Origin of the sequence: Streptomyces cucumeris, assembly GCF_024295805.1 — a bacterium.
Classification (GTDB): domain Bacteria; phylum Actinomycetota; class Actinomycetes; order Streptomycetales; family Streptomycetaceae; genus Streptomyces; species Streptomyces cucumeris.
On the sequence record NZ_JANCLX010000004.1, the window covers coordinates 114,188 to 168,874 of the forward strand.

At 71.3% G+C, this 54,687-nt stretch carries 57 protein-coding genes and 1 tRNA gene (1 of these 58 running past the window's edge); 24 read left to right on the plus strand and 34 right to left on the minus strand.

Features of this window, described 5'->3' with window-relative positions; genetic code table 11:
• Nucleotides 1-129: the final stretch of a cytochrome P450 family protein gene (locus NMK44_RS07390; RefSeq protein ID WP_254739630.1), read on the plus strand. 1,089 nt of this gene lie to the left of the window's left edge; only the last 129 of its 1,218 coding nucleotides appear in the window; its start codon lies beyond the left edge, outside the window; it ends in the stop codon at nt 127-129.
• Nucleotides 130-156: 27 nt separating this feature from the next.
• On the opposite strand, the gene NMK44_RS07395 is transcribed toward NMK44_RS07390, so the two are convergent.
• Nucleotides 157-837 carry a DUF4142 domain-containing protein gene (locus NMK44_RS07395; RefSeq protein WP_254739632.1) on the minus strand — a complete coding sequence of 227 codons (681 nt, stop codon included), beginning with the start codon at nt 835-837 and terminating at the stop codon, nt 157-159.
• A gap of 595 nt (nt 838-1,432) precedes the next feature.
• Entirely contained in the window at nt 1,433-1,939 is a 507-nt protein-coding gene (locus NMK44_RS07400; protein WP_254739634.1) for a MarR family winged helix-turn-helix transcriptional regulator, read from the minus strand.
• A gap of 113 nt (nt 1,940-2,052) precedes the next feature.
• Between NMK44_RS07400 and NMK44_RS07405 the strand changes: the two genes are divergently transcribed.
• Together NMK44_RS07405 and NMK44_RS07410 are read left to right on the plus strand one after the other, a co-directional pair.
• Nucleotides 2,053-2,466: a hypothetical protein gene (locus NMK44_RS07405; protein WP_254739636.1), complete on the plus strand. Its 414-nt coding sequence runs from the start codon at nt 2,053-2,055 to the stop codon at nt 2,464-2,466.
• 203 nt (nt 2,467-2,669) lie between these two features.
• Entirely contained in the window at nt 2,670-3,509 is an 840-nt protein-coding gene (locus NMK44_RS07410; protein ID WP_254739638.1) for an alpha/beta fold hydrolase, read from the plus strand.
• Here NMK44_RS07410 and NMK44_RS07415 read toward each other — a convergent pair.
• Nucleotides 3,501-3,863, minus strand: a complete 363-nt coding sequence (locus NMK44_RS07415; RefSeq protein WP_254739640.1) for a DUF6234 family protein — start codon at nt 3,861-3,863, stop codon at nt 3,501-3,503. The genes NMK44_RS07410 and NMK44_RS07415 overlap by 9 nt on opposite strands.
• A gap of 47 nt (nt 3,864-3,910) precedes the next feature.
• On the minus strand, nt 3,911-4,879 hold the full coding sequence (locus NMK44_RS07420) for a GlxA family transcriptional regulator (RefSeq protein ID WP_254739642.1): 969 nt from the start codon (nt 4,877-4,879) through the stop codon (nt 3,911-3,913).
• A 112-nt stretch (nt 4,880-4,991) separates the two neighbouring features.
• On the opposite strand from NMK44_RS07420, the gene NMK44_RS07425 reads away from it, so the two are divergent.
• Together NMK44_RS07425 and NMK44_RS07430 are read left to right on the plus strand one after the other, a co-directional pair.
• Nucleotides 4,992-5,969: an NADP-dependent oxidoreductase gene (locus tag NMK44_RS07425; RefSeq protein ID WP_254739644.1), complete on the plus strand. Its 978-nt coding sequence runs from the start codon at nt 4,992-4,994 to the stop codon at nt 5,967-5,969.
• A gap of 203 nt (nt 5,970-6,172) precedes the next feature.
• Nucleotides 6,173-6,751: a DUF1062 domain-containing protein gene (locus NMK44_RS07430; RefSeq protein ID WP_254739646.1), complete on the plus strand. Its 579-nt coding sequence runs from the start codon at nt 6,173-6,175 to the stop codon at nt 6,749-6,751.
• A gap of 52 nt (nt 6,752-6,803) precedes the next feature.
• Here the strand turns inward: NMK44_RS07430 and NMK44_RS07435 are convergent, their stop codons facing one another.
• On the minus strand, nt 6,804-7,187 hold the full coding sequence (locus NMK44_RS07435; RefSeq protein ID WP_254739648.1) for a VOC family protein: 384 nt from the start codon (nt 7,185-7,187) through the stop codon (nt 6,804-6,806).
• Between the two features lie 118 nt (nt 7,188-7,305).
• Here NMK44_RS07435 and NMK44_RS07440 point away from each other — a divergent pair, with 118 nt between their 5' ends.
• From NMK44_RS07440 to NMK44_RS07455, 4 genes are all read left to right on the plus strand, one after another.
• Nucleotides 7,306-7,683 (plus strand): hypothetical protein, encoded by a 378-nt coding sequence (locus tag NMK44_RS07440; RefSeq protein WP_254739650.1) that lies wholly within the window; start codon nt 7,306-7,308, stop codon nt 7,681-7,683.
• Between the two features lie 37 nt (nt 7,684-7,720).
• Complete coding sequence (locus tag NMK44_RS07445; protein WP_254739652.1) at nt 7,721-8,050, plus strand: hypothetical protein; 330 nt, start codon at nt 7,721-7,723, stop codon at nt 8,048-8,050.
• A gap of 186 nt (nt 8,051-8,236) precedes the next feature.
• Entirely contained in the window at nt 8,237-8,788 is a 552-nt protein-coding gene (locus tag NMK44_RS07450) for a hypothetical protein (protein ID WP_254739654.1), read from the plus strand.
• Between the two features lie 293 nt (nt 8,789-9,081).
• Nucleotides 9,082-9,453 (plus strand): hypothetical protein, encoded by a 372-nt coding sequence (locus tag NMK44_RS07455; RefSeq protein WP_308358444.1) that lies wholly within the window; start codon nt 9,082-9,084, stop codon nt 9,451-9,453.
• 746 nt (nt 9,454-10,199) lie between these two features.
• On the opposite strand, the gene NMK44_RS07460 is transcribed toward NMK44_RS07455, so the two are convergent.
• Nucleotides 10,200-10,670, minus strand: a complete 471-nt coding sequence (locus NMK44_RS07460; RefSeq protein WP_254739658.1) for an NUDIX domain-containing protein — start codon at nt 10,668-10,670, stop codon at nt 10,200-10,202.
• A gap of 2 nt (nt 10,671-10,672) precedes the next feature.
• Nucleotides 10,673-11,416, minus strand: coding sequence for an XRE family transcriptional regulator (locus NMK44_RS07465; protein ID WP_254739660.1), 744 nt, complete (start codon nt 11,414-11,416; stop codon nt 10,673-10,675).
• A gap of 119 nt (nt 11,417-11,535) precedes the next feature.
• Between NMK44_RS07465 and NMK44_RS07470 the strand changes: the two genes are divergently transcribed.
• Nucleotides 11,536-11,895: a DUF6415 family natural product biosynthesis protein gene (locus NMK44_RS07470; protein ID WP_254739662.1), complete on the plus strand. Its 360-nt coding sequence runs from the start codon at nt 11,536-11,538 to the stop codon at nt 11,893-11,895.
• A 74-nt stretch (nt 11,896-11,969) separates the two neighbouring features.
• Entirely contained in the window at nt 11,970-12,341 is a 372-nt protein-coding gene (locus NMK44_RS07475) for an ATP-binding protein (protein ID WP_254739663.1), read from the plus strand.
• A gap of 111 nt (nt 12,342-12,452) precedes the next feature.
• Here the strand turns inward: NMK44_RS07475 and NMK44_RS07480 are convergent.
• Nucleotides 12,453-12,525 (minus strand) — tRNA-Thr (locus NMK44_RS07480).
• A 174-nt stretch (nt 12,526-12,699) separates the two neighbouring features.
• Here NMK44_RS07480 and NMK44_RS07485 point away from each other — a divergent pair.
• The 3 genes from NMK44_RS07485 to NMK44_RS07495 all read left to right on the plus strand — a co-directional run bounded on the left by NMK44_RS07485 (nt 12,700) and on the right by NMK44_RS07495 (nt 15,390).
• On the plus strand, nt 12,700-13,836 hold the full coding sequence (locus tag NMK44_RS07485; protein WP_254739665.1) for an ABC transporter ATP-binding protein: 1,137 nt from the start codon (nt 12,700-12,702) through the stop codon (nt 13,834-13,836).
• 268 nt (nt 13,837-14,104) lie between these two features.
• Entirely contained in the window at nt 14,105-14,524 is a 420-nt protein-coding gene (locus NMK44_RS07490; RefSeq protein WP_254739667.1) for a hypothetical protein, read from the plus strand.
• A gap of 59 nt (nt 14,525-14,583) precedes the next feature.
• Entirely contained in the window at nt 14,584-15,390 is an 807-nt protein-coding gene (locus tag NMK44_RS07495) for a nucleotidyltransferase family protein (protein WP_254739669.1), read from the plus strand.
• Between the two features lie 58 nt (nt 15,391-15,448).
• On the opposite strand, the gene NMK44_RS07500 is transcribed toward NMK44_RS07495, so the two are convergent.
• The 8 genes from NMK44_RS07500 to NMK44_RS07535 form a co-directional block, all read right to left on the minus strand.
• Complete coding sequence (locus NMK44_RS07500) at nt 15,449-16,066, minus strand: TetR/AcrR family transcriptional regulator (protein WP_254739671.1); 618 nt, start codon at nt 16,064-16,066, stop codon at nt 15,449-15,451.
• Nucleotides 16,067-16,282: 216 nt separating this feature from the next.
• Entirely contained in the window at nt 16,283-17,854 is a 1,572-nt protein-coding gene (locus NMK44_RS07505) for a DoxX family protein (RefSeq protein ID WP_254739672.1), read from the minus strand.
• A gap of 841 nt (nt 17,855-18,695) precedes the next feature.
• Nucleotides 18,696-19,649, minus strand: a complete 954-nt coding sequence (gene rlmB, locus NMK44_RS07510) for a 23S rRNA (guanosine(2251)-2'-O)-methyltransferase RlmB (protein ID WP_254739674.1) — start codon at nt 19,647-19,649, stop codon at nt 18,696-18,698.
• Between the two features lie 140 nt (nt 19,650-19,789).
• Entirely contained in the window at nt 19,790-21,190 is a 1,401-nt protein-coding gene (gene cysS / locus NMK44_RS07515) for a cysteine--tRNA ligase (protein WP_254739676.1), read from the minus strand.
• An 89-nt stretch (nt 21,191-21,279) separates the two neighbouring features.
• Nucleotides 21,280-21,684, minus strand: coding sequence for a PPOX class F420-dependent oxidoreductase (locus tag NMK44_RS07520; protein ID WP_254739678.1), 405 nt, complete (start codon nt 21,682-21,684; stop codon nt 21,280-21,282).
• Between the two features lie 114 nt (nt 21,685-21,798).
• Nucleotides 21,799-22,332, minus strand: coding sequence for a 2-C-methyl-D-erythritol 2,4-cyclodiphosphate synthase (gene ispF / locus NMK44_RS07525; protein WP_254739680.1), 534 nt, complete (start codon nt 22,330-22,332; stop codon nt 21,799-21,801).
• The gene (gene ispD, locus NMK44_RS07530) at nt 22,322-23,095 is read right to left on the minus strand and encodes a 2-C-methyl-D-erythritol 4-phosphate cytidylyltransferase (protein ID WP_374215247.1); all 774 of its coding nucleotides are present in this window, start codon (nt 23,093-23,095) and stop codon (nt 22,322-22,324) included. The genes ispF and ispD overlap by 11 nt, the downstream gene beginning before the upstream one ends.
• A 373-nt stretch (nt 23,096-23,468) precedes the next feature.
• On the minus strand, nt 23,469-23,951 hold the full coding sequence (locus tag NMK44_RS07535) for a CarD family transcriptional regulator (protein WP_009716930.1): 483 nt from the start codon (nt 23,949-23,951) through the stop codon (nt 23,469-23,471).
• 535 nt (nt 23,952-24,486) lie between these two features.
• Between NMK44_RS07535 and NMK44_RS07540 the strand changes: the two genes are divergently transcribed.
• Complete coding sequence (locus tag NMK44_RS07540; protein WP_254739684.1) at nt 24,487-25,206, plus strand: DUF461 domain-containing protein; 720 nt, start codon at nt 24,487-24,489, stop codon at nt 25,204-25,206.
• A gap of 135 nt (nt 25,207-25,341) precedes the next feature.
• Here the strand turns inward: NMK44_RS07540 and phoP are convergent, their stop codons facing one another.
• On the minus strand, nt 25,342-26,022 hold the full coding sequence (gene phoP / locus NMK44_RS07545) for a two-component system response regulator PhoP (protein WP_176182212.1): 681 nt from the start codon (nt 26,020-26,022) through the stop codon (nt 25,342-25,344).
• Entirely contained in the window at nt 26,019-27,305 is a 1,287-nt protein-coding gene (gene phoR, locus NMK44_RS07550; RefSeq protein ID WP_254739686.1) for a two-component system sensor histidine kinase PhoR, read from the minus strand. Before phoR ends, phoP begins: the two co-directional genes overlap by 4 nt.
• A 412-nt stretch (nt 27,306-27,717) precedes the next feature.
• Here phoR and phoU point away from each other — a divergent pair, with 412 nt between their 5' ends.
• Nucleotides 27,718-28,398: a phosphate signaling complex protein PhoU gene (gene phoU / locus NMK44_RS07555; protein ID WP_254739688.1), complete on the plus strand. Its 681-nt coding sequence runs from the start codon at nt 27,718-27,720 to the stop codon at nt 28,396-28,398.
• 465 nt (nt 28,399-28,863) lie between these two features.
• Here the strand turns inward: phoU and NMK44_RS07560 are convergent, their stop codons facing one another.
• Nucleotides 28,864-30,981 carry a restriction endonuclease gene (locus tag NMK44_RS07560; protein WP_254739690.1) on the minus strand — a complete coding sequence of 706 codons (2,118 nt, stop codon included), beginning with the start codon at nt 30,979-30,981 and terminating at the stop codon, nt 28,864-28,866.
• A 228-nt stretch (nt 30,982-31,209) separates the two neighbouring features.
• On the opposite strand from NMK44_RS07560, the gene NMK44_RS07565 reads away from it, so the two are divergent.
• Nucleotides 31,210-31,749, plus strand: coding sequence for a hypothetical protein (locus tag NMK44_RS07565; protein WP_254739692.1), 540 nt, complete (start codon nt 31,210-31,212; stop codon nt 31,747-31,749).
• 5 nt (nt 31,750-31,754) lie between these two features.
• On the opposite strand, the gene NMK44_RS07570 is transcribed toward NMK44_RS07565, so the two are convergent.
• The 5 genes from NMK44_RS07570 to NMK44_RS07590 form a co-directional block, all read right to left on the minus strand.
• On the minus strand, nt 31,755-31,943 hold the full coding sequence (locus NMK44_RS07570; RefSeq protein WP_254739694.1) for a hypothetical protein: 189 nt from the start codon (nt 31,941-31,943) through the stop codon (nt 31,755-31,757).
• Nucleotides 31,944-32,039: 96 nt separating this feature from the next.
• Complete coding sequence (locus NMK44_RS07575; RefSeq protein ID WP_254739696.1) at nt 32,040-32,396, minus strand: VOC family protein; 357 nt, start codon at nt 32,394-32,396, stop codon at nt 32,040-32,042.
• 59 nt (nt 32,397-32,455) lie between these two features.
• A complete protein-coding gene (locus NMK44_RS07580; protein WP_254739698.1) occupies nt 32,456-32,872 on the minus strand; it encodes a hypothetical protein in 417 nt (138 codons plus the stop codon).
• Between the two features lie 104 nt (nt 32,873-32,976).
• Nucleotides 32,977-33,489, minus strand: a complete 513-nt coding sequence (locus NMK44_RS07585; RefSeq protein WP_254739700.1) for an NUDIX domain-containing protein — start codon at nt 33,487-33,489, stop codon at nt 32,977-32,979.
• Nucleotides 33,490-33,560: 71 nt separating this feature from the next.
• Entirely contained in the window at nt 33,561-33,839 is a 279-nt protein-coding gene (locus tag NMK44_RS07590) for an ATP-binding protein (RefSeq protein WP_254739702.1), read from the minus strand.
• Between the two features lie 123 nt (nt 33,840-33,962).
• Here NMK44_RS07590 and NMK44_RS07595 point away from each other — a divergent pair, with 123 nt between their 5' ends.
• From NMK44_RS07595 to NMK44_RS07605, 3 genes are all read left to right on the plus strand, one after another.
• The gene (locus tag NMK44_RS07595) at nt 33,963-34,505 is read left to right on the plus strand and encodes a GntR family transcriptional regulator (protein ID WP_254739704.1); all 543 of its coding nucleotides are present in this window, start codon (nt 33,963-33,965) and stop codon (nt 34,503-34,505) included.
• Nucleotides 34,502-35,281, plus strand: a complete 780-nt coding sequence (locus NMK44_RS07600) for a GntR family transcriptional regulator (RefSeq protein WP_254739706.1) — start codon at nt 34,502-34,504, stop codon at nt 35,279-35,281. The genes NMK44_RS07595 and NMK44_RS07600 overlap by 4 nt, the downstream gene beginning before the upstream one ends.
• 224 nt (nt 35,282-35,505) lie before the next feature.
• The gene (locus NMK44_RS07605; protein WP_254739708.1) at nt 35,506-35,943 is read left to right on the plus strand and encodes a hypothetical protein; all 438 of its coding nucleotides are present in this window, start codon (nt 35,506-35,508) and stop codon (nt 35,941-35,943) included.
• Between the two features lie 93 nt (nt 35,944-36,036).
• Here the strand turns inward: NMK44_RS07605 and NMK44_RS07610 are convergent, their stop codons facing one another.
• Entirely contained in the window at nt 36,037-36,798 is a 762-nt protein-coding gene (locus NMK44_RS07610; protein ID WP_254739710.1) for a phosphoglyceromutase, read from the minus strand.
• A 148-nt stretch (nt 36,799-36,946) separates the two neighbouring features.
• Here NMK44_RS07610 and NMK44_RS07615 point away from each other — a divergent pair, with 148 nt between their 5' ends.
• Entirely contained in the window at nt 36,947-38,257 is a 1,311-nt protein-coding gene (locus tag NMK44_RS07615; RefSeq protein ID WP_254739711.1) for an MDR family MFS transporter, read from the plus strand.
• Between the two features lie 27 nt (nt 38,258-38,284).
• Here the strand turns inward: NMK44_RS07615 and NMK44_RS07620 are convergent, their stop codons facing one another.
• From NMK44_RS07620 to mshA, 5 genes are all read right to left on the minus strand, one after another.
• On the minus strand, nt 38,285-40,318 hold the full coding sequence (locus NMK44_RS07620; RefSeq protein WP_254739713.1) for a M48 family metalloprotease: 2,034 nt from the start codon (nt 40,316-40,318) through the stop codon (nt 38,285-38,287).
• On the minus strand, nt 40,288-41,004 hold the full coding sequence (locus tag NMK44_RS07625; protein WP_254739715.1) for an RNA polymerase sigma factor: 717 nt from the start codon (nt 41,002-41,004) through the stop codon (nt 40,288-40,290). Before NMK44_RS07625 ends, NMK44_RS07620 begins: the two co-directional genes overlap by 31 nt.
• Nucleotides 41,001-41,270 carry a hypothetical protein gene (locus NMK44_RS07630; protein ID WP_254739716.1) on the minus strand — a complete coding sequence of 90 codons (270 nt, stop codon included), beginning with the start codon at nt 41,268-41,270 and terminating at the stop codon, nt 41,001-41,003. Before NMK44_RS07630 ends, NMK44_RS07625 begins: the two co-directional genes overlap by 4 nt.
• A gap of 157 nt (nt 41,271-41,427) precedes the next feature.
• A complete protein-coding gene (locus tag NMK44_RS07635; protein ID WP_254739718.1) occupies nt 41,428-41,949 on the minus strand; it encodes a type III secretion system chaperone family protein in 522 nt (173 codons plus the stop codon).
• The gene (gene mshA, locus NMK44_RS07640) at nt 41,942-43,303 is read right to left on the minus strand and encodes a D-inositol-3-phosphate glycosyltransferase (RefSeq protein ID WP_254739720.1); all 1,362 of its coding nucleotides are present in this window, start codon (nt 43,301-43,303) and stop codon (nt 41,942-41,944) included. Before mshA ends, NMK44_RS07635 begins: the two co-directional genes overlap by 8 nt.
• Nucleotides 43,304-43,477: 174 nt before the next feature.
• On the opposite strand from mshA, the gene NMK44_RS07645 reads away from it, so the two are divergent.
• A complete protein-coding gene (locus NMK44_RS07645) occupies nt 43,478-44,287 on the plus strand; it encodes a class I SAM-dependent methyltransferase (protein WP_254739722.1) in 810 nt (269 codons plus the stop codon).
• 29 nt (nt 44,288-44,316) lie between these two features.
• On the opposite strand, the gene NMK44_RS07650 is transcribed toward NMK44_RS07645, so the two are convergent.
• The 4 genes from NMK44_RS07650 to mshD form a co-directional block, all read right to left on the minus strand.
• Nucleotides 44,317-44,778, minus strand: a complete 462-nt coding sequence (locus NMK44_RS07650; protein WP_254739724.1) for an NUDIX hydrolase — start codon at nt 44,776-44,778, stop codon at nt 44,317-44,319.
• Between the two features lie 70 nt (nt 44,779-44,848).
• Nucleotides 44,849-46,372: a CHAD domain-containing protein gene (locus tag NMK44_RS07655; RefSeq protein ID WP_254740154.1), complete on the minus strand. Its 1,524-nt coding sequence runs from the start codon at nt 46,370-46,372 to the stop codon at nt 44,849-44,851.
• 16 nt (nt 46,373-46,388) lie between these two features.
• A complete protein-coding gene (locus tag NMK44_RS07660; RefSeq protein ID WP_254739726.1) occupies nt 46,389-48,638 on the minus strand; it encodes an RNA degradosome polyphosphate kinase in 2,250 nt (749 codons plus the stop codon).
• Between the two features lie 298 nt (nt 48,639-48,936).
• The gene (gene mshD, locus NMK44_RS07665; protein ID WP_254739728.1) at nt 48,937-49,869 is read right to left on the minus strand and encodes a mycothiol synthase; all 933 of its coding nucleotides are present in this window, start codon (nt 49,867-49,869) and stop codon (nt 48,937-48,939) included.
• A gap of 232 nt (nt 49,870-50,101) precedes the next feature.
• On the opposite strand from mshD, the gene NMK44_RS07670 reads away from it, so the two are divergent.
• Complete coding sequence (locus NMK44_RS07670; protein WP_254739730.1) at nt 50,102-51,922, plus strand: bifunctional metallophosphatase/5'-nucleotidase; 1,821 nt, start codon at nt 50,102-50,104, stop codon at nt 51,920-51,922.
• Between the two features lie 219 nt (nt 51,923-52,141).
• Nucleotides 52,142-54,667, plus strand: a complete 2,526-nt coding sequence (locus tag NMK44_RS07675; protein WP_254739732.1) for an NACHT domain-containing protein — start codon at nt 52,142-52,144, stop codon at nt 54,665-54,667.
• Nucleotides 54,668-54,687: the final 20 nt, after the last annotated feature.

Consider the following 54,687-nt stretch of genomic DNA (forward strand, 5'->3'; position numbering starts at 1 on the left):
ACCGAGATCGGCGCCCGACGGCTCTTCGAGCGCTTCCCCGAGGTGCGGCTGGCGGTCGAGCCGTCCGCACTGCGCTACCAGCAGAACGTGGTGGTGCGCCCGCTGGAGGCGCTGCCGGTCACCTGGTGAACCGGGTGACCGGCAGCGGTTCCGCGGTCACTTGGACTTGGGAACGGTGGAGGCGACGTCATCGAGCACGGCGTCCGTCACCAGACCGGTGTCCTCCAGCACCTCCATATGGTCGTTCACCGTGGCGTTGGTCTGCGTGGCCAGCCGCCGGATCAGGGAGTTCTTGGTGGCGGCGCGGACCTGGGCGATGACGATGAAGATCTTGCCGTGCGAGGCACGCAGCAGGTCCACGAAGAGCTGGTCGAACTTCTCGCCGTCGGCCTCCTTCAACTGCTGCACCCAGGCCTGCTGTTCGGCACTGGCCTCGTCGGGCAGCGGCACATTGAGGGTCTTGGCGGTCTCACGGGTGAGCTGATCCAGCTTGCTGTGTCCGTCCAGCAGGTGCATCCCGGCCCGCTTGATGGCCTCACCCGCGGCCTGACTCTGGGCCATCCGCCCGGCGGGGATCTCCCACAGCCCGGCCTGCCGGACCTTGACCAGGAACGTCTTGTCCAGTTCGGTCAGCGCCCCGGACCCGGAGGCGGCGGCCGTTCCGGCGTCCTGCGCGGACGGCACGGTCCCCGCCACCGAACCCTCCTCGCTGTCACTCTTCGAGATCCACACGGCCACCCCGGCGACGATCGCCACCATGGCGACCACGGCGGCCAGGATCCGGCTGCGGGGAAAGGCGGAGCCGTGGTGTCGCGCGTTCCGGGCGTGATTCATCATGCCTCCTGGGGGCGCAACGGCCCGTCGGGAGAGCCGTGGCCGTGCTGCGGGGATCAGCGGTACGACTGAGGTACGGCAGGCACAGATCTTTGCACTCAGCAAAAGCCGGTCTTCGTCATCTGCGCTCAAGATGCGCCCACAGGCGGCGCTTGTGCCTTAAAATCCCGGCCCGCGCGGCACGGTGCGTGGCGACGGGACGCTCACGGCGGGGTGTTGTGGCCGCGCCCCACGGGACCGTCACGACAACGCGACACCGCGTATGACGTCAGCGGCGAACGTGCCCCAGGGCAGGTCCGCACGGTCCCGCCTGGCTCGCGACGCCTGGCCCGCGACGTCGCCGCGTTGTCGGGGGCGTCCTCGCGGGGGTGCCCCTGCCACCGTGCGAGCGCACGCTCCCCCGGCTACCGCCGGGAGGTGCCCCCTTTGAAACCGCGGGCCGATCCAACGCGACGTCGCGGACACGCCCTGGCGACGACCCCTGCCGCACGGAATACCGCGACCGCACCCCCGCACCACCCGCGGTATGTTCGCGACGGCCCGCGGCCCGCGCCGGCATGGCCGCGAGGCCCGTTGCCGCGAGGGCCCCGCACCACGTTCACCAACCGGCGACTCTTCGCCGCTCCCCCCGCCCGCCGGAGGGCTCGCCCGAGGGCTCACCGCCGGCCTCCGTGAAGGCTTGCAACGCCTCGATCAGACCGCGCCGCTGCCCCGCGGGCATCGCTGCCACGATGCCCGTGAGCTCGCCCTTACGCCGCTCGGTGACCTCCTCCACCGTGCGCCGCCCGGTATCCGTCAGCGAGATCACGCTGGTCCGCCGGTCCACCTCCGAGGCCCCGCGGGCCACCACCCCGGCCGCCGCCAGCCGGTCGATCATCCGCATCGCCGTGGAGGGCTGCACCCCCAGTTCCTCGGCCAGCCGGGACAGGCTGAGCGGTCCACGGTTCTCCAGCGCCACCAGCATCCGGAACTGCGGCAGGGTCAGCGTCTCCTCCACCGCCGCCAACGACCGCGCCGACACCGCGACCAGCAGCCGGGAGGCGATCAACAAGGCGTGCACCATGGCCTCGATATCGGACTCAGGAACGGGCGAACTCGTCGGCATAGGCCCTTTCTACCCCGGCCCCGCCGGAATTGCGGTGGCCGAACGGCCCCTGCTGTGCCACCCTGCGCCTATGTTCCGCACGACGTCCCGCCCAGCGAACCAGCCCGGGAGCCATGCCGCGTAGGCCGCCGGCAGCGGTACGGGCCGCCCTCAGTCACCACCCCCGCCATCCGCACCCCCCGCGCTACTCGGTCGTCGACGGGGTCTCCGCGGCGACACTCGGCGAGATCCACCGCCTGGAGCGGGCCCGTGGCAAACCCGGCGTGGTCGCCCGGGACCTGGCGTCGTGGAGACAGCAGGCGGCACAGGTGACCCGCCGGGCCGGACCCGGCACCCCCGATCCGCCGTGTCCGTGCTGTGAGCCGGACCCCGAGGGCCGCCCCGGTCTGGAACGTGTCCTGGGCGCCCTCTCCCGCCGAGCCCGGCGCGAACTCGCCGCCGTGGTGGAGCCGGTGGACGGCAGAGTGCTGACCACCACATACGGACCGCCACCCGACATCCCCGGGTGGTGGGAGCGGCGCTACTGACCGCCTCGGATCAGCCGGTACATCCTCGGCACATCACCAGCCATCAACCTCCGGCCGATGGCGATACGGCCGGGCCCGTGGGGCGTCGGGCTCCGCCACGCCTCCCACCGGCTCTGCCGCGCGTGCCCCGGCCCCATGCGTACCCATCCCGGCAGTCCATACGGCTACGTACCTGCCGACCTCCGTCCCGAAAGGCCCCGCCCATGCCTGCCTTCTCCGCGCCCGACGGCACCGAACTCGCCTACGACATCCTGGGCGACGGGCCCCCGCTGATCGTCCTCCCCGGCGGTCCGATGCAGGACCCGGCCTACCTGGGCGACCTCGGCGGTCTCTCCGCCCACCACCGGCTGATCACACCGCACCTCCGCGGTACGGGCCGTTCGGCCACCCCGCACGACCCCGCCACCTACCGCTGCGACCGCCTCGTCCCGGACGTCGAAGCCCTCCGCGCCCACCTCGGCCTCGACCACGTCGATCTGCTCGCCCACTCCGCCGGCACCAACCTGGCCATCCGCTACGCGGAACACCATCCGGACCGCGTCCGCAAACTGGCCCTGATCACCCCGAGCCCCATGGCACTCGGCATCACCATCACACCCGAGATCCGCCGTGAAACGGCCCTCCTCCGCCAGGACGAACCCTGGTTCCCGACGGCGTTCGCCGCCCTGGAGGCGATCACCTCCGGAAAGGCCACCGCCGACTCCTGGCAGGCCATCGCCCCGTTCCGGTACGGCCACTGGGACGCCACCGCCCAGGCCCACCAAGCCGCCGAGGCCACGCAGCGCAACGACGAGGCCGCCGCCGTCTACGGCTCCGAAGGTGCCTTCTCCCCCGACACCACCCGCACCGCCCTCACCGGCTTCCACCAGCCGGTACTGCTCCTCGCCGGGGAGTACGACCTCAACTCCCCGCCCGCCTCCGTGGCGGCTCTGGCCGACCTCTTCCCCACCCCGCACCTCACGACCCAGCCCGCCACGGCCCACTTCCCGTGGCTGGACGACCCGTTCCGTTTCCTGTCCACCACCACGTCCTTCCTAGCCTGACAGGCCCTCACAACCCTTCGCGTAGTGGTCCTGACGACACACCTGCAACCGCCGTTCGTTCTCGCGGTCAGCGCCTTCCCTCTGTGCCGCCAGCATGACCGCGCCCAAGAACAGGACGATCACCACCTGGCTCCAGACGATCGCCACGTGCCCCGCCCTGGCGGCCATCGCCCCCGCCACGACGGCGATGGCCGCCAGCACCGCCACCTTCAGGACATAGGGCCCGGCCGGGTCCCCGACGTCCTCGGGATCCCAGGAGCCGAACCACCAATTGAGGGAGATCGCGGCCAAGGCCACCAACTCGTAAAACGCGAGAGCGAGGGCAAGACACCCCATACCGCTTCGTTCCGCCATGATCCGAGCACACCACCACACACCCCGCGGCACATGAGTACGCGTACTCATCCCCCCGCACCGGACCGGAAGGTCCGGCGGTACGTCTGCGGGCTCACACCGATGGCGGCGTGGAGCCGCTGCCGCAGGGAGGCGCCGGTGCCGAGTCCGGACCGCCGGGCGACGAGGTCGACAGGCCAGTCGGTGGTCTCCAGGAAGTGGCGCGCAAGGTCCACGCGTTGCCGGGTGAGCCACTGACCGGGTGTCGTGCCGACCTCATCGCGGAAGCGGCGGCTGAAGGTGCGCACGCTCATATTGGCGTGCGCGGCCAGCCCGGCCACCGCGAGCGGTTCCGACAGCCGCCGCGCGGCCCACGCCCGGGTGGCCGCGGTGCTGCCGGTGGCCGGTTCGGGGACGGGACGCCGGATGTACTGCGCCTGACCGCCCTCCCGCCATGGGGGTACGACACAGGAGCGGGCGACCTCGTTGGCCACATGACTGCCGTGGTCGCGGCGGACGATGTGCAGACACAGGTCGACACCGGCGGCCACCCCCGCCGAGGTGAGGACGTCCCCGTCGTCGACGTACAGCACGTCGGGGTCGATACGGGCGGTGGTGAACATCCTCTGGAGCCGGTCGGCCTCACGCCAGTGGGTGGTGGCGGGACGGCCGTCGAGCAGTCCGGCGGCGGCCAGTACGTAGGTCCCGGTGCAGATCGCGACGATCCTCGTCCCCGGCCGCACGGCGGCCAGCGCCTCCCGCAGTGGCTCGGGCAGCCAGCCCTCCTCCCGTATGGGCCCCAGCCGGTGGGAGGGCGGGACGACCACGGTGTCGACGGTGGCCAGCAAGGAGGCGTCATGGGAGACAGCGAGGTCGTAGTCGGCCTCGGCCCGCACAGGGCCACCGTCCAGGCTGCACGTGGTCACGGAGTAGAGCGGATTGCCGTCACCGTCACGGGCGGCGTCGAAGATACGGGCGGGAATGCCCAGCTCGAAGGGGACGACGCCGTCCAGGGCCAGAACACCGACACGATGCATGGCCGGATCCTTTCAGGGCGTGACCGTCAGCCCACCACCGCGGGCCACGGCACCCGGGCAGTGTGGGCCCGGCACTGCCGTCCCACCTCGCCCCGGAGAAGGAACACCACCCATGCCTCAGCCCGTAGACACCCCTCCGACCATGCGCGCCGTCTCCCAGGACCGGGCCGGAACCCCCGACGTCCTCACGGTCGTCGAGACGGCACGACCGGAACCGGGCCGGGGCGAGATCCTGGTCCGCGTGCACGCGGCGGGTGTCAACCCCGCCGACTGGAAGACGCGCGAGCGCGGTGTGTTCGCCGACGGAACACCCCTCCCCTTCACCCTCGGCTTCGACGTGTCCGGAGTCGTCACGTCCGTCGGCGCGGGCGTGACGGTGTTCCGACCCGGCGACGAGGTGTTCGGCATGCCCCGCTTCCCGCATCCGGCGGGCGCGTACGCCGAGTACGTCACCGCCCCGGCCCGGCACTTCGCCCCACGCCCCCGCGGTCTCGACCACACCCAGGCCGGCGCCCTGCCGCTGGCCGCGCTCACCGCCTGGCAGGCCCTGGTGGACACCGCCGCCGTCCGGCCCGGTCAGCGCGTCCTGATCCACGCGGGCGCCGGCGGCGTCGGCCACCTGGCCGTCCAGATCGCCAAGGCCCGTGGCGCGTACGTCATCGCCACCGCCAGCGCGGCCAAACACGACCTCGTACGCGCCCTGGGCGCCGACGAACTCATCGACTACCGCACCCAGGACATCGCCGCCACCGTTCGCGACGTCGACGTCGTCCTCGACAGCGTCGGCGCCGCCACCTGGTCCCGTTCGCTGCGCACGCTCCGCCGCGGAGGCACACTCGTCTCGATCCTCCCCCTCGACGACACCTTCCCCTCCCGGCAGGCCGAGGAGGCCGGGGTCCGGGCGGTGTTCATGCTCGTCGAACCGGACCAGCAGGGCCTCCGTGAGATCAGCGCCCTGATCGAGGACGGCCGTCTCCGCGTGATCGTCGATGCCGTCTTCGCCCTCGAACAAGCCGCACAGGCCCATGTGTTGGGCGAAACGGGTCGCACCACGGGCAAGATCGTCCTGACCCCCGTCCCCACCCCGTAACACCCCTGGCGGTGAGGCGCTCAAAAACCAGTGGAGCGGCGTCGCTGCGCGCCATTACCGTGCTGCCGGACCAAGCCGCCTAGCCAAGGGCATGCCGTTGTACACCGTGTGAGAACCCCCCGAGAGCTGATCTGTCGCGCGTCGCGCCCTGTGCGCCGCGCTGCTTCTTGCTGCGGACTTCTCACTGAAACCGGTGTACTTCTGTGCTCACCACCTGGTTCGTCATGCCCACCTGCCTGCCGATCGTCCTCCGCCGGTGCCACACCTGCGCCGCCTCCGCGAGCTCTGGGCGCTCCGGGCGCTCCGGGCGCTTCCGGGCGAGCGGAAAATTCCGCGTCAACGCCAACCACAAGCTCATCGACGCCTGGCTGCTCGTGCTCTGCACCACCTGCGGGGAAACGGCGAAGCTGACGCTCCTGGAGCGGACGCACGTGCGCTCCGTGCGACCCGAACTGCTGGACCGGCTGCATGACAACGACCTCGGCCTGACAGCCGAACTGCTCCAGGACCCCGCCGTACTGCGCCGCAATCGCATCGCCCTCGACTGGAACGACGCCTGGCGTCTCGACACCGGCGGATCGGACCACCTGGACCAGGAGGTGATCGACGTCTCGGTCCGCTTCACGGCGCGGATCCCGGTCCGCCCGACGCGGCTGATCGCCGAGGGCTGCGGTCTCTCACGGGCCGGGGTCGAGAAACTGATCACCGAAGGGAAGCTCGTCTCGGCCGTCCGGCTGAGCGGCAAGCTCTCCGACGACTTCACCTTCACGCTCAAGCGCTGAGCGCCCGCTGAACCAGGCCCTGTCCGGCGGGTGTTGCCGGACAGGCCAAGGCTCAGGAGGACATCGCGGCCCGTTCGCCCTCGCTGCGGAGAACACAGAACTCATTGCCCTCGGGGTCCGCGAGAACGGCCCAGCCCGCACCATCGCTCTCCCGGCGATCGGCGACCAGGGTGGCACCGAGACCGAGCAGCCTCTCGATCTCCTCCTCGCGCGAGGTCTTCGGACGCAGACACAGATGGAGCCTGTTCTTGACCGTCTTCGGCTCCGGAACCTGGTTGAAGTACAGGTTCGGCCCCTCCGGCAGCATCACCTCGGTCTCCCGCGAACCCGGCTCGTCCTCCGGATGCAGCGGACAACCGACCACCTCGCTCCAGAACCGGGCCAACCCATAGGCATCCGCACAGTCGATCGCCACGTTCTCCACCACTGAAACCATGCGCCCGAGCCTGCCCCAGGCACCGCCCGGCCTGCCACCCCGGACTGAGTACCTCGACGAGAGCGGCTGAGTACGCGAACAGATCCGGGCCGGACGGCAGCCGTCCTAACCTCGCGCCATGAGTGATCACGGGGGAAACGACAGACCGAGCCCGCAGACCGAGACGGGGCACGCCGCCGCGCAGCCAGGCATACCCAACCTGGTACCGCGAGCTCTCGGCGTCCTCGTGCTGTGGCTGGTGGGAGGGGCGTTGTTCCTGTTGAACCGGTTTCTCCCCCTGGGCACGGCCGACTGCGACTACGAACAGCACGCCGCCTGCGACCCGTCCACGCTGGACCTCGCCATGGCCATCCCGGACATCACCATCCCCCTGGCCGTACTGGCGGGCACCTGGGGCCTCTTCTCCCGCCGCCCCGGCGTCGCCCCGCTCGCGTGGATCTCCTCGATCCTCGCCATCATCACGTCCACCGGCGCCGCGTTCGCCATCGCGACGTAAGCCACCCGCTGGCATCCTCTACACCGAGGGAGGAGCCATGGCACTGGTACGCAAGGGCGCGCGGCGCATCGTCGTCGACGGCACGGCCTACCGCTGGCGACTGCGGCACAGGCCGACCTACCTCCAGGGCCTCGCCTGGTCACCGTGCACCTACGCGGTCGAGCATGCGGACGCCCCAGGAACAACCCTCGTGGTCACCACCAACCAGCCACATCCGAGCAACTGGCCCGGCCGAGCGGCGAAGCCCACGCTGCCGTCCGACGTCGCCGAGGCCATTCGACGCGCTCTCGACACCGGCTGGTCCCCCACACTTCCGGGGCCTCCCTTCCACCTCGACCAGTCCACCGGCTTCACTCCATCGCCCTGAACGCCGGGCGCGGCGTCTGGGGTGTGCGCCCGAAGTCTGGCCGGTGGGTGGTGACGTCGGTGCGCCGACAGCCGCTGACGTCTGTCGCCGTCGATGCCGAGCGAGTCTCCTGAACACCCCGGAACCGTTCCGGGCTGTCGTTTAACCGGTTCCACGTGACGGTGCATGGGTGCGAGACTGCCTGGCGTGTCTCGACCTGACCTCTCAGAGCTTGATTACCTGCGGGAGATCGAGCGTCTGGCCAGGGTGGTGACCACCGCGGCGTCTGCCGAGGGCCACCTGTCCTATGAGCCTGACCCGGACGACGCCACGCCACTGCAGCGCGCCGTCAACGCACTCGCACGCGAAATCCGGCACTACCACTTTCCCGGCGACGGCTGCCTGCCCGAGGAGGACCGGCCCACGGTGCGGCTGGCCGGCGTGATGGTGCTCCGGCCGAATTCCCTGCCGTCCGGCATGGAGGAGACCTACGAGGAGGCGTGCGCTCGCCTCGGTGTCGAGGCTCGAGCCGAGGGCTGGGCCCTGTGGAACACCTGGGGCAAGGGCGGGGCGAGGGTCACCATGGTGGTCTCATCGGTCGACACGACAGAGGGCCTGTTGGCGAACTGGGCGCGAGGCAGGCCCGTGTACCCGGTGACCCCAGTCCCCTCCCAGATAGCTCGAGTCCAACAGGGATGGGCCGGCCCCATGACGTTCTCCCCCTTCGGCGCCGAGCAACTGGGCCTCGCAGGACAGTGACCGACGCGGGAATGGTGCCCGCGTGGAGAGGACTGAGTTGTTCAGCGAGGAGTTGCGGGTTCTGTACGGATGGGAGGTACTGACAGAGACGGCGCAACAGTTCAAAGAACACATGATTCAATGACCAGATGGTGGAGAACGGTACATTCCTGGGACCGTTGGAACTGGCGGGCGCCCATTGGGGAATCGGGGACGCCACACGACCGGATACCCACTGGGTGGAGTTCAGCCCGGACGGGCTCCACCAGCGCGAGCCAGACTCCGAGGGACGCTTGATCCCGTGGTCCAGGATCATGACCGGCATCTGGTTCACCTGGGGCAAGCGCTCCTGGAACACGAACAGCAGGGGCATGTACACGCCGACGGGGATGGTCGCCGGGCGCGACGGCGGCTGGATGCACATGACACTGCGCCACCCGTACGAGGACTACCGGCTGCGCTTCGACCAGCACACACGCCCGTACCAGGCGGTGGACGCCCTCCGGCTGGAGTACCTGCTGCGGCAGCTCATCGACGAGGGAAAGCTGCATCTCCTCGGCGACCCGGAATGGGTGGGCCAAGCCGTGGCGCACCTGGCCGACGGGAAAACCAGCTGGAATACGCGCCGTGCGCTGCGGCGAGTGGCGGCGGAAGCCCTGGCAGCGGCCGGCCCGGGCAGCCCCTGACCGCCCACCCCCGAGCTCTGCGGTCCCCATCGCCGTCAGTCAGAGACGTCAGAAGCCCCGGACGAAAGATCGTCCGGGGCTTCTTCCCTGCTCAGACACAGAGCCGACTGTCGGGTTCGAACCGACGACCTTCGCTTTACAAGTTCGCTCACGGGCCGGACCGCCTCAGGCTTGGCTGGACCTAACTGGCGACTTAGCGGTGGCTTCGATGCACCGGCTGCCGCCGACGTCCGCCGTCGTTGATGTCACTTGGTGATGTCAGAACGTCAGTCGAGCAGTACCCTGCAAGCGGCCTTGCGTCGGTCGGTGTGAACTCTTCCCCACAGCGCCGACCCGTTGTGGAGGGGACCAGCCCGTTCGAGCCGGGCCAGGGAGGGGAGCCCCGATCGTGGGAGCTGATACCCGCCATCGGTCTCGTCTGAACGCCTGTGAACAGCCCTGAATGAGACGGAAACTGAGACGGGCTGCCCCTCCCGCTCGTGGACGAAGAACGAACCCCGCTCGCACGACGCCAATGCCGTGACATCCGCTCCCTGCCCACGCGAGATAGGCCGCACCTCGTACTGCTCCCCCGTGTGCTCCCGGACCAACGCCCACAGTCGTTCGCACGTTGACCCGCCTCCGCTTGCTCCCGCAGCCGCCATCGCCCTCCCTCGTGGTCGGCCACGCTGCCCCTGCCGCCGGCTCGAGCCGCAGGTGTGAGACGTGATGGCCAACTGGTGTGTACGTGTCGCGCGCCGGGGCCATCAGCCCAGGTACGGATGGTCTCGGTGTTCCAGGAAGTGCTGCAGCCGCAGCCGCTGGGTGTGGTGCATGGCGAGACTGTCCAACGCCTCGGGTGCGACAAAGCGCAGCTCCGTCGACTCGTCCGAGATGGCCAGATGTCCACCGACCACCCGGGCCGTGAAGCACACGTTGAACTGTCGGCGCACCTCACCGTCGGTGTACGCAATGACGTGGCGTGGGTCGGTGTACGTGCCGACGAGACCTGTGATCTCGACGTCCAGCCCAGTCTCTTCCTTGACCTCGCGGACCGCCGTACCCGGCAGTGAGTCGGACATCTCCATGCCGCCGCCCGGAAGCGCCCAGAGGTCGTTGTCCCGGCGGCGCTGGAGGAGAATCCGTCCCTCCTCGTCGGTGACGACAGCAGAGGCAGCCACTACCAAGCTGTTCGGCTCAGGCGCATCCGGGTCGTCGTAGTACTCGGTCCGTGCCATGGTCAGTTGTCCCCTACCGGTGTCGCTGTCGCCCACACCCCGTCGAAGCTGGCGGCGTAGGTGTCGAACATGCCGCCTACCCCGCTCCGCCGCAGATGCCACACCGGGGCAGCAAAGGCGTTCACGCCCCAGACATGGGCATTGACCAACGCCTGATCATCGGCGCGGTAGATCGAGTTGTAGAGCGTCGTGGCATGCGTACGCACCTCGATGCCCTGCGTCCCGATCAAGGAGCGGTAGTGCATGAGCGCGAGACGGCACCGGGACTCGATCCCGTGGCCGAACTCCTCCTCCTCGCCCCGCAACCGGACGTTCTCACTGTCGGCGTCACCGATGGCGATGCGGACCGCGCAGCCTTCAGCAGCACGCTCCCGCAAGAGATCGTTGAGCCGGGGGTACGCCTCATGCAGGAAGACAGCGGCGTACACCAGGACATCGATCTGTTCACGGGCCTCGGACAGCATGTCCACGAACACAGACACCGGGATGTCCGCCCGCTGGTCGTACAACGCGACCAGTTCGGGGCTGACCGCGCGGGCGGGTCGCGGCTGGCGGAGCGATGGCCATAGTGCGTGCACGTCTTCTCCCAGGGTTTCAGCCGCCTTCATGGCCGTGGTCCGGCGCGGCGTACGCCCGAGATTCACCCATCGCTTAACGGACTTGGGGTCCACCTCGACCTTCTCCGCGAGGGTGGCGTACGTCCAGCAACCGGCCGCCATGGCGGCACGTAACCTTTCGTTCGGCATCCGAGTCTCTCCCTGCTTCCGGGGACGGCACCAGGGACGTTCTACACGGCGCGGGACGTCCCGAAGTGGGATTCGGCGGTGGTTCCCACGTCCTGGCGAACGGCCGGAGGATGCGTTCCATGGGCACCGACAACGCTCTCCAAGCAGCTGTGGACGTCGACCGGATCACGCCAGCGATCAACCGCGCCCTGGCAGCGCAGACGACACCTCCCCCGTGCGAGGAACTGGTCGAGCTGCGCCAAACACTCCAAGGGCACATCCAAGGGCTCTTGCCCTTGGTGGAGCGACAGGTTGAGCTCATGGACCGAGCCACGGTGGCCTGGTACGAGCGGCGGTGCCGCCTGAACACCCTTTCGCGCAAGGCTGCCCAGGGGCTCGGTGCCGGTGCGCAGCCCACTCATGAGCACCTGCGGAGCTTGGCGTACGCCTGCACGTTCCTCCTGGAGAACTCCGGTCTCATCCAGGAGCCGGCCCAGTGACCACATGGCGGACAGTGCCCCGTACCCGTCGGGAGCCTCGGGATCCGCAGCAACAAGATCGCCCGGGGAGAGGCATGGACCAGCCCGACCACATCATCCTGTCCTGCGCACGGAGTCCTCAGCAGGTGGCACGGCTTCGACACCTCGGCGCCACACACTTACGACGGTGGGGGCTCGGCGCCCACGTGGAGACGGCTGAGCTGCTCATCAGCGAGCTGGTCACCAACGCCGTGCGCTACGGAGAGGCGGAGGAGCTCGGCTTCTCCCTCTTCCACCAGAAGGGCGAAGTCCACATCGAGGTCAGCGACGGCGCTCCCGGTCGCCCCAAGGTCAGACATCCCGCCCCTGGAGAGGAAAGCGGCAGAGGGATGCTCATCGTCGACGCGCTCGCCGACGACTGGGGGACCAGCCACGACGGTACGAGGACGTGGTGCAAACTCACCTAGCACCCCGCCCGCCACCGGCGGGACAGCGTGCACCCGCGTTGATGTCACCTGCTAGATGTCAGAAGCCCCGGACGAAAGATCGTCCGGGGCTTCTTCCCTGCTCAAACACAGAGCCGACTGTCGGGTTCGAACCGACGACCTTCGCTTTACAAGAGCGGTGCTCTACCAGCTGAGCTAAGTCGGCATCCCCAGCAGTGTACCCATCCCGAAGCGATGATCCATTCGAAAATTCTCACGCTTCGACTAGAGACAGATCACCCCTGCTCGGGATAGCGTCGCGCCAATCCACATGTGTGGAACAACCCACCTTTACTCGGATCGTCCGGCACGTTCCTGCCGGTGAAGGGATCAGATCGCCATGGCTACGGTCACGTACGACAAGGCCACCCGGGTGTACCCGGGGACCGAGAAGCCCGCCGTCGACCAGCTCGACATCGCCATCGAGGACGGTGAATTCCTCGTTCTCGTGGGACCGTCCGGCTGTGGGAAGTCCACCTCGCTGCGGATGCTCGCGGGGCTCGAGGACGTCAACGGGGGCGCGATCCGGATCGGTGACCGGGATGTCACCCACCTGCCGCCGAAGGACCGGGACATCGCCATGGTGTTCCAGAACTACGCGCTGTACCCGCATATGACCGTCGCGCAGAACATGGGCTTCGCGCTCAAGATCGCCGGCGTCAACAAGACCGAGATCCGGCAGAAGGTCGAGGACGCGGCCAAGATCCTCGACCTCACCGAGTACCTGGAGCGCAAGCCCAAGGCGCTCTCCGGTGGTCAGCGGCAGCGTGTGGCGATGGGGCGCGCGATCGTGCGGGAGCCGCAGGTGTTCCTCATGGACGAGCCGCTGTCCAACCTGGACGCCAAGCTGCGCGTACAGACCCGTACGCAGATCGCGAGCCTCCAGCGGCGCCTGGGGATCACCACCGTCTACGTCACCCACGACCAGGTCGAGGCCATGACGATGGGCGACCGGGTGGCGGTGCTGAAGGACGGGCTGCTCCAGCAGGTCGACTCGCCGCGCAACATGTACGACCGCCCCAACAACCTCTTCGTCGCGGGCTTCATCGGCTCCCCCGCCATGAACCTGATCGAGGTGCCGATCACCGACGGCGGTGTGAAGTTCGGCAACAGCGTGGTCCCGGTCAGCCGTGAGGCGCTCAGCGCCGCCGCCGACAAGGGTGACCGCACGGTGACCGTGGGTGTCCGGCCCGAGCACTTCGATGTGGTCGAGCAGAACGGCGCCGCCGCCAAGGCCCTGGTCAAGGAGTCCGCGGACGCCCCGGCCGGGCTCGCCGTGACCGTCAACGTGGTCGAGGAGCTCGGCGCCGACGGTTATGTCTACGGCACCGTCGAGGTCGGCGGCGAGGTCAGGGACCTGGTCGTGCGCGTCAACGGCCGCCAGGTGCCGGAGAAGGGCGCCCAGCTCCACGTCGTGCCGCGGCCGGGCGAGATCCACGTCTTCTCGACGTCCACCGGGGAGCGGCTCAGCGACTGAGCCCGCCCCGCAGGGGAGTTCAGAGGGAGTTCACGGCGCCGTCCGTCCGCTCATGCGGGCGGGCGGCGCCGTCGTCATGAGGTCCCTACGGGTCGCGTTGTCGATAAATCACCGACAATCTCGGCATTTTGGACAGGGTCGTCAATGCCCGGGCTCGCAAACGTGGTATTCCGTCACCCACTTCAGTGACGGAATGTCGCCAAATCGTCGCTCCTCGCTACGATCGCCGCGTACCGCAAGTCCCGACCGACCCGCGAGGAACACCTCCGTGAACACCGCAGCCCGCCGCATCGGCCGAACGCTCGCCCTCGTCCTCCCCGTCGTCCTCGTCCTCTCCGGGACGCTCGCGGTCACCCGCGTCCCGTGGGCCTCACCGAGCTCCGAGTCACAGGTGCTCACCGCCTCCGCCGACCGCGCGTCCACCCAGGCGACCCGCCGGGCCGCCCACGAGGTGCTGCGCGACCGGTTGCTCACCGAGCTCCAGGAGAAGGACCCGGCGGTGGCCCTCACCCACCTCCAGGTGGCCACCAACGAGCGGCCGTCCCTCGCCAAGCACTGCGCGTCCATCGCCCGTGCGCTCGGCCGCGCCGCCGTGGCCAAGTACGGCGGCACCGCGCGGGCCCAGGCGTACGCCCGCCCTGTGTGCGACACCTCGTTCGCCTCCGGCATCACCCAGGCGTACCGCTGACCGCGCCCCCTTCTCCAGCTCCGCCTGCGGCGGTCCCGGCACCGCATATGGTGCGGTCCATGACCGTTGACGACGACCGCAGGCACGGGCACCACCCACACGCCGCGCGGCCCACCCAAGCCGTCGTCCTGGCCGGAGGCCAGGGCTCGCGGCTGCGCCCGTACACCGACGACCGTCCCAAGCCGATGGTCGAGATCCCGGGCACCGGGACCCCGATCATCGGCCACCAGCTCGCCTGGCTGGCCGCCGAGGGCGTCACCGACGCCGTCGTCTCCTGCGGCCACCTCGCCGCCGTCCTCCAGGACTGGCTGGAGTCGGCGGAGCTGCCGCTGCGGGTGACGACCGTCGTCGAGAAGGAGCCGCTGGGCCGCGGCGGCGGCCTGAAGTTCGCCGCCGCCTCGCTGCCGCATCCGGACCAGCCCTGGTACGCCACCAACGGCGACATCTGGACCCGGTTCTCGCTCCGCGACATGGCGGACTTCCACCACGAGCGCGGCGCGGTCGCCACCCTGGCGCTGGCACGCCCGCGGATTCCGTGGGGTGTGGTGGAGACGGACGAGTTCGGCCACGTCCTCGACTTCATCGAGGCGCCGCCGTCCCCGTACCTCATCAACGCGGGGGTGTACGTCTTCTCCGCCGAGTTCACCTCGCTGCTGCCGAACCGCGGCGACCACGAGCGCACCACCTTCCCCCGGCTCGCGCGCGAACGCCGCCTGGCGGGCTTCCCGCTGCCGCACGGGGCGTACTGGCGGGCGATCGACACCGCGAAGGACCTCACGGAGGCGGCCAAGGAACTGGCCGCCGGCCCGGCCCCGCACGGCCACGCCCCGCTGAGCTCCTCGCCGCCCATCCCGAGCGGCGGCTGAGGCCGGCCGCACGCCGGGGACCGGGAACGCGCGCCGGAGGTCTGACGAGGGGACCTGACTAACCGTCCGCCGGGCCCGCTCCGCCCCGGGGCAACGCGCCCTCACGCTCCAGCGTGCTCAGCCACTGCGTGACCACGGTCTCGATGAACGCGTCGGTGACCTCGCCGCGGTCGAAGAAGAGCCGGGCGAGGACCGGCCCGTAGAGCAGCGTGTACTCGTCGTCGGTGATCTGCACGCCGGAGGGCTCCAGCAGCCCGTTGAGCGCCGCGCGGCGGTCCTGGCCGATGCGGACGAGGGCCTGGGCGCTGTCGGGGTCGTGGTCGGACTGGGCGATGACGGCCAGCACCGCGGTACGGGTGGCCGGGTCGCTGATGCCGTCGCGCAGGCTCGTCAGCCAGGCGGTGGCCACGGTCCGCACATCGCCGCCCCGCTCGGGGTAGCCGCCCACGTCCGGGCCCTCCAGGATCAGATCGAAGAGGAGCGCGGCCCGGGTGGGCCAGTGGCGGTAGAGGGTCTGCCGGGTGACCTCGGCGCGCTCGGCCAGCAGCGCGTAGGTCAGCCCGGTCGGGCCGACCTCGGGCAGCAGGGCGCGGGCGACGGTCAGGACGCGGCCGCGGGTGCGCTGCACCCGCGGGTTGTCCGGGGTCGGCTGACGGCGGTGGAGGGGCGGCTGCATGGGCGCCATCCTAACCTTGAATCATACGCATCGTGTGATTCAAGCCATACGGTACGGCCCGTACGCCGTGCGGGGGCGCTGGACGGCGCCGTCCGCACCGACGCGGCGCGCCCCCGGGCGCCCATGCCGAGGGCCCGCACCGGACAACGGTGCGGGCCCCTGGCCGCGCGGCGCACCCGGACGGCCGGACCGGGGTGCCTCGTATGCCCTCAGTTCTCAGCCGCCGCCCAGCAGGCCGCCCAGGCCGCCGCCGCCCTCGCCACCACCCTCGCCGTAGCCGCCGGAGCCGCTGTCCTCCTCCGGAGCGCCCTCCGGTTCGCCGCCGGTCGTGCCGCCTCCGGCGCCACCGCTCAGCGACGGCGGGCTCATCGTCGTCCGCGGGGCGACGGGTGCCCGGCCCGGGGACTGCGGGGTGACGCGGGCACCGGGCTGGGACTGGCTCGGGCTGCCCGAGTCGTCTATGGTCCCGGTCGCGTTCGCCTCGCCCGGGTCGGTGGGCGACGCCGAGCGGGACGGGCTCGGGCTCGTCCGCCGGCGCTCGCTCGGGGACGGGGAGCCGCTGGCGTCGACCGGACCGCGCGCACCGCCGCGCGGGCTCTCCATCGACTTCCGCGGCACCGGCGAGCCCGGCACGCTGTTCGTCGGGATGTCCCTCGGCTCCGGCGCCCGCACCGTCTCGGAGGACCGCACGGCGCCGCCCAGCGACGAGCCGACCAGCAGCGTCAGCCCCGCCACGACCAGCGCCATCACGGAGCCCCGGCGCAGCACCCGGCGCCGCAGGTCCCACAGCTCGGCGCGCGGGCCGAGCCGCCGCCACGCCTCGCCCGCGAGACGGGCGTCGGCCGAGTACACCGGGGCGCCCGCGATGACCAGGGGGCTCCAGGCGGCGAGGTAGATGATGTCCGGGGCGTCGTAGACGGGGACCGTACGCCAGCTCACGGTCAGGATCAGGGCGGCCGAGAGCAGCGCGCCGAAGGCCGCCGCCAGCCGCTGCCACAGCCCCAGGATGGTGAGCACGCCCACCACGATCTGGAGGAACGCCACCGTCAGCCCGGCGCCCACCGGGTGCGCGAGCGCCAGCTCACGCAGCGGTTCGGCGATCGGCCAGGGGTGCAGCGAACGCAGCCAGGTGACCATCGAGCCGCGCTCGCCGCCGTCGAAGTAGACGGGGTCGGAGAGCTTGCCCATTCCGGCGTAGACGGAGATGAGGCCGAGGAAGATGCGGAGCGGGAGGAGGACGATGCCCAGGTTCATCCGCCGCCCGGGGTAGTAGGCGTGGCGCACCGAGTCCGCGTGACGGCGCGGGCGCGGCGCGGCGGTCTGCCGGGGCGCGTCCTGCTCGTCGTACCGGTCGCCGGTGCGGCCCGGGGCGCGGTCCTGGTCGGACGACTCCCCCGCGCGCGGCGGGCGTTGTCCGCCCCCGGCTCCGGCCCGCGGCACCGATTCCGTCCGCGGGCTGCGCGGTCCGATGACGGTGGGCGTGCCCTCGTCGAGTGCGATCCGCGGCAGCACCTGGGTGGCGCCCATGTCGCCGCCCCGGCCGCGGCCCTCGGACAGGCCGTCCTCGGAATACCGCACGGCCTGGAGGAGCCGGGTCGCCGCGGTGTCACCGCCGGGCCGGGTGCGACCGCTCCACACCACCGGCGGACGGCGCCGGGCCGGAGCGGGAACGCGGGTGAACCGGGCCGTGCCCGCCAGTGCGCGGCTCACCACCGGGGCGCTGAGCTGCACCCGGAAGCTGGGGGCGTTGACGGCGACCTGCGCCGGATCGCATGGCACCTTGGCCATGGTCAGCTGAGGCTCGTCGTCGAATCCCGGCGCGCGTCCCGCCAGCGGCCTGCGGGCTTTTCTGGTCTCCACACTCAACTAACCGAGTGACGGACGGGAAAGACACTGGCCGTGACCGTCTTGTGGTGTCCGAGGCCCGTCAAGTCAAGATCGTCGAGCGGGAGAAGCGGAGGCGGCGCGGTACGGAGCACCGCGCCGCCTGCGTCTCCGTGCCCGGCGCGTCCCCGTCCCGCCACGCGCCCCTGAGCAGCGCCGCACGCCCCACGCCTCAGCCCTCAGAGGCAGTACACCGCCCCGGCCGCCCGTAAGGGACACGCACCGCCGCACCGTGCACGGTGGGCCGACGGGCCCAGCACCCCGGCCGCACCGCTCGGCCGCCGCCGGCGGTGGAAAGCGTCACCCCACGCACGGACCCCGCAGCCGACCGATCCCAGCCGGGGCCGGCGGCCGGACGTCCGGTCGGCGTCACACCGTCAGGCAGGGCATGTGTGCCGGCAGCCGGCCACGCCGGCCGACGGCAGGGAGGGCACCGGCGCACGGCCGCGTGGGGCAACCAGCCGCAGCCGGGGTGGGCCCCGCAAGCCCGCGCGGCATGCGTCGCCCCCGGCAACCCGCCCGGCCACGGTCCCACCGGGCAGGGCACCCGGACGGGACCGCTCGACCGGCCTGGGCGAAGACCCGCCCGCCGGGCGCGCGGGATCGTACGCGGCCGACTGCGCCCCGGCCGATCGACCGGCCGTGGCCTCCGGGCCGCGCGCGCATCGCGCATACCGTGCACACCAGCGGCAGGGCCCGTGGGCGGGATCCGCCCACGGGCCTCGTACGTTCCGCTGCCGTCGGGCTATCGGCGGCGGCGGGACACCTCGTAGAGGACCACGCCCGCCGCGACACCGGCGTTCAGGGACTCCGCACCGCCCGGCATCGGGATCCGGACGCGGACGTCACAGGTCTCGCCGACCAGCCGCGACAGGCCCTTGCCCTCGCTGCCCACGACGATCACGACCGGGCCGTCCAGCACCTCCAGGTCCTGGAGCTCGACCTCGCCGTCGGCGGCCAGGCCGATCACCGTGAGCCCGGCCTTCTGGTAGGACTCCAGGGCGCGGGTGAGGTTGGTCGCGCGCGCCACCGGGGTGCGGGCGGCGGTGCCCGCGGAGGTCTTCCAGGCGCCCGCGGTCATCCCGGCCGCACGCCGCTCCGGCACCACCACACCGTGGCCGCCGAAGGCGGACACCGAACGCACCACGGCACCCAGGTTCCGCGGGTCGGTGACCCCGTCGAGCGCGACGATCAGCGGGTCCTCGCCGTCGTCGAAGGCGGCGGCGCTCAGGTCCTCGGGGTGGGCGTACTCGTACGCCGGAACCTGGAGCACCAGGCCCTGGTGGTTCAGCCCGTTGGTCATCCGGTCCAGCTCCGGGCGGGGGGCCTCCATCAGGTGGATGCCGCCGCGGTCCCCGGCCAGCTTCAGCGCCTCGCGCACCCGCTCGTCGCTGTCGATGAACTGCTGGACGTAGAGCATGGTCGCCGGAACGCCCTCGCGCAGCGCCTCGACCACCGGGTTACGGCCCACCACCAGCTCATTGGTGCCCTTGCCGCCGCCCCGGCGCTGGGGCGGGCGTCCCGTGGTCTTGCGGGCGCGGGCGTTGGCGATGCGCTGCTTGGCATGGCCCTTGCGCATCTCGGCGGGCGGGGTGGGGCCCTTGCCCTCGAGCGCCCGGCGCCGCTTGCCGCCGCTGCCGACCGTCGCACCCTTCTTGTTCGAGGTGCGTCGGTTCCTGCGCTGGCTGTTGCCGGCCATGAATGTCACCTATCTCTTCACTGCTCAGCGCTGCGCGGCAAGCGGAAAACGTATGTACGGTCATCAGTGTGCCGCCCGGCGCACCGGGCGGCACAAAGTGGGAGGTCAGGAACGGGCGGATACGGGGCGCGCGCGGCGCCTCAGCGGTTGCCCAGCTCCCACCGCGGCCCCGACGGGGTGTCCTCGATCACCAGCCCCGACTGCTGGAGCTGATCGCGGATCGCGTCCGCCGTCGCGTAGTCCTTGCGGGTCCGTGCGGCCTGCCGCTGCTCCAGGACCAGCCGGACCAGCGAGTCGACCACACCGTGCAAATCCTCGCCGCGGTCCGAGCCGCCCGACCAGCGCTCATCGAGCGGGTCCAGGCCCAGGACGCCCAGCATGGCCCGCACCTCGGCCAGCCGTGCGACGGCCGACTCCTTGTCGTCCGCGGTCAGGGCGGAGTTGCCCTGCCGGACGGTGGTGTGGACGACCGCGAGCGCCTGCGGCACCCCCAGGTCGTCGTCCATCGCCTCGGCGAAGGCGGGCGGCACCTCGGACGCGGGAGCGACCGTCTTCCCCGCCTTTTCCGTCACCCGCTGGATGAAGCCCTCGATCCGCGCGAACGCGGACTCGGCCTCGCGCAGGGCCTCCTCGCTGTACTCGATCATGGACCGGTAGTGCGGGGTGCCCAGGTAGTAGCGGAGCACGATGGGGCGCCAGCGCTTGACCATCTCGGAGACCAGCACCGAGTTGCCGAGCGACTTGCTCATCTTCTCGCCGCTCATGGTCACCCACGCGTTGTGCGCCCAGTACGCGGCGAAGTCGTCGCCGAACGCCTTGGCCTGCGCGATCTCGTTCTCATGGTGCGGAAAGATCAGGTCGATACCGCCGCCGTGGATGTCGAAGGCCCGGCCGAGGTACTTGTGCGCCATCGCCGAGCACTCCAGGTGCCAGCCCGGACGGCCGCGGCCCCAGGGCGTCTCCCAGCTCGGCTCGCCGGGCTTGGCCGACTTCCACATGGCGAAGTCGCGCTGGTCGCGCTTACCGGTCTCGCCCTCGCCGGAGGGCTGGCGCAGCCCGTCCAGCTCCTGGTTGGAGAGCCGGAGGTACTCGGGGAACGAGCGCACGTCGAAGTAGACGTTGCCCTCGGCGACATAGGCGTGACCCCGGTCGATCAGGGTCCGCATCATCTCGATCATCTCGGGGATGTGCCCGGTGGCCCGCGGCTCGTAGGTGGCGGGCAGGCAGCCGAGGGCGTCGTAGGCGCTGTTGAAGGCGCGCTCGTTCTCGTAGCCGATCGCCCACCACGGACGGCCCTGCTCGACCGACTTGGCGATGATCTTGTCGTCGATGTCCGTGACGTTCCGGATGAACGTGACGTCGTAGCCGCGGTGCAGGAACCAGCGGCGCATGATGTCGAAGTTCAGATTGGACCGGACGTGACCGATGTGCGGAGCGGCCTGCACGGTCGCGCCACACAGGTAGATCGAGACGCAGCCCGGCGTGAGCGGGGTGAAGTCACGGATCTGCCGGGCGCTGGTGTCGTACAGGCGAATAGTCACGCATCAAGGGTAGTGGGAAGGCGGGAGTGCCTTGCGCCCGATCCACCCAGGGACACAGAAGCGTGACACTTGGGACGCCCCGGGCCGGTTCAGAGGCTGCCGACGATCTTGCGGGGCGTGATCCGCACCACGATCCGCTCGGCGTCCTGCCCGGACGCCGGGTTGAACTCGGCGTAGGGCTTGCCCGTGTACTTCACCGACAGTTCGTCGATCAGCTCTTTGCCGCCCGCGGTGGTGTACGCCGCGGTGCCGCGGATCTCCGCGTAGGTGTACGGGGCGTCGGCGGGCTGGACCAGGACCGAGACCCGCGGATCCCGGTCGATGTTCTTCTGCTTCCGCCGCCCCATGGTGGTCGAGAACAGCAGCTCGTCCCCGTCACGCTTCACCCAGACCGGTGAAAGCTGAGAGCTGCCGTCGGGCTGGACGGTGCCGACGACGATGAAGACGGGGCTGTCGAGGAGCTGCTTGAGGCTCTCGGAGAGTGCGGTGGCCACGGCGGATCCTTCCCTCACGACCCTCACGAGGGGTCGTTCACGGTGGGCTGGGCTGACGGAGCACGGACGGAAGCGGGTCGCGGGTACCCGCTTCCGTACGTACCCAACGCACCGTCAAAGGTCAGCACCGTCTCCGGGAACAGGGCCCGTACGGACCACCAGCGCGGTGGCGACCGCCGCCAGCCCCTCGGCCCGGCCGGTCAGCCCGAGGCCGTCGGTCGTGGTGCCGGACACCGAGACGGGGGCGCCGACCGCGGCCGACAGCGCCTCGACCGCCTCGTCACGGCGCTTGCCGATCTTGGGGCGGACACCGATCACCTGGATCGCCACATTGCCGATCCCGAACCCGGCCGCCCGTACGATCCGGGCCGCCTCGGCGAGCAGCGTGACCCCGGCGGCACCGGACCACTCGGGGCGGTCGGTGCCGAAGTGGGCGCCGAGGTCGCCGAGGCCGGCGGCGGAGAAGAGCGCGTCACAGGCGGCGTGGGCGGCCACGTCACCGTCGGAGTGCCCGGCCAGGCCGTACTCCTCGCCCTCCCACAGCAGACCCGCGCACCACAGCTCGCGGCCCCGCTCGAAGGCGTGCACATCGGTGCCGATGCCCACCAGGGGCAGTCCCGCCGGCGGCCGGGGGGTCTCAGAAGCCATCGTTGGCCCTCCTGCGCGCGAGAACCGCCTCGGCCAGCACCAGGTCCAGCGGGCGGGTCACCTTGAACGCCTCCTCGTGGCCGGGGACGACCACGACCTCGACACCGAGCCGCTCGACCATGCCCGCGTCGTCCGTCGCCCCGTCGCCCGCCAGGACGATCTTCTCGTGGGCTTCGGCCAGCGTCGCGCGGTCGAAGCCCTGCGGGGTCTGGACGGCGCGCAGCCGGGCGCGCTCGGGGGTGCCGACGACCGGCTCGGGCTCGCCGGCCCGCTCACCGGTGCGCGGCTCGACCTGCTTGACGGTGTCGGCCAGCGGCAGCGCCGGGACGACGGCGGGCGCCCCGTCCCGTACGGCGGCGATGACCGCGTCCACCGTGTCCACCGGGACCAGCGGCCGGGCGGCGTCGTGGACCAGCACGGTGGCGACGTCCTCGGGTACGGCGGCCAGGCCGAGGCGCACCGACTCCTGGCGGGTCTCCCCGCCGGGGACGACGACCACATCGGCGCCGCGGCCGGTCAGCGGATGGTCGTCCAGCAGCCGCTGGACCTCCTCGGCGCCGTCCGGCGGGGCCACGACGACCACCAGGGAGACGGAGCGGGATCCGGCCATCGCGCGGACGGCGTGAACCAGCATCGGCGTACCGCTCAGGGGCCGGAGCGCCTTGGGCGCTCCGGGGCCCAGCCGCACGCCACGGCCCGCGGCCGGGATCACAGCGGCGGTACGGGCGGGGCGCTCGGGCGCGCCGGAGCCGCCGGGACTCATGGATACGGACATTGAGTTGGCGTTCAGGTTTGCTTCCTCGACCGAAATGGGTATGGCCACAGCGTGCCGGGCGCGATGCCTTGACCAGACCCTTCCGTGACGACTGGTCGAGCCAGTGCCCAGGGCCCGGCACACCTTCGCAACCGCCGCGGGGCGGTTCCTCCGCACCGCGGCACCAGCACAGCGCAACACCGGCACAGAGCGACACCGGAAGAGACCGACCGGCAGACAACGGCCCGGCACACGGTGCAGCGGACCGGGACACCAGGGTTCTGGTATGCGCGGTCCCGGTATGCACACATGCCGCAGCGCCCGGCGACAGACGGCTTAGAACATCAAGTCTGAGTCACTCGGGCACCGCGGCATTGATGTGTCAGGACGCGAGAACCTCATCAAGCAGGGCCTCGGCCTTGTCCTCATTGGTGCTCTCGGCGAGAGCCAGCTCGCTCACCAGGATCTGGCGGGCCTTGGCGAGCATGCGCTTCTCACCGGCGGAGAGTCCGCGCTCACGCTCTCGGCGCCACAGGTCGCGCACCACCTCGGCGACCTTGATCACATCGCCGGAGGCGAGCTTCTCGAGATTTGCCTTGTAGCGACGGGACCAGTTCGTCGGCTCTTCGGCGTAGGGTGCGCGGAGCACCTCGAAGACCCGGTCCAGCCCGTCCTGGCCAACCACATCACGCACACCGACGAACTCCGCATTGTCCGCCGGCACACGAACCGTCAGGTCACCCTGAGCGACCTTCAGCACCAAGTAGGTCTTGTCCACGCCTTTGATCTGGCGAGTTTCGATGGCCTCGATCAGCGCGGCCCCGTGATGGGGATAGACCACGGTGTCGCCAACCTTGAACGTCATGTGACAGGTACCCCTTCCGTGGCTATCCAGGGTAACACGGGAACGCCCTGTTCTGAATGGCGTTTTCGCAGGTCAGGGCATATCTCGGGGCTTGACAACAGCGCCCGGAACGTGCTGCGAGAGGCAGACGGAACCGGGTATTCGCAGGTGGGAGCCGCTGTACGGGCGGGCTGAAACCCGCGCGTTACCTGTCCCGAGAAGGTGCCCCGAGCGGCCGTACGTCCCGTTTTGCCGGAGTCCAGTCGATGGACTTCCGCTACTCCGTTCGGGCCGGCAGGCGCCAGATCCGGCCCTGATTCACGAATTGATCACCAGCGGACCGGATCACTCCCGTGATCAATTCCAGGACATCCACGGATTCCTTACCGATAATCTCCCGGCCGGGTCACCGAACCGATATTCAGCGCGGCTCCGGAAGGGGCCCGCGGACCGGCGTCGCGCTCAGGAGGCGGGTCGGGTGCGGCCCCAAGTGGGCGCATCGGTAACCTAAGCCCGCTGATCCAACTTTTACCTCGTCCTAGGAGATGCCGCCGCCGTGAGCAGCAGCCTTCGACGCGGCGCCCTCGCCGCCGCCGCCATCGTGGTCTCGGTCGCCCCGCTCTCCGCCTGCGCGGCCGGGAACGACGCGCAGACGCAGGAGATCAAGCCTGACAACGCCGCGACGTCCGTCGGCACCATCAAGATCCAGAACGTCAATGTGGTGACCCAGCCCGACGCCAAGGCCAAGGGCCCGGCCGTCGTCACCGGCAAGATCTTCAACGAAGGTGCTCGCAACGAGACCCTCAAGGCCATCACCCTCCCCGGCACCAGTGCCCGGGTGAAGCTCGCCCCGGCGAAGAAGGGCTCCGGCCCGATCGTGGTCCCGGCCGGTGGCTCGGTGATCCTCGGCGGCAAGGGCAACCCCTCCGCGGTCATCGCCAACGGACGGGAGGCCGCCCAGGACGGCAACGCCGAGCGCGTCGTGTTCGACCTCAGCCGCACCGGCGACGTCCCGATCACCGCGTTCGTCGTCCCGGCCCGCAGCTACTTCAAGGAGTGGGGCCCGACCGAGGTGCCGACCGCCACCCCGGGCAAGCCGACCGGCACGCCGACGGGCACCCCGTCCGGTTCGGCCACCACCGAGCCCGGTGAGCACCCGTCCGGCTCGGACACCAAGCCCGGTGGCACCACCAAGCCCGGCGGTGAGGACCAGACCAGCCAGCCGGGCCACGACAACATCGCGCCCGGTGAGCCGACGCCCAACGGCGCCCACTGAGCCCGCTCATGAGCGCGTCGTGAGCGCCGAGAGGGCCCCGGGAGCGGATGTGCTCCCGGGGCCCTCTCGCTGTGCCCTCAGCCGTACGCCACGGGCCGCCTGGGCCGCGGTCCGGCCTGCGGCCCCGGGTCCGGCCTACGGCTCGAACTTGTAGCCCAGACCCCGCACCGTGACCAGGTACCGCGGGGTGCCCGGGTCCGGCTCGATCTTGGCCCGCAGCCGCTTCACATGGACGTCCAGCGTCTTGGTGTCGCCCACGTAGTCCGCGCCCCAGACACGGTCGATGAGCTGCATCCGGGTGAGCACCCGGCCCGCGTTCCGCAGCAACATCTCCAGCAGGTCGAACTCCTTCAGCGGGAGATCCACCTTGCCGCCGTCCACCGTGACCACGTGCCGGTCCACGTCCATCCGGACCGGTCCGGCCTCCAGGGCCGCGGGGGTGACCTCCTCGGGCTCCCCGCGGCGGCGCAGCACGGCTCTGATCCGGGCCACCAGCTCGCGCGAGGAGAAAGGCTTGGTCACATAGTCGTCGGCTCCTATCTCCAGCCCGACGACCTTGTCGATCTCGCTGTCCTTGGCGGTCACCATGATCACCGGGACATTGGAGCGACCGCGGAGCTGACGGCACACCTCCGTACCGGGCAGCCCCGGCAGCATCAGGTCGAGCAGCACCAGATCGGCGCCGTTCCGCTCGAACTCGTCGAGCCCCTCCGGGCCCGTAGCCGCGATGGCGACCTCGAATCCCTCCTTGCGGAGCATGTACGACAGCGCGTCGCTGAACGATTCCTCGTCCTCGACGACCAGAACTCGGGTCACGGAAGGACCTCCGGGGCTGAAAGTGGTTCGTTGGAGAAGGTCTCGTACGGCCGGTCCTGGTCCGCTTCCTCGCCATCGAGGTCGGCCCCGGTCTCGTACGACTCGCTCGACGAGCGGTCCCGGTCCCTCGCCGCACCGGCTTCCGGGAGTCTCAGGGTGAAGGTGGAGCCCTGTCCCTCGGCGCTCCACACCGTGACCTCCCCGCCGTGCGAGGCGGCCACATGCTTGACGATGGCCAGGCCCAGCCCGGTCCCGCCGGTCTGCCGCGAACGGGCCGGGTCGACGCGGTAGAACCGCTCGAAGATCCGCTCGCGGTCCTTCTCGGAGATGCCGATGCCCTGGTCGGTGACGGCGATCTCGATCAGGTCGCCCCCGGTGGCGGGGATCCTGCGGGCGGCGATGCCGACGCGGGTGCGGGCCGGGCTGTAGTTCACCGCGTTCTCGACGAGGTTGCCGAGCGCGGCGGCGAGCTGGCCGCGGTTGCCCCACACATGCAGTTCGGCGGTACCGCCGGTGGCCATGGTGATGTGCTTGGTGCCCGCCTGGTGGCGGCAGCGGTCGATGGCCTCGGCGACCAGCTCGTCGACCCGGACCGGCTCGGCGTCCTCCAGCGGGTCGTCGTTCTGCACCCGGGAGAGATCGATCAGCTCCTGGACCAGACTGGTCAGCCGGGTCGCCTCGACCTGCATCCGCCCGGCGAAGCGGGTGACCGCCTCGGGGTCGTCCGAGGCGTCCATCACGGCCTCGGAGAGCAGCGACAGCGCACCGACCGGGGTCTTGAGCTCATGGCTGACATTGGCCACGAAGTCACGCCGGACCGCTTCGATCCGCCGGGCCTCGGTGAGGTCCTCCACCAGCAGCAGCACCAGCCGGGAGCCGAGCGGGGCCACTCTGGCCGACACCGCGAGGGCGTCGCCGCCGCGGCCGGTGCCGCGCCGCGCGAGGTCCAGCTCGATCTGGCGGATCTCACCGTCCCGCCGGGTGTCACGGGCCATCGCCAGCATCGGCTCGATGGCCAGTTTGCCGCCGCGCACCAGGCCCAGCGCATACGCGGCCGAGCTGGCCTTCACGACGGCGTCCGCCTCATCGAGGACGACGGCCGAGGAGCGCAGGACCGACAGCACGGTGTCCACACCGGGCGGCAGCACCGCATCGGTGTGCAGGGAGGAGCGCGTGGGCTTCGCCTGCTCGCGCTCGCTCCAGCGGAACGCCAGCATGGCGATCACACCGGTGCAGAGCCCGGCGAGCGCCGCCACTGCGGCGATCGCCGCGTTCACGTTCATGCATCCAGGTTATGCGGGGCACCGGACCCCTCCACAGCCCCGCAGCGGTCCCCTCGAACAGACGTTGCCCAGAGTTCACCGAGGGGTCGGCACCGGTTCACCCCGGGCCGTCCGCCGAGGGGGCCGGGCACGGCGCCGCGGGGGGCATGTTGCCGAGAGTTCACCGAGGGGTCGGACGTGGTTCACCCCCGATGCCGGAGCACGACGCGTTCCGGACGGAACGTGGGAGTGTGGGGGCGCGGGCGCGAGCCCACGCCGACCGGTCGGGGACCGGCCGGAGATCGATCAGATCTCTGTGACAACCGATGAGAACCGACGAGAACCGATCCACGGAGATTACGGAGATCTCTGGAGATCAGCAGAGATCCGTGAGCAGAGATCCGTCAGCGAAGTCAGTGAGAGAAGGTCAGTGATGCGGGACGCGTACCACGAGGAGCTGGATTCGATCGGGGAGGGCCTGGTCGACATGGCCCGGCTGGTCGGTTCGGCCATCGGCCGTGCCACCACCGCCATGCTGGACGCGGACCTCAAGCTGGCGGAGACCGTCATCGCCGCCGACGAGAAGGTCGACGATCTCCAGCGCGAACTGGAGAACCGCGCGATAGCCCTGCTGGCCCGGCAGCAGCCGGTCGCCACCGATCTGCGCATCGTCGTCACCAGTCTGCGGATGAGCGCCGACCTGGAGCGCTCCGGCGACCTCGCCCAGCACGTCGCCAAGCTGGCCCGGCTGCGCTTCCCGGCCACGGCCGTCCCCCGCGACCTGCACGCCACCATCCTGGAGATGGGCCAGCTCGCCCAGCGGCTGATGGCGAAGGCGGGCGAGGTCATCATCACCAAGGACGTCGACCTCGCGCTCCAGCTCGAGCAGGACGACGACGCGATGGACATGCTCCACCGCACCCTCTTCCAGCACCTGATGGACGACCGCTGGAAGCACGGCATCGAGACCGCCGTCGATGTGACCCTGCTGGGCCGCTACTACGAGCGGTTCGCCGACCACGCGGTCTCGGTCGCCAAGCGTGTCGTCTACCTGGTCACCGGTGAGCACGCGGACGAGATCGTCCAGCAGCAGGACCCCGTCGAAGGGACGTGACACGGGGGTGTCGCCCGGGTGGGACGCCGGAGTGTGACACACGGGCGTGACACCGGGGTGTCACACCGGGGCGCGAGAACCGGGGCGTGACGCCGCCTCGGCCGTATGCCTCCGCGCGCCGTCCGTGCGCCCCTGCGTACGGACGGCGGATCGGCACCATGAGCAGCAGGTGACCCCTCTCGAGGAGGCGACACATGGCGGACCTCGCCAAGACCGGCCCCACGACCACCCCAGCCACCACCCGCCCGCCGGCCGACCGGCGCCCCGTGCACCCTCCGCTCGCCGCCTGCGGTTGCAGCTCGGGCTGCGGCTGCGGCTGCCAGTCCGGCGGGCCCTGCCAGTGCGGTGGGTGCTGCGGCTGACGCGCGCGTGAAGGGGCCCGGGGCCGCGAGGCGGTCCCGGGCCCCTTTCCCGTTTCCTGCGCGGGCCCCGCGCGGGTTCCTGCGCGGGGGCGCGGCCGGGCCGCTAGGCGACCTCGATGCCGTATGCCTGGACCAGTTCCTCCAGGCCGCCCTCGTATCCCTTGCCGCCGATGACGAAGTCCCAGTCGCCGCTCGCGCGGCGGCGGAACGAGCCGAGCACCAGGGCGGTTTCGCCGCGGCGCCCTTCGGAGACCTCCAGTCGTCCGAGCTCGGTCCGCGCGGGGTCCAGCAACCGGATGTGCGCCTCGGTGAAGCCGGACAGATCGGCCGCGGGGTCGGCGTCCGGATCGACCGCGGCGACGATCACCAGCCGGTCGGCACCCTCCGGCAGCGCGTCGAAGGACACCCGGAGCGCGGCCTTGTCCGGTGCGGCCGCGGGCAGCGCGCGCACCGTACCGTCCGGTGTCCGGGGGTTGTTGAAGAACACGAAGTGTTCGTCGCTCAGCACCCGGTTGCCGTGGCAGACCAGTGCGCACACATCCACGGCGACCCCGCCCGCCCAGGACATGCCGAGCACATTGTGGTCACCGCTGTCGTCCGCCCCGTCGCCACCGCCCGCGTCGGCCACGCTGGCCGGCCCCGGCGAAGGCGCGGTGGCCGCGGCGCCACCGGCGCCCAGCCGTCCGCGCAGCCCGTGGCGCTGGAGCAGATCGACCAGTTCACCGCCCGACACCAGCTCCAGCGGCTTGCCGTGGGCGAAGGCGTGCGAGCCGGGGCCGAAGCGGGACGTGGTGACCAGGACGCCCTTGTTGGCACCGGCGTCCTGGACCGTCCCGTACAGATCGCGGACGGCGGTCGGCGGCACGGTGTTGCGGTAGCGCTTCACCTGCACGACGATCTTGCCGCCCCGGATCGGAGCCGGATCGAGCGCGTCGACGTCCACCCCGCCGTCGTTCGAACGCTGGGTGGTGACGGCCTGCATGCCCATGGCCCGGAAGAGCTCCGCGACCAGCGACTCGAAGGCGACCGGATCCATCTCGTACAGATCCGGCTCCTCGTCCCCGCCGTGCGTGACGACGCCGTTGCCGACATCACCGGGCACCCGGCCGGGCCGTACCGCCGCGCGCTGGTCGGGACGGGCCGACAACCGGCCGCGGAGCCCGTCCACCAGGCAGTCGACCGGGTTGACCTGCTCCAGGTGCAGCGCGTCGAAGGCGGTGCGCGAGGCCATCACGGTGGCCAGGAAGATATGTTCGCGCCGGCCGGTCGCGGGGTCGTGGTCATCCACGAACCCGTTCAGCGCGACCGACTCCAGCGCGCCGAACTCGTCCGCCGCGAACAGGTCGCGCAGCACCAGCAGCACGCACTGGGCGAGCACGTCCCGGTAGAGCGCGCGGCGCTGGGCCGCCGGGCGGGCCGTCTCCTTGTCCTGGTCCGCGGTAGGCATGTACCGCACGGACTTCGTCTCCGGGACGACGTCGTACTTGGGCAGCTCCCAGTCGAGCACGAGCTGCCGGGCGCCGGAGTCGTATCCCGCGGACACCTGGCGCGGCAGCCCTTCCGGCCAGGCGGAGGACGCGTAGAGCGCGGCGGAGAAGTACTCCACGGCGGCACCGGAGTCGCCGTTGCGCAGTCCCGACGTCATCTCGGTGATGCCGGTGTTGTGGCGGCGTATCGCGCTCAGCCGGCCGTCGGCCCACTGCTCGTACTGCTGCCGGTACGCCTCCAACTGACGCTGCCGCTGGGTCTCCGCGGCCTGCGCCGCCTGCCAGTCACGCTCGAACCGGGAACGCGCCTCCGCCTGCGCCTGGGCGCGCCGGCTGGCACCGAACCCCCAACCGCCCTGCGGCTGGTACTGGTACTGGTTCGGATCCGGCATCGGCACCGGCGTGGCCAGGGCACCCGGGGCGAACGGCTCGATCCGCTCGGCGCGGGTGAGCGCCGAGGCCCGGAACGCGGGCGCCCGGCACCCGGCGACCAGCAGCCCCCGCAACGCCTCGACGCGCGACTCCAGTTCCTCCGTCCGCCGCCGTGCCTCGGCCTCCCGCTGCTGCCGGTAGGCGGCCTTCTGCTCACGCTGACTACGCGCTAACTCCCGCTGCCAAGCCCGCTCCTGGCGTTCCCGCTCCCGCTGCTCCCTGGCCCGCGCCTCCATCTGGCGCTGCTGCTGCCGCTGGGCCTCGGCCCAGACCCCGACCAACCCGCTCGAGCGACGACTCATGCTCTCCAGGCCCTCCCCCCAAGGTCCCGATGCCCCCGCATCGAACCCCTGACCCCATGTTCCTCACGAATGAGACAACTTTAGTGCTCAACCACTGCTTCGCCCATGCACGGGCAGATAACAACCTGGATGCCCGTTGGGGGGCGGCGCGAAGCGCGAGGCGTTGGACGACGCGAAGGGCAGGAACGCGCTGGCGCCGACAGCTTCCCTGCCTGCACAGTACTCACCGTGGATCAAGGAGCCGCGGCGATCATCGCTGCCATCGCGGGTGTCGGGGGAACGGCCATCGGAGCCTTGATCGCGGCCCGGGCCGCACGCCAGCAGGTGCACCAGCAGGCGGTCACCGAACACCGGCACTGGCAGCGCCAGGCCCGCAACGACGCCTATGCGACCTTCCTGACCCGCCTCGACGCCATGGGACGGGCAAGTGATCATGCGACGGTGGAAGTGGACCACCAACCACAGGCGGATGAGACCGATGCCGCGGTGGAGGCCTGTCTCACCGCGACCCGCGAAATGCGCGCCGCGGTGGCGCTGGTGGCCGTGGCGGGGCCCCACCAGATGGCGGACCTCGCCCGGCAATCACAGGACGCCGCGGAAGTGATCTCGGACAATATCGTCTATTACACGGGGCTCTTGATAGAAGACCCCGGTCGTGGCCGCGAATTCTGGGATCTGATGAGCGAGCTCAGGGACGAACTCAACGCCCTTGAAGGAGAGTTCATTCGCGGCGCGGCCGATGCGCTGTCGCCGCCGAGCGCGGCGTGAGCTGTCTATCGCTTCAGCGCTCGGTAGCGCTTCATCAGCGCGATGATCCGAGTCTGGTCCGCCCGGCCGTTGAGCTCGGTCAGGAGATCGTCAGGGCACAACTCATAGAAATCGCCCCACCATCGACGGCCGTGGTTGTCCCAGATGCGGTAGCCGCCCGGCACCCCTCTGGCAACGTAACGCCTTCTGCCCACAGACCCCCCGCTTCCCCGTACAACTCATGCCGTTGCAGACGGTACGGAGGCGGGGCCGGCCGTCAAAGGCAATTTTCGACAGCCGGCCGGCACGCTCTACTGCTGTTTCCGTTGGCCGAGGATGCAGAACTCATTGCCTTCGGGGTCCTCCATGACAACCCACGACTGCTCGCCCTGACCGATGTCGACACGCTTCGCACCATGCGCCTCGAGCCGAGCCACCTCGGCCGCCTGGTCATCCGGCCTGAAGTCCAGATGCAGCCGGCTCTTGGCCGTCTTGGCCTCCTCGGCCCGGACGAAGTCCAACCCTGGCGTGCGATCCGGCGCCGGACGGATCTCGAACTCATCATCATCGGCGTGAACGACCACCCAGCCGAGCGCCGTGGCCCACCACTGCCCCAGGGCCGCCGGATCCACCGAGTGAACGATTACCTGTTCCCATTCCAAGGTCATCCGCGGAGTGTAGGCACACCGGGGCTTCCGAAACAGGCACTTGACGTGCCTGGAGTCTGTCAAGCGAGGCTTTCCAAGCCGAGCTTGGCCAGTCGCGATCGGATGGCGCCGGGCTTTCGGCCGAACTGCTTCCCGAGAGTGTCGAAGTCACGCTCCCCCTGCTGGTAGAGCGCAAGGAGGCGAGCATCGTCCTCCGTGGACCAGGCATGGCCCATCTGCGGATAGCGAGCACGCAGCTCTTCCGGCGACTCTCGCCTCCTGCCGGGCTCGCCCTGGGGACAGACGGACTCGATGATGTCCAACGGGAACTCTCCGACGTGGGTGCCTGCGAGCCAGAGGTTCAGGTGGCTGTCGTCGAACGTGATCCGGTCGGCTTGGACAGTGACTGCTCGTCGGAGGACGTCGCTGTCGTTCGGATCCTGGTGGTAGTCGGTGAACGTCAGACGGAACGCTGTGCGCACGGTGGATTCCCCCATGAGGCCATCCTGACGCGACCGTGGCGTACACGGAAGATCGTTTCTCGCCCTTACCCGCCGTACGCGGCGCGGCGCCGGGCGGGGCACGCGCGCTGGCTGGGCGCCTAGACGAGGAGCATCCCGCCACGCAGATACCGGGGCGCGCCTTCCCCGGTCGCATGGAGTGCGGCTTCGAACCTGCGCCTCAGACGGCCTCGCAGGGCATCGGCAGCCTGCGCGGGAGAGGCGAATCGCAGTTCCGACAGCTCGTCGTCATGGGGGCGTACGGATGCGGCTTGGTCGTGGGTGAGGGTTCCGCCGTCGAAGATGAAGGCGATCTGATCGTCCCAGGGGCCATGGGGTGGCACCCAGTCGATGACGAGTGGGCGCAGCCGTATGAGGTCGAGCCCCAGCTCTTCCTTGATTTCACGCCGTGCCGTGTCGTCGGGGGCTTCGTTGGCCTCGGACATACCGCCGGGGAGGTCCCATCCGGGTTTGTAGGTGGGTTTCACCAGCAGGACACGGCCGTCCGGGTCGCGGAGGAGGACGTCGGCGGCGACGCGTTTGCGGGCCTGGGTGGCGTTGCCCTCGGCGAGATAGGCGTTCCAGGCGGCGGGATCATCAGGGGTGGGCCTCATGGGGCGATGCTTCCCTGCTGCGCGGAGTTGGGGGACCACGCGGACGGAGCCGGGGGTGAGGTCGGCGGTGATCAGCCCATGTCAGCAGGATTCTCATGGCCGCCCACCGGGGTCGACTTGACCGTGAACCACACCGTCTTGCCCACCGCGTGGTCGATGCTCCCCCATGCGTCGGAGAGTTCGCCGACGAGCAGCAGACCACGGCCGTGCTCGTCGCCCGCGTGGGGCGTTTGGACCACGGGGTGGCCGGGGCCGGAGTCGCGAACCTCGATGCGCACCTGCTCCTGGTCGGCCGTGATGTGAACGGCGAAGAAGCGGCCGGGCGGTACGCCGTGGAGGAGAGCGTCCATCCGCTCACCTTATTGCCTTTCGCGAAATGCGGCAAGGTAGTCTCCAGTGGTGGCCACCAGTTCGCTTACTGTGTAAAGCGGCAAGGTGTGCGGAGGCCGATCAGGCACCAAGGGAGGGGCCCAGTGGTCAGCGACGCGTGGATCAGCACCTCGATGCCCTATCTGCAAGCGGCCCCGGGAGGCCAGGGCGACACATGGGGCGCGGAGGCGGCCGCGCGCGGCCGACGCGGGACACAGCGGATCGTGCACGCGGGCGAAGTCCCGGCATCGGCTGTCGTGGCCCGCCTTCTCGGCGTGGACCAGGGGGACGTGGTCGTCGTACGGCGGCGGATCATGTACCTCGACGACCAGCCCTGCGAGCTGACCGACTCCTACTACCCCGCCCGCGTCGCCGCGGGAACCGCACTCTCGGGCACGGCCAAGATCCGCGGCGGAGCTGTGCGCCTGCTCGCTGAACTGGGCCACGTGGGACGCCGGGTGCAGGAGGATGTCACCGCGCGGATGGCGGACGAGCAGGAACGGGACCTGCTGCGGAGCGCAGAGGACGCCCCGGTCCTGTGCCTGGAACGCGTCGTCCTGGACGGGAGCGAGCGGCCGATCCAGGCCGACCTGATCACGATGCCCGCCGACCGCCAACGCCTGCGCTACGAACTCAGGATGGGATGACCGTGCCGAAGGCCGAACAGGACGCGTCCGACCGCCGGTCGCTGCATGAGCGGATCGCCGCCGACCTCCGCGACGAGATCATGTCCGGCGACCTGCCTCCGGGCGCCAACCTGCCCTCGACCGCCCAGCTCAAGGAACGCTTCACCGCATCCAACGCCACCGTGCAGAAGGCCCTGCAACTGCTGAAGGACGAGGGCCTCGCGGTCGGCCGCGCCGGAGCCGCCGTCACCGTACGCGAGCACCGCCAACGCACCATGCGCCCCGCCTCCTACATGGCTCCGGCCGCACCCGGCGAGCCCTATCGCTGGATCAGCGAAGCCGCCGGCCACCAGGCACGCGGCAGCAGCCGCCTCCTCGACGTCACCGAGACCCGCCCGCCCGCGGACGTCACCGAAGCCCTGCGGCTCCCCGCCGACGGCACGGCCCTGATGCGGGCACAGGTGCTGCTCATGGACGACGAACCCGTAGAACTCGTCACGTCCTACTACCCGCTGGACCTGGCCCGCGGCACCGCGATGATGCACCGTCGCAAGATCAAGGGCGGCACCCCGGCCCTCCTCGCGGAGCTGGGTCACCCACCGCGTCTCAGCGTCGACAAAGTGTCCGCCCGCGTCCCCACCCAGGAGCAGTACACCGTGCTCGGCCTCCCGGGGAACCTGCCGGTGCTGCGGACCCTGCGCGTCGTCTACAGCGACGGCGACCGCCCCATCGAAGCCACGGTCATGGCCAAGGCGGGCCATCTCTACGAGCTCCAGTACGAGTTCACACCGTCGTAAGGGGAATGGCCCGCTCGCCGGGGAAAGTCGTGGTCAGGGGATTGGACGGACAGCCAACTGGAGTGTGGACGCTGTGCTATCGCCGGTGGGTCCGGCCGGGACGACACTGGGAGGGTGCTCCGGCGATCCGCGAGATCACCGAAGCGCGAAGTTCACTCCGCAGCTCCGCCCCGCCGACTCCGGCGGGGCGGTCTGCTCCAAGCGATACGAAGGTGCACCACCTGATGCGACTGAAGAGGGCTCTCTCCAGCCTGGCGGCGGCTACGACGATCAGCGTCGCCGGCATAGTCGGCCTGTCGGCTTCTCCTGCCGCGGCGGCCGCCGCGGACTTCAACTACGACCGCCCTGCCGTCGGCGACCTCGACGCCACGATCGACGCGTGGAAGGACAGCCGGATGCTCGGTTCCGTCACATGGCAGGCCGACCCCGGTTCGGGCGGCACCAGGGGAGACACGCTGTGCGTCAGGGACAACTGGAGTGACGGGCGGTACATCGTGGGCACCACCGGTGAAGGCCACACGGCGAGCACCAAGGGGCACTCATCGAGTTACAACAAGTGTGTGACGGTGAATGTGCCCGAGGGCATGCCCATGATGATGCGGATGACCATCCACGGATCGGACGGCACCGAGCAGTCGTCCCCCTTCGAGATCAAGGGCTGATCTCGTTCCCGGTCAGTGACCCAGCGGCCCGGACGCCGTGAAAACGCCCCCGATCCGCGCCATGAGCACGGGTCGGGGGCGTGATCGCAAGGGCTACTTCTTCTTGCCCTGGTTCTTGACCGCCTCGATGGCCGCCTTCGCGGCGTCCGGGTCGAGGTAGGTGCCGCCCGGGGTGAGGGGGCGGAAGTCGGCGTCGAGCTCGTAGGAGAGCGGGATGCCGGTGGGGATGTTCAGGCCCGCGATGTCGGCGTCGGAGATGCCGTCGAGGTGCTTGACCAGGGCGCGCAGCGAGTTGCCATGGGCGGCGACCAGGACGGTGCGGCCGGTGAGGAGGTCGGGGACGATGCCGTCGAACCAGTACGGGAGCATACGGACGACGACGTCCTTCAGGCACTCCGTCTGCGGACGCAGCTCCGGCGGGAGCGTGGCGTAGCGCGGGTCGGAGAACTGGGAGTACTCGGCGTCGACCGGCAGCGGGGGCGGCGGGGTGTCGAAGGAACGGCGCCAGAGCATGAACTGCTCCTCACCGAACTCGGCGAGCGTCTGGGCCTTGTCCTTGCCCTGGAGGGCGCCGTAGTGGCGCTCGTTGAGGCGCCAGCTGCGGTGGACCGGGATCCAGAGGCGGTCGGCCGCTTCCAGGGCGAGCTGCGCAGTGCGGATGGCGCGCTTCTGGAGGGACGTGTGGACCACGTCGGGCAGCAGGCCGGCGTCCTTCAGCAGCTCACCGCCGCGGACTGCCTCCTTCTCGCCCTTCTCGTTGAGGTTGACGTCCACCCAGCCGGTGAACAGGTTCTTCGCGTTCCACTCGCTCTCGCCGTGGCGGAGGAGGATCAGCTTGTACGGTGCGTCGGCCATGCGCTCGAGCCTACTGGACCCGTCTGAGGCGGCCGAGGGGCGGACCGTTTCGTTCCGGTTGTGAATTCAGTAGCGGTGCCCTGATGGGATCTGTAAGGTGCGGATCCGGGAAGAGATGCTTACATCGCGGGTATGCGGGGGGTCGCCGATGTCGCCGAAGTCCGTCGTCCGGCTGCGACAGGCAGCGAAGGAGACCGTCTCGGGGCTGCCCCGGGCGTTCTGGTGGCTGTGGATCTCCACGCTGGTGAACCGGCTGGGAGGTTTTGTCGCCACCTTCCTTGCCATGTACCTGACTGTAGAGCGCGGCTACTCGGCGACCTTCGCCGGTCTGGTGGGGGCGCTGTACGGACTGGGCGGGGCGGTGTCGGCCGTGGTCGCCGGGGTGCTGACCGACCGGCTGGGGCGGCGGCCCACGCTGCTGGTGTCACAGCTTTCGACGGCGGTCACGGTCGCCGTGCTCGGCTTCGTCGAGCACCCGGTCGCCATCGCCGTCGTGGCCTGCCTGGTGGGTATGACGAGCAACGCGTCCCGGCCCGCGGTGCAGGCGATGATGGCCGACATCGTGGCGCCCGGGGACCGGGTCCGGGCCTTCGCGCTCAACTACTGGGCGATCAACCTCGGCTTCGCCTTCTCGGCGATGGCCGCCGGACTGATCGCCAAGCACGGATATCTCACCCTGTTTCTGACCGACGCCGTGATGACACTGCTCTGCGCCGTCATCGTCTTCGCCAAGCTGCCGGAGTCCCGGCCGGAGCGGGACGCCGACGGGTCCGCAGGGGACGAGCGGGCGACCGGGCTCGGCGCGGTGCTGCGCGACCGGCGGTTCATGGCCGTGGTCGCGCTGTCGTACCTGCTGGCCAGCCTCTTCCTGCAGGGCTTCGTGGCCCTGCCGGTGGCGATGGGCGAGGACGGGCTCTCCAGCTCCGACTTCGGACTGGCCATCGCGACCAACGGGGTGCTGATCGTGGCCGTGCAGATCCCGGTGACGCGCTTCATCGAGCACCGCGATCCGGCGCCGCTGCTCATCGTCTCCGCGCTGCTCACCGGATGCGGTTTCGGGCTCACCGCCTTCGCCGGATCGGTGGGCGTCTACGCGCTGGCCGTCGCCGTCTGGACGCTCGGCGAGATCATCAACTCCCCCACCCAGATGGGCCTGGTGGCCCGGCTCTCCCCCACCCACGGCCGCGGGCGCTACCAGGGGATGTACGTACTTTCCTGGTCCCTCGCCTCGCTCACCGGACCGCTGATCGGCGGCGCGGTCATCGACCACTTCGGCGCGGACACGCTGTGGGCGGCCAGCGCGGTGGTCGGCGTGATCGCCGCCGCCGGATACGCGGCGCTGGGGCGTACGCTGCGCGCCCGGCCGGTGGAGGAGGCACACCCGGACACCGTCTCCATGGACCTGGATCGAGGTCTGAAGGACGTGCCGGTCGTCCGGGACGCCGACACCGTCGGCTGACGGACCGACGGACCCGACGGACGTGGCCTACGGCGTCTGGCGCGGCAGGATCGATCCGATGTCGATACTCGGCCGTGGCGGCGACGGCAGCGGACGGCCCGTGATCGGCGGACGGACCCCCGTCGGCAGGAGCGGCCCCGTCGGCAGCGCCGTGGGGAGTCCTGTCGGCAGGTCCGGCCCGGTCGGCAGTCCGTACGTCGGCACCGCGCCCGGCACACCGCCGCCCGGCGTCTGCGTCCAGTTGTTCACCGGCGGCCGGTAGTACGACGGTTCGTCCCGGCCGCTCCACAACAGATACGCCAGCCCCGTCACCCCCAGCAGCACCGTGAGCGCCAGCGCCCGTATCGCGCCGATGCGCCGGCGCGCGGGCTCCGGCACCCCGGGGGTGATGCTGACGCTGCGCACCTCGTCCCGGGGCGCGCCCGGGGACGCCTTCGCCTCGGCCCGGTCCGGCAGCGGAGCCCGTTCCGCCACGCCCAGCGCGGCCAGATGCAGCCCCAACCGCTGGGTCTGACCGGGCATCTGGACGGCCGTCTCGGCCCAGGAGTGGATCGTCTCGGGTGCGAGTCCGTCGGGCGGGACGAGGGTGCCCGGTCCGGTCCAGTGCATCGCCCAGTACGCGGTGCCGCCCGCCACCAACTGCGCCCCGATCAGCACGGACAGCGCGGCGGCCAGCGGTTCCAGCGGCTCCCGCCCCGCCGACTCGACGGGGTCGAGGCGGGCGTTGAGGGCGCGGGCCAGTGGCATCCGGCGGCCGCTGTCCACCAGCCGCAGCACCCGGTGGATGGTCAGCGGACCGGTCCGTTCCCCGTCCGTCTCCTCCCGCTCGACCGTACGCACCGCGTCCGCCAGTGGTGTCAGGATCCGGGTGGCGCGCTGGGTGGCCAGCAGTGCGAGCCAGTCGCGCCACGGAATCGTCTCCGCCGCCCCGGGACACAGCGACCGGCCCAGCTCGGCGGCGTAACGAGCGGGTGCGGCCGGGGCGGCCGCGGCGGCCGGAGCCGGCGGCCCTTCGGCGTGGGGCGCGGCCATGTCCGGGGCCGCGGGCAGGGCACGCAGCCGCCGCAGCCGGGTGGCCAGATCCGGATGCGGATCGTCGGGGTCCGCGGGCCGCCGGACCGCCTCGTCCAGCACCTCGGCCATCAGCTCCCGCAGTTCGGGGGCCTCGGCCATCTGCGCGAAGATCCGGAACGGATCGTCCGGGGCACAGCCGCGTGCCCGGCGCATCGGGACCAGGAACTCCACGATGAACTCCGGCCACAGCCGCTCCAGTACGGCCGTGGAGCGCAGCGCGTCGGCCACCGCGTCCGCACCGGCCACCCGGGCGGCCTCGCGGTCCGCCTCCAGCTCCTGCCGCCGCCGGACCGGCCGGGTGAGCCGGCGGAAGACCCGGGCGTAGAGCCCGACCAGCCCGAGCGGTCCGCCCGCGTACAGCCGGACCAGGTCATTGGCGGACGAGGCGTCCCGGATCGCCTGCCGGGCGGCCTCGAGTCCGGCCGTACCGCGCTGGGCGAGGGCGCCGAATCGGTTGTGGCGACGGGAGAAGTGGCCCAGCTCATGGGCGAGGACGGCGCGCAGTTGGGCGGGCGGCAGCCCGGCCAGCAGAGGCAGTCCGAGGTAGAGGGTGCGGGAGCCGGGCACCAGGCCCAGGAACGAGGCGTCCTCGGTGACGGAGGCGTTGACCTCGGTGGTGAGCCGGATATGGTCCGGCCGCCGGGTGCCCACGGCGAGGGCCAGTTCCTCGACCACGGCCCATAACTCCGGTGCGCCGCGCCTGCTGACCCACACCGTGCCCGCGGGCGGTCCGGCGGGGCGGGCGGTGCGGATCACCGCCCACACCATCCCGGCGATCGCCGGGGCGAACGCAGCGCAGAGCAGGATGACGTTGGTCGGCGGAGTGGTCGCGGTCGGCTGTGTGGAGCCCCATAACGCCAGGACCAGGAAGCCCACCCACAGCAGCACCAACACCACGACCAGCCCGTAGAACCCCGCGAGCAGGGCCACCGCCAGCAGGGCGCGGGCGGCGGCGATCACCGCTCCACCCGACGGCGTCCGTCGCACGGGCCGTTCCCGCGTCCGCGCTCCTCCGCGCGCAGTCCGTCCAGCAGCCATGCGGCGGCGGCCGACAGCAGTGCGCACAGCGGGTCGCGCGGGCTGAGGCTCAGCAGCCGCTCGCCCTCGCGGTCGGTCCCGGGCGGGACGTCCAGCAGCAGGGTGAGCCGGTTGCGGGCCTTGTGCAGATTGCTGCCCACACCCCGCTGGGTGATCCCGAGTTCGGTGGATATCTCCTGGTAGCTCATGCCCGAGGTGGCCATGACGATCACCTCGCGCTGCCGCGGCGGCAGCGTGGTGATGGCGCGCAGCGTGGCCAGCGCCTCGGAGGTCTCCTCCACGGTGGCGGCGGGCGAGGCCGGGACGACCAGCTCGACCGGCTTCCAGCGGTATCGCCAGCGCTTGCCGTCCCGTGCCAGCTTGCGCCGCATGGTGGTGAGGATCCAGCCCTCCGGGGAGGGGCAGGACCGCACCGCGGGCCAGCGCTTCAGGGCCTCGATATACGCCTCTTGCAGAGCGTCCTCGACGCCCTGCCGGTCGACGCCGAACCGCATCAGCGCGGTGGCCATGAGCGCGCGATGGGTGCGGGCGTAGAAGGCATCGAACTCCTCGCTGGACTCCGGTACCCCGTCGGACGCAGGCGTCTCGCCGGACCTGGGTTCGCGCTCCTCGCGCTCCCCGGCCAGGCCGCTCATACCCGGCCCCCGTCCCGCGCCTCGGCGCCGCCCGGACCGGCGCGGCCGCACTCGGCCTCCCCGGGGCGGCGGACGGTCAGCGCCGCGCCGTCCGCCCGGTGATCGGTGAGCACCGTGCCCGGCCCCGACCCGCGTACCAGCTCCACCACCATGCGCGCCCGGATCCGTTCCCCCGAACGCGCCGCAAGCCAGCGAATGACGTCCCCCATCAGCCGCAGCACCCCCACCGTCACGACCGTTGCCACCGTGAGCCACGGATTGTCCATGAGCACCGTTGTGTCTCCCCTTCATGGTTCCCGGCTGGAGCCGGTTCACCATGAAGAGCCTTCGGAGAACGGTTTTCTTCACCGCCTTCTTCACCGCGGCTTCCGGGGAATCCCGCGGCGGACGGCGGTGGGTGGCAGGGAGCGGCAGCGGTGGGGGTCAGCCCGCCGCGTCGCGCGTCAGATGGGCGAACGCCTCAAGGTTCCGGGTGGACTCACCGCGCGCCGTACGCCAGGCGTACTCCTTGCGGATCGCGGTGGCGAAGCCCATCTCCAGCAGGGTGTTGAAGCTGCCGTCCGCGTTCTCCAGGACGGTGCCGAGCAGCCGGTCCAGCTCGTCGGGGGTGACGGCGGCCAGCGGCAGCCGTCCGACCAGATAGATGTCGCCCATCGAGTCGATGGCGTAACTCATGCCGTACAGCCGGGTGTTGCGCTCCAGCAGCCAGCGGTGGACGGCGTCGTGGTTCTCGTCCGGGTGCCGGATGACGAAGGCGTTGATCGAGAGCGAGTGCTTGCCGACCCGGAGCGAGCAAGTGGTCGACAGCTTGCGGGTGCCCGGGAGCGTGACGACGTACGTCCCCTCCGACGGGCTCTCCCACTCCAGCTCGGCGTCGCGCAGCGTCCGCTCGATCACGGTCCCGGCGCTCGCGGCGCCGTCGGCGTTGGTGTTGGCGTCACCCATGGGCCGATCGTAGGCGACGCCGTTCGCGCATCGCCTCCATGTAGACCTCCGCGGTCGCGGCGGCGGCGGTGTCCCAGCCGAAGGACCGCGCGTGCCGGGCCGCTGCCGCGCCCATCCGGTCCACACGTCCCGCCTCGTCCGCGAACGGCCGCAGCGCGCGGGCGTAGTCGGCCGGGTCGTGACCGTCGACCAGGGTGCCGCTGACGCCGTCGCGCACGGCCACCGGCAGTCCGCCCACCGAGGCGGCCACCACCGGGGTGCCGCACGCCTGCGCCTCGACCGCCACCAGTCCGAACGACTCGCTGTACGACGGCATGACCAGCACCGAGGCCGCCCGGTACCAGTCGGCCAGCTCGTCCTGGGCGACCGGCGGCCGGAACCGCACCACATCGCAGATCCCCAGCCGCGCCGCCAGTTTGTGCAGCCGCTCCGGTTTGGTGAGCCCGCTGCCGCTCGGCCCGCCGACCACCGGCACCACCATCCGCTCGCGCAGCGAGGGGTCCTCCTCCAGGAGGCGGGCGACCGCGTGCAGCAGGATGTCGGGGGCCTTCAGCGGCTGTATCCGCCCGGCGAAGAGCGGTATCAGCGCGTCCGGCGGCAGTCCGAGGCGGGCGCGGGCGGCCGCCCGGCCGTCCGCCGGGCGGAAACGCTCCAGGTTGACCCCGGGGTGCACGATCGCCAGCCGTTCGCGCGCCGCCTCGTAGTGGCGCACCAGCTCGTCCGCCTCCTCGGCGGTGTTGGCGATCAGCCGGTCGGCGGCGCTGACGATCTGCTGTTCGCCGATGACGCGGGCCGCGGGTTCGGGGGTGTCACCGGCCGCGAGGGAGGCGTTCTTGACCTTGGCCATGGTGTGCATGGCGTGCACCAGCGGGACGCCCCAGCGCTCGGCGGCCAGCCAGCCGACATGTCCGGAGAGCCAGTAGTGCGAGTGGACCAGGTCGTAGTAGCCGGGGCGGTGGCCCGCCCATTGCTGCATCACCCCGTGGGTGAACGCGCAGAGCTGCGCCGGGAGGTCCTCCTTGGCCAGCCCCTCGTACGGGCCCGCGGCCACGTGCCGCACCAGTACCCCGGGCGTGAGCTCCACGGAGGGCTCCAGCCCGCCGGTGGTGGCCCGGGTGAAGATCTCCACCTCGATGTCGAGGGCGGCCAGCCGCCGGGCCAGCTCGACGATGTAGACGTTCATCCCGCCCGCGTCGCCGGTACCGGGCTGGTGCAGGGGCGAGGTGTGCACGCTGAGCATCGCGATCCGCCGGGGCCGCCGCAGTACGCGCCGGAAGCGCGCGTGCGGATGGCCGCCGAACGGCACTGGGGATCGGCCTCGCAGACCGCCGAGGCGGGACGCGTGCTGGCTCACCGCGCGATACCTCCTACCCGGGGGCGAGGTGCCCCTCCGAACCCTCAACACCGGAATGCCTCGTTCCCATTTCCGCTTTGCCAAAGCGTGACGTTCGAGGCGTGGGACGGATGCGCTGGGTGACCGTCCGGCCGGACGGTCGGCCCCTCCCGGGGCACCCCATAAGCTCTGGCCATGCCCGCCCGCGTACCGCCACCGACCCGCCCCATCGGTTCGGCGACCCGCGGAACCACCAACCCGAACCGGCTGCGCCGTATGGACCGCTGGATCGCCGCCGCCCACGCCCCCGCGCTGCGCCGGGCCGAGGCCCCCGTCGCGGTCGACCTCGGCTACGGGGCCGCGCCCTGGACCGCCGTCGAGCTGCTCACCCGGCTGCGCACGGTCCGGCCCGGCGCCCGGGTGGTCGGGGTGGAGATCGACCCGGCCCGGGTGGCCGCCGCGCGGCCGTACGAACGCGAGGGGCTGGCCTTCGCCCACGGCGGCTTCGAGGTACCGCTGCCGGACGGCGCCCGGCCCGCGCTCATCCGGGCCGCCAATGTGCTGCGGCAGTACGAGGAGGCCGAGGTCGCCGAGGTGTGGCGGCGGCTGTGCGCCCGGCTGGCCCCGGGCGGACTGCTGGTGGAGGGGACCTGTGACGAGATCGGGCGGCGGCACGTCTGGGTCGCGCTCACCCCGGACGGCCCCCGCACGGTGACCTTCGCGGCCCGGCTCGGCTCCCTGGAACGCCCCTCCGACCTGGCCGAACGACTGCCGAAGGCACTCATCCACCGCAATGTGCCGGGCGAGCCGGTGCACACCTTCCTGCGCGACTTCGACCGCGCCTGGGCGGCGGCGGCCCCGTACGCGCCGCTCAGCGCCCGTCAGCGCTGGATACGCAGCGCCCAGACGCTCCGTGCCGCGGGCTGGCCGCTGGTGGACGGCCCCCGGCGCTGGCGGCAGGGCGAGCTCACGGTCCGCTGGGACGCGCTGGCGCCCCGGCCCTGACGCGCTGCTGTCCCCACGGCCCCGGCCTCTCAGGCCCGGGACACCGTGTCCAGCAGCGCGTCGATCAGCCCGCGGTCGTGTTCGTACGTCAACCGCAGCCGGGCCGCCGAGGGCGGCAGCCAGACCAGCCGGTCGACCTCGCGGTTGGGCACGAAGGGCTCGTCGTGGACGGCCTCCGCCGCCCAGTAGCGGACCTCCTTGGGACGGCCCTTGGCCACATAGCGGAGGGTGGGCAGTGGGGCCCCCGGGGCACAGGCCATCCCGGTCTCCTCCGCGACTTCCCGCACCGCGCCGCACAGCGCGTCCTCACCGCGCTTGAGCTTGCCTTTCGGATGCGACCAGTCGTCATAACGGGGTCGATGGACCAGTGCGACCTCCAGCCGCCCGCCGTCCGGGGCCCGCCGCCACAGCACACAGCCCGCCGCGAGGACGGGTGCGGTGGGCGGCCCCGCGCCGCCCCCGGCCGGGCCCCGGTCATTCCGCCGCATCATCCGCGTCCCGCCTCCCCGGTCTCCGTTCGTGCCCTCCGGTGTCCTTCCGCGCCCCGGCCCCGCGTGGTCCTCAGACCGGCCCGGCCGCCATATGCCGCCAGATCCGGCCGAAGGCGAACCGGGCCGCCTCCACCTCATGCCGCTGATCGGCGTGCAGCACCCCGAGCGCGTACGCCGTGGCCGGGGCGATCCGCGGGGTGCGGGCCGCGGCCGCCGCGGCGGCGGCCGCCTCGGACGCGTCGCGGTGGCGCTCCAGCGCCCGCGCGGCGGCCAGCAGCCGTACGGACGGCGGGAGCTCCGCCGGAGCGTTCACCGGCCCGGCCGCCCCTCCGGCCGTCTCGGGCTCCTCGTCCGGCGCCCCGGTCACCCATGGCGCCCCCCGCGGCGGCTCCGCCATCTCCAGCACCTCCAGCGCGTAGCGGCGCATCCGCAGCAGCCGGCGCACCTGGTGCCAGGGCGCGTCCTGCTGTTCGCTGGCGGGCGGGGCGTCGGCGGCGGGGGTCGCGGCGAGCCCGTGGACCAGGGCCTCGGCGTTGTACGGATGTCCGGCGCGGCCCAGCGGCAGCGCCTCGACGGCTTCGGCCAGCCGCCGGTGCGCCATTTCGGCCAGCGGGGTCAGCGTCTGCTCGGCGGGGTGCGCGGCGGCGGACTCCTCCAGCGGGACCTCGGAGGCGAGCAGCGCCACGGTGTCGGCGACCGCGTGGAAGCGGGAGGAGCCGAGCGCCTGGAGGGCGGCGGTGTGGGCCCGGGTCCGGGCCAGCGTGAGCTGGCGCTCCAGCAGGGCCCCGGCGCGGGCCGCCCCCACGGTCAGCCCGGCGCCGCGGCCCCCGTCCGCGCCGCCACCGGCCCGCTGGGGGGCGGTGGCCGGTGCGTCGGTCGTGTGCCCGGTGGTCTCCCCGGCCTTCTCCGCCGGGGCCGTACCGTCCGCCGGGCCCCCGCGCGGGGCGGGCGGCGCGGTGTCCGGCCCGCCGGTGGCGAGGGAGACCGTACGGCGGGCGGCCCGTGCGGGCCGGGCGGCCGCGGCCGTACTCCCGGCGGATGCCGCCCCCGCCGCGCCCACCGTCCCCGATGCCGCCGTCGCCGCCGTTGCCACTGCCTCCGCCCGCGCCTCCGCCGGGGGCCGGTCCGGCGGACCGCCGGCGCCCGAGAGGCGCTGGAGCGCGCCGCGGAGCCGGGACAGCCGCTCGGTGTACGCGTGCTCCAGGGCCAGCGAGCCGGACAGCCAGGCCAGCTCGGCGCGGAGCTCATCGGACCAGGCGGTGTCGGTGAGCGGACGGTAGACGGACAGCGCGCCGCTGATCCGGCGGGCGGCCCGGCGGAGCTGCCGGGCGGCCTCCGCGGCCGCCTCGACATCGGAACCGCTCTCGCGGTGCAGCCGCAGACTCCGCAGGAAGTCCCCGGCCTGCGCGTTCAGATAGGACGCGAGCACCTCCCCGGCCGTGGGCGGCGGCGCGGCCGGAACGGGGTGCGGGTCCGGGCCCGGCGCCGCGACGCGCTCCGCCGTCTCGTACCCCCCTGGCCCCCCTGGTGGCCCGGGCCGTCCGGGGGGCGCCGAGCCTTCGGGGCCGCCGGGCGACTGTCCGGCACCCGTCATCCCGACCAGCGGCAGGTCATGTCGTTGAACCACGCCGTCGCCTCCGGGCGTCTATGAGCATTTCCTGTACGTTCCGCAGCGGATGGCCATCCGCGTCCACGGCGTGCCGGGTCCACTCGCCGTCCGGGCCCAGATGCCAGGAGGCGGTGGAATCGGACATCCCGCTCTCCAGCAGGCGGTTGAGCGACGCCCGGTGGGCGGGGTCGGTGACACGCACCAGCGCCTCTATCCGGCGGTCCAGATTGCGGTGCATCATGTCGGCGCTGCCGAGCCACACCTCCGGCTCCCCGCCGTTCCCGAACGCGAAGATCCGTGAATGCTCCAGAAAGCGCCCCAGGACGGAGCGGACCCGGATGTTCTCCGAGAGCCCCGGCACACCGGGCCGCAGCGCGCAGATCCCGCGCACCCAGACGTCGACCGGCACCCCGGCCCGCGCGGCCCGGTACAGGGCGTCGATCACGGCCTCGTCGACCATCGAGTTGACCTTGATCCGCACGGAGGCGGGACGGCCCGCCCGGTGGTGGGTGACCTCCTTGTTGATCCGGGTGATCAGCCCGTCGCGCAGTGACTTGGGGGCGACCAGCAGCCGCCGGTAGGTCTCCCGGCGGGAGTAGCCGCTCAACCGGTTGAACAGGTCGGACAGATCGGCGCCCACCTTGGCGTCGGCCGTGAGCAGCCCCAGGTCCTCGTACAGCCGCGCCGTCTTGGGGTGGTAGTTGCCGGTGCCGACGTGGGAGTAGCGGCGCAGGGTGTCGCCCTCCTGGCGGACCACCAGCGACAGTTTGCAGTGGGTCTTCAGCCCCACCAGGCCGTAGACGACGTGGCAGCCCGCCTCCTCCAGCTTGCGGGCCCACTTGATGTTGGCCTGCTCGTCGAACCGGGCCTTGATCTCGACCAGCACCAGCACCTGCTTGCCGGACTCGGCGGCGTCGATCAGCGCGTCGACGATCGGCGACTTGCCGGAGGTGCGGTAGAGCGTCTGCTTGATCGCGAGGACGTCCGGATCGGCCGCGGCCTGCTCCAGGAACGCCTGGACGGAGGTGGAGAAGGAGTCGTACGGGTGGTGCAGCAGCACGTCCCGCTCGCGCAGCGCGGCGAAGATGTCGGGCGCCGACGCCGACTCGACCTCGGCCAGGTCCCGGTGGGTGCCCGCCACGAACTTGGGGTACTTCAGCTCCAGCCGGTCCAGCGCCGCTATGCCGAACAGCGCGGTGAGGTCGAGCGGACCGGGCAGCGGATAGACCTCCGCGTCGGAGATCTTCAGCTCACGCACCAGCAGGTCCAGCACGTACGGGTCGATGGACTCCTCGACCTCCAGCCGCACCGGGGGCCCGAAGCGGCGGCGCAGCAGCTCCTTTTCCAGCGCCTGGAGCAGGTTCTCCGCGTCGTCCTCCTCGACCTCCAGGTCCTCGTTGCGGGTGACCCGGAACATATGGTGCGCAAGCACCTCCATCCCCGGGAACAGCTCCTCCAGGTGCGCCGCTATGACATCCTCCAGCGGCACATAGCGCTGCGGCGACGCCTCCAGGAACCGTGAGAGCAGCGGCGGAACCTTCACACGTGCGAAGTGATCATGACCGCTCACCGGGTTGCGCACCACGACGGCCAGATTGAGCGAGAGCCCCGAGATGTACGGGAAGGGGTGTGCGGGGTCCACGGCCAGCGGGGTCAGCACGGGGAAGATCTGCTGCCGGAAGAGCGTGAAGAGCCGGGACTGCTCCTTCTCCGTGAGATCCGGCCAGCGGATCAGATGGATGCCCTCCTCGGCCAGCGCCGGGGAGACATCGTGCTGGTAGCAGGCGGCGTGCCGGGCCATGAGCTCACGGGACCGGGTCCAGATCTGGTCCAGCACCTCGCGCGGCTGGAGCCCGGAGGCGGAACGGGTGGCCACCCCGGTGGCGATGCGCCGCTTCAGGCCCGCGACCCGGACCATGAAGAACTCGTCGAGGTTGCTCGCGAAGATCGCCAGGAAGTTGGCCCGCTCCAGCAGCGGGGTGGCGGGGTCCTCGGCGAGCTCCAGCACCCGCTCGTTGAACGCCAGCCAGCTTCGCTCGCGGTCCAGGAACCGGCCCTGGGGCAGCTCCCCGCTCTCCCCGTCCGGGCCGGAGCCCTCCTCGTAGGTGTCCGGATCGGCGTCGATGTCGGGGTCGAGCGACCGCACCGGCGGAACGGCGACGGCATGCGGCCGGTGGGCCGCGATGGAACCGACGGAGGGCTGGGACTGAGGCTGCGGGTGGACCGGGGCCTGACCGCTGGAGTGGCTCATGACCTCATTGTTCCGCGCCGGGGCGGAAGACGGCGTGGCGGACGCATGTGCGACTGCGGCACGGAGCCTCCGGTTCGACGAATGCGGCACAGCGGACTGCATTCCGTGATGCTCGCAACCGAGGTTGAATCGTCGGTAACGAAGACATGGCGCGGAGGAAATCGCGACCCGACCCCCAGACGTCCCCCGCCGGCGGCCCCGGCACCCGGGAGCCCGGTCCCCGGCGCCCGGTGACCCGGTGCGGGGCCGCCCCCGTACCGGGTCACCGCCGGGCCGGGCGGCGGAGGGAGCCGTCCGGTCAGGTCTCCGTGCGGTACATCAGGTCCGTCTCGTGGGTCACGAAGCCCATCCGGTCGTAGACCGAGACGGCCGCGCCGTTGTCGGCGTCGACGTACAGCATCGCCGTGGGCAGCCCCTCCGCGGCCAGGTGCCGCAGGCCGATCGCGGTCAGCGCGCGGCCGAGGCCGCCGCCCTGGGCGTCCGGCCGGACGCCCACCACATAGACCTCGCCCAGTCCCTCCTCGCCGTGCACCTTGGTCCAGTGGAAGCCGACGATCTCGCCCTCGCGTTCGGCGAGGAAGAAGCCGCGCGGGTCGAACCACACCTCCCCCATGCGATCGTCCAGGTCACGCTGGGTGAGTGAGCCCTGCTCGGGGTGGTGGGCGAAGGCCGCCGCGTTGGCCGCCAGCCAGGCGGCGTCGTCCGCACCGGGCCGGAAGGTCCGTACGGTGACCCCGTCCGGCAGCACCGGCTCGTCGATGCCCGGCTCCGCGGCCGGCCCCAGGGACCGCCGCATCTGACGCAGCTCGCGGAACAGGGTCAGCCCCAGCACCTGGGCGAGGTGGCGGGCGGAGGCATGGCCGCCGTGCGCCCACACCCGCAGCCGCTTGCCGGACTCCCTCAGCAGCGTCACCCCCAGGGCCCGGCCGTGCCCCTGGCCCCGGTGACCGGGGTGGACGACCAGTTCGGCGGCCGGGGCCTCCACCGGGTCGGTGTCCTCAAGCTGTGCGTAGCCGACCAGCTCACCGCTCGGCTCGCGCAGCACCAGATGCCGTACCCCCGGCCGCTGTCCCCGCAGTTGCAGCCGCCCCTGCTCGGACACGGCCTGCTGACCGTCGGTGCGCGCGGATTCCGCGATCAGGCGCAGCACGTCCTGGACCACAGCGGGCGCGAGCTCCTCTAGGACCTCGATGCGCCGGGCGCCGGCCGTCTCGTTCACCACGTCATTCATGGTGCCGAGCCTACGACTCGGCCACCGCGCACCGACGTTCCCCGAGAGGGGACATTTCCCCCCAATGGGCGAACCACCGACTGGTGTCCTCCCTTGCGCAACCAGCTCGTAACCTCATCCCCCTGCCCCGCTACGCGCGTTGACCGTATGCTTCGGGCCACCGACCACCACGGGCACATCTGCGCGAACGCCCGCTCCACGGGTCAGACCACCACGCGTAAAAGGGGACGACATGGCAGCACGACCTCAACGGGGCGGGACGGCCCGCCGGTTGGCAACGGGAGTCGCGGTCCTCGCGGCCACGGCCGGGGTCCTGTCCGCCGTGAACACCCCGGCGGGCGCCGACACCACGGCGGCACCGGGCCACCGGCAGGACCGCACCGTCGATGTCCAGCTGCTGTCCTTCAACGATCTGCACGGCAACCTGGAGCCGCCGCAGGGCTCCTCGGGCACCGTGACCGAGACCCAGGCGGACGGCACCACCAAGTCCGTCCCGGCGGGCGGGGTCGAGTATCTGGCGAACTCGCTGCGCAAGGCCCGCGCGGGCCACCCCTACTCGGTCACCGCGGCCGGTGGCGACATGATCGGCGCCAGCCCGCTGATGTCCGGCCTCTTCCACGACGAGCCGACCATCGAGGCGCTCAACAAGCTGGACCTGGACGTCACCTCGGTCGGCAACCACGAGTTCGACGAGGGCCGCGCCGAGCTGAAGCGGATGCAGAAGGGCGGCTGTCATCCCAAGGACGGCTGCTTCGAGGACGGCAAGAAGTTCAAGGGCGCCGACTTCCCGTACCTGGCGGCCAACGTCACCGACGAGAAGACCGGCAAGCCGCTGCTGAAGCCCTACACGGTCTGGAAGCACAAGGGCGTCAAGATCGGCTTCATCGGGGTCACCCTGGAGGGCACCCCGGACATCGTCACCGCCGAGGGCGTCAAGGGCCTGAAGTTCCACGACGAGGTCAAGACGGTCAACAAGTACGCCAAGGAGCTGTACCGCAAGGGCGTGAAGTCGATCGTCGCGCTCATCCACGAGGGCGGGATGCCCGCCTCCTCGTCGTACAACTACGACTGCGACAGCCCGGGCGCGGGCAGCGGCGTCTCCGGCCCGATCGTGGACATCGCCAAGCACCTCAGCCCGAAGGTGGACGCGCTGGTCACCGGCCACACCCACCAGGCGTACGCCTGCACCATCCCGGACCCGTCCGGCACCCCGCGCACCGTGACCTCGGCCGCCTCCTTCGGACGGCTCTACACGGACACCACGCTCACCTACGACCGGCGCACCGGTGACATCGTCCGGACGTCCGTGAAGGGCGCCGACTCGGCCAACCACGTGGTCAACCGCGAGCAGCCCAAGGCCGCGGACATGACCTCGCTGATCGGGCGCTGGAACAAGCTGGCGGCGCCGATCGCGAACAAGCCGGTGGGCTACATCTCGGCGGAGATCCCCGGACGCGGCTCGACCGCGTACGAGACCCCGCTCGGCGACGTCATCACCGACGCCCAGTTGGAGGCGCTCTCCCCGGCCGACAAGGGCGGTGCACAGCTTTCGCTGATGAACCCCGGCGGCATCCGCTCGGACCTGGCGTACAAGGCGTCGGGCAGTGAGGGGGACGGGGTCGTCACCTACGGCGAGGCGTTCACCGTGCAGCCCTTCACCAACATGATGAATGTGATCGACCTGACCGGTGCCCAACTGATCAGCGGGCTCCAGCAGCAGGTCAGCGGCCCCAACGAGAGCAGCCCGAAGATCCTCCAGGTGTCCAAGGGCTTCACCTACACCCTGGACCTCACCAAGTCCGGCAAGGACCGGATCGTCACCGGCTCGGTGAAGCTCAACGGTGAGCCGATCGACCCGGCCAAGACCTACCGGGTGGCGATGAACGAGTTCCTCGCGGGCGGCGGCGACGGCTTCCCGGCGTTCAAGGAGGGCAAGAACAAGCTGGTCGGCGCCTCCGACCTGGAGGCGTTCACCTCCTACCTGGGCGCCCACTCCTCGGCGTCCTCCCCGCTGGCCCCGCCGGCCGCGGACCGCATCACCGTCAAGAAGTAATCCCGGCGCGACGGCCCGGCCCCCGGACGGCGGGGGCCGGGCCGTCGTCGTCTCCGGGGCTCCCTCGTGGCCGGCCCCCGCCGAAACCCCCGTGCAGGCGCACACATCCGGCCCCCCATGCCTCCGCCCGCCCTGCGAACCCCCCGCGCCGGACCCCCGCCCCGGCCTACCCTGGAGGCTTCACAACGGCCGACACCGCCACGGGGGGACCGGGGCCCGATGGATCCCGCAGCCAACAGCGTTCGACTCGCGCCTGACGTCGTCGTACCGCTGATCACCCAGCTCTTCGCGGCCGGGGGGCCCGGTGCGCCACCGGTCGACCGGCCGGTCCGGATATCGGCCCTGGTCTCCTTCCAGGGCGACCGGCGGACACTCACCGAGCGCGATCTCACCCGGATCGCCGCCGCACTGGTCGCCGAGGCACTGCGGGACACCGCTCCCCCCGGTGCGCGGGACGACGGCGGCGGGGGCGGCGCGGGGGAACGTGCCCTCACCGACGCGCTCGCCCGCAGTCTGCACGCGCTCGGCAGCGTCGACATGGACGACGTACGGGCGGTGCGGCTCGGCCCCGAGGCGTTCGCCCGGCATCTGACGGTCGCCGCCCCGGACGCCGGACGCGAACTGCCGCCCGCCGCCGCCCGGCTGCACACCGCCGTCCTGTACGCGGTCTGCGACCGGATCCTGCGTTTCCTGGTCCAGCGCTCGGCGTTCGTCGCCCGCGGCCTGGCCGAACGGGCGGCCGACGCGGACGCCGCCTTCGAGGAGGTCTACGCCCGCGCGATCATCGCCGCCCATGACCATCTGACGATCTACGGCATCGATCTGGCCCACTCCCCCGACACCTGGCCGCTGGACGCCGCCTACCTCAGCCTGGAGACCGAGACCGACGCGGGCCCCACCGCCCCCGCGGAACAGGCGCTCGCCGGGCGCGACCGGGTGCTGCTGTGGGGGGTGGCGGGCTCCGGCAAGACCACGCTGGTGCAGTGGCTCGCGGTCTCCGTGGCCCGCGGGCGGCTGCCCGGCCAGCTCTCCCGGCTGCGCGGCCGGGTGCCGTTCGTCCTGCCGGTGCGCCGGTTCCGGCAGGGCGGCTTCCCGCCGCCCGACCTCTTCCTCTCCGCCGTCCGCCACCCCCGGGCCGACGCCCAGCCCGACGGCTGGGCCGAGCGGGTGCTGTCCGCGGGCCGCGGGCTGCTGCTGGTGGACGGGATCGACGAGGCGCCCGAGGGCGACCGCGAACAGCTCCGACAGGCGCTGCGCGAACTCCCCGCGCGCTATCCGGGCAACGTCTGGCTGGTGACCTCCCGCCCCTCGGCCGTCCGCGAGAACTGGCTGGCCTCCGAACGGTTCACGGAACTGAAGCTGGCCCCGCTCAGCCGTGAGGGGGTTACCGCTTTCATCCAGCGCTGGCACGCCGCGGCGCGCGAGGACGGCACCGATCTGGACCGGCTGGGCTCCTATGAGGAAACGCTGCTGGACGCGGTGCGGATTACCCGTGATCTGGGACGGCTGGCGACCAATCCACTGATGTGCGGACTGATCTGCGCCCTGCACCGGGACCGCCGCGGCTATCTCCCGCGCGGCCGCAAAGCCCTCTATGACGCGGCCCTTTCCATGCTGCTGGAACGCCGTGACCGGGAGCGCGCCATGGTGCCGCCGGACGGAATCGACCTCCCCCAGGAACCGAAGATCCGGCTGCTCCAGAAGCTGGCGCACTGGATGCTGGTCAACGGACGGTCCGAAATGGACCGGACCGTGGCACTCGAGACCTTCGCCCAGCACCTCCCCGCCATTCCCCATGCCGCACGGCAGGGCGGCCCGGAGGAGATCTACCGGCATCTGCTCCACCGCACCGGACTATTGCGCGAGCCCACACCGGGATCGGTCGATTTCGTCCACCGCACCTTCCAGGACTATCTGAGTGCGCGGGCCGTGGTGGAACGGCACGATTTCGACTTCCTGATCGACCACGCCCACCTGGACGACTGGGAAGAAGTGATCAGAATGTCGGTCGCCCTCGCCCGTCCCGATGAATGCGCTTACCTCCTGGAAGGACTGCTGGCCGCCCGAAAGGACTCCCGCCCGGTCCATGCCCGCCATCGCAAACTGCTGGCGGCCGCTTGTCTGGAACATGCGACGGAGCTGGACCCCACGGTGCGTTCCCGGGTGCACCGCTATACCCGGGACCTGGTCCGCCCGACCTCTCTGGAGGCAGCGCGCGCACTGGGCTGGATCGGTCCTATCGCACTGGAAATGCTGCCCGATCCCACCGGTGTATCCGATGAGGAAGCCCACCGGCTGGCCGTGACCGCCACCTCGATAGCCGACGACCGCGCCATCGACTATCTGACCCGGCTGCGCGGCCGCACGTCCTGGGCGGTGCGCTCACAGCTCGCACGGGCCTGGCGGCGCTATGACACCGACCGCTACGCGGAGGAAATCATCGCGCATCTCGATGAACGCGAACTCGACTTTCCGGTGTCCGACGCGGCCGAGCTGGACGCGCTGCGCAGACTCGGCGGACGCCCGTGCGTCCAGATCTCCGGGGCCTTCAGCCCGGAGCAGCTCACCGCGGGCCTGGCCGCCGACCGGCTGACCGAGCTGTGGCTCTCCTACGACCTGGGGGACGATCTGGACCTGGGCTGGCTGGCCGCCTTCCCCCGGCTGCACACCCTGCGGCTGAGCCCCCGCAACGCGGCGGTCACCGGGGTCCCCGAGGGCGTCCAGGTGATCGTGACGGGCAACTGAGACCCCGGGCCGTAAACGCC

What these genes read in the sequence shown, in the direction of transcription:
- NMK44_RS07395 (WP_254739632.1), bottom strand. Translation starts at nt 837, where the DNA reads ATGATGAATCACGCCCGGAACGCGCGACACCACGGCTCCGCCTTTCCC.
- NMK44_RS07400 (WP_254739634.1), bottom strand. Translation starts at nt 1,939, where the DNA reads ATGCCGACGAGTTCGCCCGTTCCTGAGTCCGATATCGAGGCCATGGTG.
- NMK44_RS07405 (WP_254739636.1), top strand. Translation starts at nt 2,053, where the DNA reads ATGCCGCGTAGGCCGCCGGCAGCGGTACGGGCCGCCCTCAGTCACCAC.
- NMK44_RS07410 (WP_254739638.1), top strand. Translation starts at nt 2,670, where the DNA reads ATGCCTGCCTTCTCCGCGCCCGACGGCACCGAACTCGCCTACGACATC.
- NMK44_RS07415 (WP_254739640.1), bottom strand. Translation starts at nt 3,863, where the DNA reads ATGGCGGAACGAAGCGGTATGGGGTGTCTTGCCCTCGCTCTCGCGTTT.
- NMK44_RS07420 (WP_254739642.1), bottom strand. Translation starts at nt 4,879, where the DNA reads ATGCATCGTGTCGGTGTTCTGGCCCTGGACGGCGTCGTCCCCTTCGAG.
- NMK44_RS07425 (WP_254739644.1), top strand. Translation starts at nt 4,992, where the DNA reads ATGCCTCAGCCCGTAGACACCCCTCCGACCATGCGCGCCGTCTCCCAG.
- NMK44_RS07435 (WP_254739648.1), bottom strand. Translation starts at nt 7,187, where the DNA reads ATGGTTTCAGTGGTGGAGAACGTGGCGATCGACTGTGCGGATGCCTAT.
- NMK44_RS07440 (WP_254739650.1), top strand. Translation starts at nt 7,306, where the DNA reads ATGAGTGATCACGGGGGAAACGACAGACCGAGCCCGCAGACCGAGACG.
- NMK44_RS07445 (WP_254739652.1), top strand. Translation starts at nt 7,721, where the DNA reads ATGGCACTGGTACGCAAGGGCGCGCGGCGCATCGTCGTCGACGGCACG.
- NMK44_RS07455 (WP_308358444.1), top strand. Translation starts at nt 9,082, where the DNA reads ATGACCGGCATCTGGTTCACCTGGGGCAAGCGCTCCTGGAACACGAAC.
- NMK44_RS07460 (WP_254739658.1), bottom strand. Translation starts at nt 10,670, where the DNA reads ATGGCACGGACCGAGTACTACGACGACCCGGATGCGCCTGAGCCGAAC.
- NMK44_RS07465 (WP_254739660.1), bottom strand. Translation starts at nt 11,416, where the DNA reads ATGCCGAACGAAAGGTTACGTGCCGCCATGGCGGCCGGTTGCTGGACG.
- NMK44_RS07470 (WP_254739662.1), top strand. Translation starts at nt 11,536, where the DNA reads ATGGGCACCGACAACGCTCTCCAAGCAGCTGTGGACGTCGACCGGATC.
- NMK44_RS07475 (WP_254739663.1), top strand. Translation starts at nt 11,970, where the DNA reads ATGGACCAGCCCGACCACATCATCCTGTCCTGCGCACGGAGTCCTCAG.
- NMK44_RS07485 (WP_254739665.1), top strand. Translation starts at nt 12,700, where the DNA reads ATGGCTACGGTCACGTACGACAAGGCCACCCGGGTGTACCCGGGGACC.
- NMK44_RS07495 (WP_254739669.1), top strand. Translation starts at nt 14,584, where the DNA reads ATGACCGTTGACGACGACCGCAGGCACGGGCACCACCCACACGCCGCG.
- NMK44_RS07500 (WP_254739671.1), bottom strand. Translation starts at nt 16,066, where the DNA reads ATGCAGCCGCCCCTCCACCGCCGTCAGCCGACCCCGGACAACCCGCGG.
- NMK44_RS07505 (WP_254739672.1), bottom strand. Translation starts at nt 17,854, where the DNA reads ATGGCCAAGGTGCCATGCGATCCGGCGCAGGTCGCCGTCAACGCCCCC.
- rlmB (WP_254739674.1), bottom strand. Translation starts at nt 19,649, where the DNA reads ATGGCCGGCAACAGCCAGCGCAGGAACCGACGCACCTCGAACAAGAAG.
- ispF (WP_254739680.1), bottom strand. Translation starts at nt 22,332, where the DNA reads ATGGCTTCTGAGACCCCCCGGCCGCCGGCGGGACTGCCCCTGGTGGGC.
- ispD (WP_374215247.1), bottom strand. Translation starts at nt 23,095, where the DNA reads ATGAGTCCCGGCGGCTCCGGCGCGCCCGAGCGCCCCGCCCGTACCGCC.
- NMK44_RS07535 (WP_009716930.1), bottom strand. Translation starts at nt 23,951, where the DNA reads ATGACGTTCAAGGTTGGCGACACCGTGGTCTATCCCCATCACGGGGCC.
- phoR (WP_254739686.1), bottom strand. Translation starts at nt 27,305, where the DNA reads ATGAACGTGAACGCGGCGATCGCCGCAGTGGCGGCGCTCGCCGGGCTC.
- phoU (WP_254739688.1), top strand. Translation starts at nt 27,718, where the DNA reads ATGCGGGACGCGTACCACGAGGAGCTGGATTCGATCGGGGAGGGCCTG.
- NMK44_RS07560 (WP_254739690.1), bottom strand. Translation starts at nt 30,981, where the DNA reads ATGAGTCGTCGCTCGAGCGGGTTGGTCGGGGTCTGGGCCGAGGCCCAG.
- NMK44_RS07575 (WP_254739696.1), bottom strand. Translation starts at nt 32,396, where the DNA reads ATGACCTTGGAATGGGAACAGGTAATCGTTCACTCGGTGGATCCGGCG.
- NMK44_RS07580 (WP_254739698.1), bottom strand. Translation starts at nt 32,872, where the DNA reads ATGGGGGAATCCACCGTGCGCACAGCGTTCCGTCTGACGTTCACCGAC.
- NMK44_RS07585 (WP_254739700.1), bottom strand. Translation starts at nt 33,489, where the DNA reads ATGAGGCCCACCCCTGATGATCCCGCCGCCTGGAACGCCTATCTCGCC.
- NMK44_RS07590 (WP_254739702.1), bottom strand. Translation starts at nt 33,839, where the DNA reads ATGGACGCTCTCCTCCACGGCGTACCGCCCGGCCGCTTCTTCGCCGTT.
- NMK44_RS07600 (WP_254739706.1), top strand. Translation starts at nt 34,502, where the DNA reads ATGACCGTGCCGAAGGCCGAACAGGACGCGTCCGACCGCCGGTCGCTG.
- NMK44_RS07605 (WP_254739708.1), top strand. Translation starts at nt 35,506, where the DNA reads ATGCGACTGAAGAGGGCTCTCTCCAGCCTGGCGGCGGCTACGACGATC.
- NMK44_RS07610 (WP_254739710.1), bottom strand. Translation starts at nt 36,798, where the DNA reads ATGGCCGACGCACCGTACAAGCTGATCCTCCTCCGCCACGGCGAGAGC.
- NMK44_RS07615 (WP_254739711.1), top strand. Translation starts at nt 36,947, where the DNA reads ATGTCGCCGAAGTCCGTCGTCCGGCTGCGACAGGCAGCGAAGGAGACC.
- NMK44_RS07625 (WP_254739715.1), bottom strand. Translation starts at nt 41,004, where the DNA reads ATGAGCGGCCTGGCCGGGGAGCGCGAGGAGCGCGAACCCAGGTCCGGC.
- NMK44_RS07630 (WP_254739716.1), bottom strand. Translation starts at nt 41,270, where the DNA reads ATGGACAATCCGTGGCTCACGGTGGCAACGGTCGTGACGGTGGGGGTG.
- NMK44_RS07635 (WP_254739718.1), bottom strand. Translation starts at nt 41,949, where the DNA reads ATGGGTGACGCCAACACCAACGCCGACGGCGCCGCGAGCGCCGGGACC.
- NMK44_RS07645 (WP_254739722.1), top strand. Translation starts at nt 43,478, where the DNA reads ATGCCCGCCCGCGTACCGCCACCGACCCGCCCCATCGGTTCGGCGACC.
- NMK44_RS07650 (WP_254739724.1), bottom strand. Translation starts at nt 44,778, where the DNA reads ATGATGCGGCGGAATGACCGGGGCCCGGCCGGGGGCGGCGCGGGGCCG.
- NMK44_RS07655 (WP_254740154.1), bottom strand. Translation starts at nt 46,372, where the DNA reads ATGACGGGTGCCGGACAGTCGCCCGGCGGCCCCGAAGGCTCGGCGCCC.
- NMK44_RS07660 (WP_254739726.1), bottom strand. Translation starts at nt 48,638, where the DNA reads ATGAGCCACTCCAGCGGTCAGGCCCCGGTCCACCCGCAGCCTCAGTCC.
- mshD (WP_254739728.1), bottom strand. Translation starts at nt 49,869, where the DNA reads ATGAATGACGTGGTGAACGAGACGGCCGGCGCCCGGCGCATCGAGGTC.
- NMK44_RS07670 (WP_254739730.1), top strand. Translation starts at nt 50,102, where the DNA reads ATGGCAGCACGACCTCAACGGGGCGGGACGGCCCGCCGGTTGGCAACG.
- NMK44_RS07675 (WP_254739732.1), top strand. Translation starts at nt 52,142, where the DNA reads ATGGATCCCGCAGCCAACAGCGTTCGACTCGCGCCTGACGTCGTCGTA.